Genomic DNA, 57,671 nt, shown 5'->3' on the forward strand with positions numbered 1-57,671 from the left:
CCTCCTTTCTTTTTATTATTCTAGAAAAGGAGACATTTTTAAAGGTTTTTTTAAAAATCGTATTGACAGCGTTGTTTTTCAACACTCTGAAGAGAAAGGTTCTTTTAAGAACCTTTCTCTTTTTTAGTTTAGAGTTTGAACAAGTGTTGGCTTCCAACCCTCATTCTGTACCCATTCAATATTTACATAATATCTTTTTCCTGTTTGCTTATCTTGAACATTACCATACGCTTTTTCTTTTCCATTATTTCCAATGCGATGAATAATTAATTGTTCTACAGGAATTTCAATTGCAGAAGAAATTGCTTGATTCATTTCATTCCAATCTGCTGTTCCTTTTTTAAATGTCATTGCCGGCGTTGCGCCTTGCGTTGTGCCTACTGGTTTCCAAGAAGGTTTTGTATAGGCATCAGTCGCCTTTGGAAGTGTTTTTTCAGCTGCCACTTTTTCATTTGCCTTTGCTTCTTCCTCAGCTTTTTTCCTAGCTTCCTCTTCTGCCTTTTGCTTCTCTTCTTCAGCTTTTTTCTTTTCTTCTTCCTCTGCTTTTTCTTTTTCTTTCGCTTTTTTATCCTCAGATTTGTTCTCTTTCTTTGTTTCCTGAGATACTTTCTTATCTTGAGAAGATGCTTGTTCTGTTGTATCAGCAGTAAAGAAGACTTGATATGCTACAACAATGACTGCTAATAATACAATCGCAATCGCAATATTTAAAACACCGTTTTGACGACGTTTTTGTTGTTTCTGTTGGAATCTAGATCCTCCTGCCATTCTTCAAACCTCCATGCAGTTTTTCCTACTTGCTATTGTAACATTAAATCTAAAAAGGTTGAACAATTACAAACATTTTTTCACAAACTGAAAACATTTTACATACAATTGCAAGATTACTGTGCATGCTCTAATTGATAAATCGCTTCTACAAACTCTTTGAAAATGGATGTTACTATATTTTGGTTTTGAGTTGTTTCAATATCCACTACAACTAAAGCATATTTAGGGTTATCATAAGGAAAATAACCAGCGAACCATCGATTTACTTTATTTCCCTTTCCGGTTTGTGCTGTACCGGACTTTCCAGCAACTGATACAGGTAAGCCTTGAAAAGCTGAACCCGTCCCTTCCTTCATTGTTACTACACTCCGTAACAATTGTTGTAACTTTGTTATCGTTGTATAAGAAAGGCGCTTTCCTTCTACCTTGTGATCTTTAAATTGAAAAAAACTCGTTCCATTCTTATATCGAATTTCTTTTACAGCCTTTACTTCACGTTTCTCTCCGCCCCGAGCAATCGTTGCCATCATATTTGCGACTGCTAACGGCGAAATTCGTACATCTTTTTGTCCAATTGCAGTTTGTGCAATTGCTTTATAGCTTCTTTTATTTTCTTCCTCCCCCCAAACAACAGCTTTTTTTTCTTCTGGCAACTGTTTAAACTTTAATGCATGAAATACCGGTCCCGTCCAGCCAACGTCCCCACTTCCACCGAGCGCTTTTAAATATGTTTCCATCACACTTTTATCAAGCTGCATTAATTCATTCCCGAGTTCAGCAAACGTTCGGTTACAACTTCTAGCAAAACTCTCTTTAAAGTTTAATTTTCCCATCATTACTTCTGGAATATCTTCACCATACAAATCTGTATCACAATTAAACATTCTGTTAGGCTGAAGTAATTTTTGATCTATTGCTGCCGCAGCTATCACCGTCTTAAAAATAGACCCTGGAAAATGAGGTGTTACCATTTGGTTTTCCAACGCCTGTTCATATGTACTCTTATCATTTTGCTGTATAGACGGCTTACTTACCATAGCTAAAATTTCATTATTTTCCACATCTAATAGTACTAATCCGCCCCTTTTCATCCTATAAATTTCCAGGAGCGCTTCTGCTTTTTGTTGCATCCGTTTATGAAGCGTTGTTTGAATCGTGACAGGATAAAACGGATTTCCAGGAGAGGTAAGTTTCGCATGCTTTCCAAAAATGGGCTCCCCCCGTCTATCCACTTGATATAATATTTTTGCTTCACCATCAGTCATTAAAAATTCATCAAATGACTGTTGTAACCCTGAAATACCGACAGGGGTTTGATTAAATAACTTATGTTTCTTTCCATATCGTTTTTGAAACTCCCTCTCATTTTCTCCTACTACACCAATGAAATGTTCTGCTTCGGATGTTTGTTTTAACCTTACTTCAGTCGCTACCATCCCTAACATATTTTCACGATTTATCTTTTCCATCTGTTCTTTCGTTAACTGAAACGGCTGATCACCTCTTTGAAATAGGAATGGTTTTCTTTTATTTTTCATTTGCAAATGTATGTCTTGCCCTGACACACCAATGATATGCGCAATTTTTTGTAACATGTCATTTTTTATTTGCAAGAACGGAAAAATTATTAAAGCGGGATAGCTTTTTTCACCGATTCTTTCTCCATTTCGATCAACAAAATGCCCCCTCCCTTCATCCACTGTAAAAGCTTGTGTACGCTGGGTGACACTCTTTTCAATTAAATTAATTTGCCTATCTGTAAATGATTCAGTAGATATAAGTTGTATTTGCGCCAGTCTACCAAGCAAAAGGAGCATAATACATGTAAAACATAATAAAATGATAACAATTCTTCGCTTCATTTTCATAAAAAAACACCTCGTCTTTTCAGTTTAGACGAGGCATTATTCTTTTTATACAAAACTTCCTATTACCTTTGATTTGCTGGTTGCTTTAAAAACTTCCTCAAAATTGACTTATATGTCTCTTCATCTATCCCTGCATTTTTAGCAACCTCAATTGAAGTATTGGTTACCCGTATTGCGGCATTTAAATATTCTTTATGTAAACCGTCCATTTCACTTCTTTTTTCCTTTGCATTTTCAACTGTTACAGAATCAATGCATGCAATCATTTTGTCTACAATCTGTAAATAAGCATTTTCAGTATTTATGAGCTTTTGAATATCATCTTTATTCTTAACTTTAGATTGTTTTAAAAATGTATATGCTTGATTTACTTGATCCTTGAGCACTTTATCATTATTTTTTGCCTGGTCTTGTAACATAGCCTTCATATCATCGATTCTCTTTTGATCCATTGTATCTCGTAGCAAAAACTCTGGATTGCCAATTGCGTAATCATATTTAATCGTTACATCTTGAAACATTTGCATTACAATAGCTAACTGATATTCTAAAGCAAAGTCTTCAAATTTTTGCTCCTTTTTATCTTCTTTTAGTTCCAAATTTTCCTTTGTACGATTTGACGTTGAAGTTTCGGCATCATTCTTTTTCTCTTCTTGTTTCGGTTTCGCTTCGTTTGATGTAGTTGTTTTCTCCGTAGAACCGCATGCAGCTAATCCTGTCATCAGGATCCCACAAGTAATTGTTGTAAATAATTTCTTTTTCATGAACGTTCCTTCTTCCTTATCCCTTTTAAAATCTCTTCATAGCGCAAAATATAATTATATACTATCAAAATTAAAACCCCTTTAATGTCGCATTATGTCGAATTTATCAAAAATTAAAATATTACAGATGTTTATATAGCAATTTTCACTTATAATCTGCCTTTCCTTCGTTTAGAGAAGGAGCTTCTCAGTGAAAATAAAAAAAGTTCACTCCTATGAGTGAACTTTTTTTATTATTTTACAGAGATAATTTCAACTTGCATTTCTCCGCCTGGTGTTTGGATGACTACTTTCTCACCAATTTGCTTACCTAATAGGCTTTTTGCAATTGGAGAATCGTTAGAAATTCTTCCTTCAAATGGATCAGCCTCTGCACTACCAACGATTGTGTAAGCTTCTTCATCTCCGTCTGGAAGTTCTTTAAATGTTACTGTTTTCCCCAATGTAACAACTGTAGATTCTTCGCCAGTATCCTCAATGATTACTGCATTACGAATCATGTTTTCTAACTGCGTGATACGACCTTCTACGAATGCTTGTTCATCTTTCGCTGCATCGTACTCAGAGTTCTCAGAAAGGTCCCCGAAGCTACGTGCAATTTTAATACGTTCTACAACTTCTTTACGTCTTACTGTTTTTAATTGTTCTAGTTCGTTTTCTAATTTTTCTTTACCCTCTTGTGTCATAGGGTATGTTTTTTCTGTTGCCATTCTTTTTCCACTCCTTTTATATACCAATCCCCCGAGAAAAGAGGAGTTCAAATATGAAAACTCCTCCGCATTTCCAATAGCGGAGGTTTCTAGTACATATGCACTAGCGGAGTTGTCACATACAACCCCGTCTTTTCTAATTCTTCCTCATATAAAGAAGATATGTATGGAAAGTTGATATAAATATGCCCTCATCTATATACAGATGTGGTTGCATGTATCATTGTATTCGATAGGAAAGGAAAAAATCCCTTCCTATCGAATATCTTTTACTATGCTATTACAAATTCACTTTTTCTTCAAGAATTGTTGCGATTTTTGTAACCATAATATCAATTGCAACGTGATTTTGTCCCCCTTCTGGGATAATGATGTCCGCAAATTTCTTAGAAGGCTCAATAAATTGGTTATGCATTGGGCGTACAACATTTACATATTGTTCAATGACCGAATCCATTGTGCGTCCACGCTCTTTAATATCGCGTTGCATACGACGTAAAATACGAAGATCTGCGTCTGTATCAACAAAAAGTTTGATGTCCATTAATTCACAAAGGCGCGGATCCTCTAGTACAAGAATCCCTTCTAAAATAATGACATCTTTCGGTTCAACCGGAATCACTTCCTCAGAACGCGTATGCAAAGTATAATCATATACAGGTTTTTCAATCATTTTATATGCAAGTAATTGGTGCAAATGTTCGATTAGTAAATCATTATCAAAAGCTAATGGATGATCGTAATTTGTTTTTAAACGTTCTTCCATAGGTAAATGACTTTGGTCTTTATAATAATAATCTTGCTCCAAAATTAAGATGGAATGACCTTGAAAATGATCAAAAATTGCTTTTGTTACGCTTGTCTTACCTGATCCTGAACCACCAGCAATTCCAATTACAACAGGCTTATTCGTCCCCATTCAACTACCACTCTTTCTTATTGATATATGCTTTTGCGCATCATATTGTTCACATACACTGGTCGATCCACTTTGATTTTCACGATTTGCAGCGGGTGTCTTGCTGCATCTAATTCATTTCCATCCTCATCCCAAATTTTCTCCACCGTTTGTGTAAAGTTTTCTATTTCTGGTCCAAAGAACTCCACTTCATGGCCTGGTTTAAAATAATTACGTTGTTCGATTGTTGCAATGCCTGTTTCTTCATTATAATCTAACACTAAACCAGCAAAATCATACGTTGTTTTCTTACTATGATTTCCATACATTTGTTCTTGATATCCTGGTACACCTTCAAAGAAAGCTGGAGCTGTGTCACGATTTGCACATTTATCCAATTCGTCTAACCATTCTTGTTTAAATTCAAAATTATCAGGATCTGCGCAGTACGTATCGATTACTTTACGATATACCGTTGCTACAGTTGCAATGTAATGGATAGATTTCATACGTCCTTCAACTTTTAAGCTGTCAATTCCGATTTCAATCATTTTTGGAATCGAAAGAATTAAATTTAAATCTTTCGGACTCATCGCGAAAGGAGCATCTCCTTCTTGGAACAACGATAATTCTTGTGCATCTTTATGTTGGGAGACTGTTTGAATTAAGTCGTAATCCCAGCGACAAGATTGGCAACAACCACCGCGGTTAGAGTCGCGTGCTGTCATATGGTTACTTAATGTACATCTTCCAGAATACGCAATACACATTGCCCCATGGACAAATGCCTCAATTTCAATATCAACGTGTTCTTTTATTTCTTTCATTTCTTCATATCCAACTTCACGCGCTAATACAAGGCGATGTAATCCTTCCTCTTTCCAATATTGCGCTGCTTTCCAGTTAGATAATGATTGTTGCGTACTTAAATGTACTTCAACAGAAGGTGCGACTCGCTTACATGTTTCAATAATAAGAGGGTCTGCAACGATAATACCTGTTACACCAGCTTTTTCAATGCCTCTTAAATATTCTTCTAGCCCTTCCATGTTCTCATTATGTGCAAAAATATTTGTTGTTACATATATCTTTGCACCATATTTCTTAGCAAATTCAACGCCTTCTGCCATCTCTTCTAATGTGAAGTTTCCAGCATTGGAACGAAGACCAAATTCTTGCCCACCTAAATATACAGCATCTGCACCGTAATGGATAGCTATTTTTAATTTCTCTAAATTTCCTGCTGGGATTAACAATTCAGGTTTCTTCACAATAACGCGCTTGCCATCAATTACTCGTGAAATTTCTTGCATTGTCATATTCTACACCCTCCTCGTTTAGTAAACCGTTTCTTTAAAGAAGAATCCTGTATCAAGCGGACGATTTACTGGTTGCATCTCTTCTATCTCTTTATATAAATTGTCTTTTATGTCATAATACGCATCGCGATCTTCTACACATAAATCAATTGCTTTACGGTATTTCTTTGTAACCTCAACAATATATTCAGAGCTTTTTAATACACCATCAATTTTTAAGCAATCTATTTCTGCATCGATTAGTTCATCTAATTCATCAATAAAGCAAATATCATTTGGACTCATAATATGCGTACCATTTGCATCTTCATAAATTGGGTATTTATTATTACGTTCTTTATCATATAAAAACATATTTTCTTCGTATTTTTTCTTTTCAATTTCCAAATGACGTCCTTGATATTCAAAGTAGTTCCCAACTAGTGAGCGTTTTGATTGAAACATACATGTCATACCGTGAATTTGTACTTCTACTTCTACCTCTGCATGTTCTTTTAATTCAATAATTTCATCTAAACTTAACTCACGTGCGAGCACAGCACGTTTTGCCCCTTTACGTCCCCAATAATTACATGAAAACCAGTTCGTTGCCGTCGTTTCTGTATTCCAATGCAACGGCATGTTCGGTGCTACTTCACGAGCTGTCATAAGTACAGCTGGATCTCCAAAAACAATCGCATCTACTTGTACATCTCGTAAAAATGAAACATAGTCTTTTAAAGCTTCTACTTTTTCATTGTGAAACACAGCATTCATCGCTACATAAACTTTCATATCGTGCTCATGCGCAATATTTACAGCTTGCTTCACATCTTCACGAGAAAACTCACCAGCTAATCGTAAGCCAAACTCTTGTTCACCAATTATAACCGCATCTGCCCCTGCCTTCGCAAGAGGTTCAATATCTGCAATCACTCTTGGTGTTACTAACAATTCAGGTTTTTTCATACCTTTGTCATCCTTTCTTTTTGCTCACTGCTACTCCGTCACCAATCGGGAAAATTGTCGTATCATATCCCTTATGGTTCATAAGCCATTCATTATACGTCTTAATACGGCGAATTAAACCACGTGTACGTCTATTTTCAATCTTCTCTTTTGTCGTTACGAGTCCGTGATATAACACATTATCTGAAATAATAACGCCACCTGGATTTAATAACGGCTCATATAAATCAAAAAAGCGACGATATTGTCCTTTTGCAGCGTCAATAAAAATAACATCAAACGTTCCGTGTTCCTTTACTTGCTCGCCCGTTTCTAATGCATCACCGTAAATAACGGAAATGCGTTCTTTAACAGGAGAACGCTCTATATATTCAAGTGCTTTTTCATATCGATCACTATTGCGCTCTACTGTCACAATGCGTGAATTTGGAATTGCTTGCATCATACGAATACTAGAATAACCAATTGCTGTTCCTAGCTCTAATATGCTTTTCGGTTCAATCAAACGTAAAAATTGAAGCATAAATTCCATACCAAGGCGATCCATAATCGGCACATGATGTTCACTCGCATATTCTTCCATTTCAAGAATAAGTTCGTCTTTTTCAGTAATAAATGATAATAAGTATTCGTTAACTGCATCCTTCATAAATGGTCCTCCTTATTTATACGGAGAAGTGCCTCTATGACGTGTCAGTCTTTCTTCACACATAGAATGCAATAAAAATACAAGCCTGCTTCACCCTTAGCTTGTACGTCCCGTTTTAATATTAAAAACGATTCTTCTGCCACTTTTTAACCCGATATATTTTAACATAAAAAAGAAGGATATGCGACTTTTTTCGCTATCCTTCTCATTTCATTATTTTTGTGTAATGTATTTCTGCTTTAGTGCATTATGTTCTTCTAATGTTTTTGCATAATACACTTCACCATTTGGTGCTGCTAAGAAATAATAATAATCCGTTTGTGCAGGCTCTAACGCTGCTTGTACAGACTGCTTACCAGAGTTTGCAATCGGTCCAACCGGAAGCCCTTTTACCACATACGTATTATATGGCGAATTTACTTTTAAATCTTTATATAATACACGCTCTTTATGCTTTCCAAGCGCATACAATACAGTCGGATCTGTCTGTAATGGTATTCCTTTTGTTAAGCGATTGTAAAAAACACTAGCAATCTTTTGACGATCTGTAAATCCTGTTGCTTCTTCTTCAATTAAAGAAGATAACGTTAACAGCTGATGAACATCAAAATTTTTCTCCTTCATTTTAGCTTCATTTTTCACAATAAGTGCGTTTGTTTTTTCAAGCATTGCTGTTACAATTTCTTCTAATGTTGTATCTTTTTTATAAAAAGAGTATGTTGCTGGATATAAATAGCCTTCTAACGGATATTTTATATTGCTGTCAAAAATTTTATTTGTTAATAATGTCGGATACTTTTGCTGCAATTTTTGAACAAATGATTTATCATTTAATTGACGTACTACATCATCTTTATTCCATTTTAATTCCTTCGCAATCGTATCGGCAATTTCGACAACTTGTGTCCCTTCTTTAATCGTTATTTTATACGCTACTGGACGATGTACATTTCCAGATGACATTTGTTCCATCACTTCATCTACATTCATTGAAGTATGTAATAAGTATGTACCAGCCTGAAGGTTTTTCGATTTTGCCTTTGCATAAATACTAAATACCGTACCATTTTTAATGGCACCCTTTTCCTCTAAGATTTCTCCAATTTGACTTATAGATGAACCTTTTGGAATCTCAACTACAATTTCCTGTTTCTTACTACGATCAATCGGTTTCAATGCAGATGAAATGTACGCATAGACTGACGCACAACATACAAATAGTGCAATAATCATTACGAAAGCGACGCGTCTACGCTTCTTCTTCATTTGATTTTGTATCAAAGTCCTTCCTCCTTATTCCATTGTAGACCATATGTATATCTTCTATACAATGCTCTACAGCACCAAAGCAAAGCTCCATTCATTTGTACATAGTTGTTATTTTATACAATCCGTATTATTATACTATAAATTACAACATGGTTTCGACAAAAAATCTTTCATTGAACACATGAATATAAAAAAGATGGACTGCACATGCAGCCCATCTTTTTTATATTATTCTTCTTCGTCTTCTGCAGCAAGAGTGTTAAACATTTCTTGGACCATTTCCCACTCTTCTTCAGATTCGATTGGAAGCAATGTACCACCAGCTTCATCTTCGTTTTGCTCGTATGCCATTGCATCATAAATTGGATCTCCATCTTCGTCTACTTCACCGATTGGTGAGAACACAACATATGATTTGTTTCCAAATTTTTCAGCATCAAACGTGAAAATAATTTCACATAAATGCTCATTTCCTTTTTCGTCAACAATTGTAATTTGATTTTCTTCCATTCTGGTCACCTCTTATTTGCTATCTAAATATCCTTGTAAAATCACGACTGCAGCCATTTTATCAACGACTTGCTTTCGTTTTTTTCGGCTTACATCAGCCGAAATGAGAAGTCGTTCCGCTGCCATTGTTGACAAGCGTTCGTCCCAAAGTATAACTTCTAGTTGCAAAAGTTCACGTAAACTTTCAGCATATCTTTGACAAGCTTCACCGCGCGGACCGATTGTTCCATTCATATTCTTTGGCAACCCTACTACTATCTTGTCCACATTATACTGTTTTACTAATTCAGAAACTCGATCAAAACCGAAAATTTCTCGTTCTTCGTTAATTTTAATCGTTTCTAAACCTTGCGCGGTCCAGCCCATTTCGTCGCTAATTGCAACGCCAACTGTTTTTGTACCAACATCTAAACCTAATATTCGCATAAACTACTCCTCACGATGTTGCTTCAAATAAGACTTCACAAGTTCTTCAATTAACTCATCACGTTCTAGTTTGCGAATAATATTACGCGCGTCTTTGTGACGAGGTATGTATGCTGGGTCTCCGCTTAATAAATAACCGACAATTTGATTAATCGGATTATAGCCTTTTTCTTGAAGTGCATCATACACAGTTAAAAGTACATCATTTACATGGACACTCTGTTTTTCATCTTGAATGCTAAACTTCATTGTTTTATCAAAACCGTCCATTTAAAGCACCTCACTTATCAAGTAGTAAATATAGGGAGAAGACTATTTCCTCTCCCTACTATTGTACACTACTCTCTCTTTATTTTGAAACAGATTTAACGTACTCTTGTACAAAAGCTAGAGCTTCGTCTACTTGCGCTGGATTTTTACCGCCCGCTTGAGCCATATCAGGACGGCCACCACCGCCGCCACCGCAGCGAGAGGCAACTTCTTTTACAAGTTTTCCCGCGTGATATCCTTGGCCAACTAGATCTTTCGTTACACCTGCTAAGATATTTACTTTATCATCATTTACAGCTGCTAATACAATTACTGCAGATTCTAACTTATTTTTCAAGTCATCCATCATTGTACGTAAGTTATTCATATCTGCAACATTTACTTTCGTCGCTAATACATTAATCCCATCCACTGAGACAACTGCATCTGTTAAATTTCCAGCTTCAATATTACTTAACTTAGCAGCAAGAGATTCATTTTCTTTTTGAAGTTGTTTCACCTCAGCAAATAAACCATCCACTCTTGTTAAAATATCTTTCGGATTTGTTTTCATTTTCCCTGCAGCCTCTTTTAATAAACTTACTTGATCGTTCATTAATTCGTATGCCGCTTTACCAGTTACTGCTTCGATACGACGTGTTCCTGCACCGATACCAGACTCAGCAACAATTTTGAAAATACCGATTGAAGCTGTGTTATCAACATGGCAACCACCACAAAGTTCTAAGCTGTAATCACCAACTTGAACAACGCGAACAACATCTCCATATTTTTCACCGAATAATGCCATTGCACCCATTTCTTTTGCTTCTTCAATTGCCTTTTGAGAAATTTCCACATCAATACTTTCCCAAATTTTCTCGTTTACAATACGCTCAATTTTTTCTAATTCATCAGCTTGTACTTGACCGAAGTGAGAGAAATCAAAGCGTAAACGTTCTGCTGTAACAAGAGAACCCGCTTGGTTAACATGTGTTCCAAGTACATCTTTTAAAGCTTGATGCAACAGGTGAGTTGCTGTATGGTTCTTCACAATGCTACTGCGATTTTTCGTATCAATCACAGCTTTCACAGTTGCATCTTTCGTTAATACTCCTTCTTCCACAACTACTTTGTGTAAGTTTTGACCATTTGGTGCTTTTTGTACATCTTTTACAAGAACTTTCACACCGTCTGTAAGAAGGTAACCACTGTCTGCAATTTGCCCACCGCTTTCAGCGTAGAATGGCGTTACATCAAGCATTAATTGTCCTTCTTCACCTGCTTGTAAGCTGTCTGTATACTCACCATTTTTCACAAGTGCCACTACATTGCTTTCTGTTGCAACAGTGCCGTAACCAACGAATTCACTTGCTACTTTAATTTCCCCAAGAACACCGCCTTGAACTTGCATAGAATCAACATCTTGACGAGCCGCACGTGCACGTTCACGTTGTTTTTCCATCTCTGCTTCAAATCCTGCATGATCAACTGTCATACCAGCTTCTTCAGCATATTCTTCTGTTAATTCAACCGGGAATCCATATGTGTCATATAGACGGAATGCATCTACTCCAGAAATAACGGTTGTTTTTTCTTCTTTCGCTTTTGCAATTACTTCTGCTAAAATCGCTTCACCGTCATGAAGTGTTTCATGGAAACGCTCTTCTTCATTTTTCACAACTTTTGCAATGAAATCTTTCTTTTCAAGAACTTCTGGATAAAAGTCTTTCATCACTTCTCCAACAACGGGTACTAATTCATACATAAATGGACGGTTCATGTTTAATTTTTTCGCATAACGAACAGCGCGACGTAATAAACGACGTAATACATAACCACGACCTTCGTTAGAAGGAAGAGCCCCATCACCAACAGCAAATGTTACAGTACGAATATGGTCTGCAATCACTTTAAATGCCATATCTTTCTCTGCGTCGCCACTACGATACTTCTCACCAGAGATTGATTCTGTTGCACCAATCATCGGCATGAATAAATCTGTATCAAAGTTTGTAGGCACGTTTTGAACGATAGATGTCATACGCTCTAGGCCCATTCCTGTATCGATGTTTTTCTTTGGAAGTGGTGTATAAGAACCGTCTGGGTTATGGTTAAATTGAGAGAACACAAGGTTCCATACTTCTAAGTATCGCTCATTTTCACCACCAGGATATAATTCTGGATCACTTGGATCATTACCATAAGCTTCACCGCGATCATAGAAAATCTCAGTATTCGGTCCACTTGGTCCTTCACCAATATCCCAGAAGTTTTCTTCTAAACGAATAATACGTTCTTTCGGAACACCTATTTTTTCATGCCAAATTGTAAAGGCTTCTTCATCTTCTGGGTGAATTGTAACAGATAATAATTCTTTATCGAATCCAATCCATTTGTCGCTCGTTAAAAATTCCCAAGCCCATGTAATTGCCTCTTCTTTAAAATAATCACCGATTGAAAAGTTTCCTAGCATTTCAAAGAATGTATGGTGACGAGCTGTTTTCCCAACGTTTTCAATATCGTTGGTACGAATTGATTTTTGTGCATTTGTAATACGTGGATTTTGTGGAATAACACGTCCATCAAAGTATTTTTTTAATGTCGCTACGCCACTATTGATCCATAAAAGAGATGGATCTTCATGTGGAACTAATGATGCACTCGGTTCAATCGCATGCCCTTTTTCCTTAAAAAAATCTAAAAACATTTGACGAATTTGTGCGCCTGTTAATTGTTTCATCTACATTTCCTCCTTTAAAAAATTCCATAAAAACAAAAAACTCTCGCCCCTATAAAAGGGACGAGAGTTAACTCGCGATACCACCCTAATTATGAAATAAAAAGCGGAAGCGTCTCGCTTAAAAGCGGAAGAAATTGAACCAGTCGAACAGAAAGACGCTTTTTGTCTTTCCGTGAGATTGGGAAATTTCAGAGCTTTTAGACGCTGAAGCTAGATTGCATACGGTAATATGCATTTATTTCATCACCTCATGGTGCCGTAACGTGGCAAGACGGCAGGGATTAGCTGCTCTCAGGAGTAGCGTTCTGTCATCCTTCATTTAAAACTTCTTTCAGCCAATGGAAGTTTCTCTCTACAAATGGACTATGACATACTCGTTCCGTCATCAATTTCAAATCAGTATAAAATACATTTTATGATGGAAACTGACATAAGTTTCTACTATATGCCAAAATTGTAGCGAATTCGTTTCTATTTGTCAACGTCTCCAAAGAGGCTTGATATGAACAACTACAGTTCGAATAACCGCTAAAATTGGAACAGATATTAAAAGACCGACAATTCCACCTACCTCGCCACCAACAAGCAAGGCAAGCATAATGACAACTGGATGCATGCGCAACGATTTCCCAACAATATACGGAGATAAAATATTACTTTCAACAAATTGCAAAATTGCTAGTGCAATCCCAGCTTTAATGAATAAACTTGTAGATACTGTTGCTGCAATCATTAACGTTGGAATAGCTCCTAAAATAGGACCAAAGTATGGAATAATATCTGTAACCCCGACAACAATCCCAAGAAGCAATGGATATTTCATACCGATAAACCAAAATGCAAGAGCGGACACACCACCTAAAACTAAACAAACAAATAATTGTCCGCGAATATAACTCCCTAATGATTTATCGATTTCTTTGGCTAATATTTGTCCCGTATCTCGCCATTTATAAGGGATTAATTTCCAAAAAACATGATAAAACGCCCCATAATCTTTCAGTATGTAAAACACAATGAACGGAATAAGAAAAATGATGAGCAAAGAGTCAAGCACACCGCGGGCCGTACTCATCACTTTATTTAATAAGGATTGTATTTTCATTTCAATTCCAACAAAAATTTGCTTTACTTTATCATGAATAAACGAAGGGAAATTATCCGTTTGTTCTGTGACACCATCCATCCATGAATCGTACATTTTCATAAACTCAGGAAATTGCTTATTCATTTCTTGCAACTGGCTAATGACAACTGGTGTTCCTTTATAAATCCCGTAACCAAGGCCGCCAAAAAAGAGAATATAAATGAGTAAAATCGCAAGGGTACGAGGCATTCCTTGTTTATGTAACTTCTCAATTAAAGGATGCAGTAAATAAGCTATAAAACAAGCAATGAAAAACGGTGTAATTGCTACTTTACATACAAATATAATAGGCGCCCATAATGGTTTGATTTTTAAAAAAACAAGTAAACATAGAAATACTAATAACAATAACCCTAGTCGATAAATCCAAATGATTTTAAGATTCTTCAAACGAAAAACCTCCTCTTCTCTTATTTTGAAAAGAAACCGAGCAGGTTATGTGCAAAACTTTAAAAAATCATTGGACTAAAATATTTTCAGACAGACCATACTGTTTCTAAAAGATGGACATATATTTAACCTAACAAGAACAACTACTCTGAGACTACAACATAATAAAATGATAGTCAGGAGGAACAAAATGGTCTGGTTTATGCTTAGCTTGTCGGCACTTTGTATGATTCTTGAATGGATTTGCATTGGTCTAGGAATTTGGAAAGGTTTCTTTACACATACAGCACGTAAAGAGCGCGCAAAACATTTATGGTATTATGGTGTACTTGGCATTGGTTGTTACGGCCTTTCTCATGTATTTTCAGAAATCGGACTTTTTTATTTGCATATAAGTGCATAAAAAAACTCCCTGCATTTTTAGGGAGTTTTTCATTTTATAAAAGCCGTCACAAGTACGACTTAATCATTTTGCGTGCTTTTTTCATATTGCGCTTTGAAAACAAATCTTGTTTGCGAGCATATCGATATGCTGCCGCTCCAATTCCTAATGCAATAAATGAATTGCGTAGATTCAAAGTAAATCCCCCTTTTCGTTATCCAATCGTTCTTTCATCCTCATCAAATAAATCATCAAGAGAACTTAACGAACCATCTTCTTCTACTTGATGTGTATGGATTTTCCCCTTTGAAATCGATAATTCGATATAACAATTCCAACAATAAAATTGATTCACACCGATTTTTCCAATATCTTTTCCTTTGCAATTTGGACAACTAAACATATGGCTTCCATCTCCTTACGTTCTCCCAGATTCTATTCGCCATTATGTCCAAACTGCATTCATTTATACATGTTAGCAACTTTCAATATGATACACTTGAAAGCTTCACTATATAATTTCACCTCGTTACATAAAATCATACGGTGAAATGTTTTCCACGTCCATTTCTTCTCCATTAATAACAACCATCTGTGCTTCGCCTTTTGCCTCTTGCAAACGACTTCCTAAAGTTGTTTGCCGCATGGCATCATCGAGACGGTTCACTCCAGATCGAAAAGCTTCTTCTTCTCCGCAGATAATCAAAAACTTTTTACTTCTTGTAATACCCGTATAAATTAAATTCCGACGCAACATGCGGTTATAACTTTTTACAATCGGCATAATTACAATCGGAAATTCACTCCCTTGCGACTTATGAATGGAGCAGCAATATGCATGTGTAATTTGATTCAAATCAGCCTTCGTATATGTCACTTCAATGCCATCAAATGAAACAACAACCATATCTTGTTGCTCTACATTTTCCTTCGCGTAAAATATAGAAATAATTTCGCCAATATCTCCATTAAACACTTGACTTTCCGGTTGATTGACTAATTGAAGAACCTTATCGCCTCTTCTATATACAACATCACCATAAGCAATTTCTTTACTCTTTTCTTGTTTCGGGTTAAAGACTTGTTGCAATGCCTCATTTAACACATTAATCCCTGCCGATCCGCGATACATAGGTGCTAACACTTGCACATCTTTTGCACTAAATCCCTTTACTTTTGCGCTTTCACACACTCGTTTTACAACATCAACAATTTGATTCCCCGTGCACGCAATAAAGGAACGATCTTGTTTATTTTTCGTTACATCTGGCGGTAATGTTCCATTCTTTATCGCATGAGCAAGTTGAACAACAGATGACCCTTCAGCTTGCCGATAAATTTCGGTCAGTTTTACCGTTGGAATGATACCGGCGTTTAATAAATCTTTTAATACTTGTCCCGGTCCTACAGATGGCAATTGATCTTCATCGCCAACAATAATGACTTGCATATTTGTCGGCAATGATTTCAAAAGCTGATTTGCAAGCCAAATATCGACCATAGAAAATTCATCGACAATAAGAAGTTTCCCCTGCACCGGATCTGTTTCATTTCGCTGAAACGAGCCTTCGGGCGTCCAACCAAGCAAACGGTGAATTGTACATGCAGGAAGACCTGTTGATTCGCTCATTCGCTTTGCCGCACGACCTGTTGGAGCTGTTAATAAAATCGGAAATGGATTATCATCGCTATAATCTTTAGGATTTAACGATAATCCATGTAGCGATGCATACATTTCGACAATTCCTTTAATAACTGTTGTCTTTCCTGTTCCTGGGCCACCGGTTAACAGCATCATCGGTTGATGAAGTGCTGTTTGAATCGCCTCTTGCTGAAGCGGTGCATACTGTACTTTCATCTGCTCTTCGATCTTACCTAACGTTAACAACACTTCTGCCTCGGGAAATGACGGCGTTTCTTTTTGGCTCATCAGGCGATGAATCGACTTCACAACACCTTTCTCAGAATAATATAAAGAAGCCAAATAAATACGCTCTTCCTCTATAATGATTTTCCCTTCGCCTTGCATCATTTCGATGCATTGCACAATATCTTCTTCCGTCACAGTCCCTTCTCGGTTATTTAAAAGGGACATCGTTTCACGTACAAGCTGCTCCTTCTCCATATAAACATGACCATATTGAAGCGATACATTCTCCAACGTATAAAAACATCCCGCTCGTACACGATCATTATGATTTCCTGATATCCCAAGAGCACGTCCTATATCGTCTGCTCTTCCAAAGCCAATTCCGTCAACTTCTTCAATCAACTGGTACGGATTATTTCGAATAACTTCTAGTGTCATTTCTTTATATTGCTGATAAATTTTAATGGAAAGCTTTGTCCCAAATCCATAACCATTTAAAAAGCTCATCACTTTTTCAAGCCCTTGATGCTCAATGATCGTCTCATATATTTCTTGCGCTTTTTGCTTATTGACGACACCTTCTAGCGCAGCCGGATCATCCATAATTTTAGAAATGGCGTGTTCTCCAAGATGATTGACAATTTTTTCAGCTGTTCGCTTCCCAATTCCTTTAAATAAATCGCTCGCTAAATATTGCACCATTCCTGTTTTCGTTTGGGGCAATTCTTTTTTAAATGTTTCAACTTGATATTGCTTCCCATATTTAGGATGCTCTTTAAAATACCCTGTTAATGTAAATACTTCATCTTCATGCATACGGGGAAAATGACCGTTGATCATTACTTTTTTTTCGTCATATGCTTCATTTGTTTCAATGACTTTCATACTGACAACGGAATAGAGGTTTTCTTCGTTGTGGAAAATAGTATGAAGAACTTGCGCTTTTATAAACTTTCTCTCTTCCTCAAACAAATCCATGGCATGTTGATTCTCCATCGTTCCTCTGCTACTCCTTTCCGACTTCTGTACTCTAATGAGCAGTAGCCCCCACCTAACTGACCTTTAGATGGAGGGGAACTGCTCATTAATGCTGTTTTTATTTACTTTCTTGTTCTAACAAACGAATACCATTCCCAGCTAAAAAGTGATCTGGCTGGATTTTCGTTGCTTTTTTAAATAAAGCAAGCGCCTTTTCCTTATTCTCTTCAAACACGTAAGCAACACCTAAATTATAATACGCATCAGCATGTTCTTTATCCATTTGTAATACCTTTTCAAAATACGGTTTCGCCTCTTTAACATGCTCTAATCGCGCAAGGCATAATCCGCATTGAAATGCTGCCTCGACATCCATTTCATCCAATTCCGCAGCTCTTTGTAGAAATGGCAACGCAAGGCGATCATTTCCAAGCTGCACATGTGTAATCCCAAGCATAAATACGATATCAGCTGATTGCAAACCACCTTGCATTGCCTGTTCAAACATTGCTTTTGCTTCTTGGAATTGCTCTCGACTATAATATATGTTCCCAAGTCCATAATAGGCAGTAGCTGATTTTTCATCTAACTCTAATGCACGTTTATAAAATAAAATTGCACGCTCGCTATCGCCTAACACATCTAGTAAATTGGCAAAGTTAATATATCCTAGAGCATCTTTTGGATTTTCTTCAATTGCCTCTGTAAAGTTTTTGGCTGCTTCTTCCCAATTTCCTTCTTGCATATATCGAATGCCTATTTCAAGCTTATTTGACATGTTCTTCACCTCTACAACAAATTATAACAAAGATTCTATTTTGTAAGCGAACAAAAATTCGCTCTTTAAAAAAGAAACCCCTGACCGCTAATCGGCAGAGGTTTCTCCGTTTTATCCTAGGTAGTCTAACTGTTTACCACTTCGGTATACTTCATCAATTGTTGCACCGCCTAAGCATTCATCTCCATCATAGAAAACGACCGCTTGTCCTGGTGTAATCGCCCGAATTGGTTCATCACAAAGAATACGGATTGTATTTTCATCTACGATTTGAACCGTTACACCGTTATCTTCTTGACGATAACGGAATTTTGCTGTGCACTTAAATTCTTTTTCTTTCGCTCTATCGCTTACCCAGTTTACATTTGTCGCAATGACTTCATCGCCGTATAAAAGTTCATTATGGAACCCTTGATCAACATATAAGATATTCTCTTTTAAGTTTTTCCCAACAACAAACCACGGGTCACCATTACCACCAATACCAAGGCCATGACGTTGCCCGATTGTATAGTACATCAGACCATCATGTTTCCCTTTTACTTCACCAGATAATGTTTGCATCACACCTGGTTGAGCAGGTAAGTAGTTGCTTAAGAAATCTTTAAAGTTGCGCTCACCGATAAAGCAAATACCTGTACTATCTTTTTTCGTAGCTGTTGCTAAACCGGCTTCTTTCGCCATTTCACGAATTTGCGGTTTCTTTAATTCACCTAATGGAAACATCGTTTTAGATAATTGTTCTTGACCTAACTGATTTAAGAAATACGTTTGATCTTTATTATCATCTACACCGCGCAACATTTTATATTCGCCGTCCATATAAGCTACACGTGCATAATGTCCTGTTGCGACATAGTCTGCACCAAGCGCCATCGCATGCTCTAAAAAGGCTTTAAATTTAATTTCCTTGTTGCACATTACATCTGGATTCGGAGTACGACCAGCTCGGTACTCATCTAAAAAGTACGTAAATACTTTATCCCAATATTGCTTTTCAAAGTTTACTGCATAATACGGGATACCGATTTGATTACAAACTTCAATAACATCATTGTAATCTTCTGTTGCTGTACAGACACCATTTTCGTCTGTATCATCCCAGTTTTTCATAAAAATTCCGATTACATCATATCCTTGCTCTTTTAGTAAAAGCGCAGCTACAGATGAATCGACGCCACCAGACATCCCGATGACAACGCGCGTTTCGTGAGGTAGTTTGTTCATCATGTCACCTCCCATGCTAGTTTTGCGAGAATCGTTTCACGATTTTCACTGTTTCGTACGCCGCTTTTTCTACTTGTTCTTTCGTATTCCCAAGCCCAAAACTAAAGCGTACGGATGAACGTATTTTATCGGAATCTTTTCCAAACATCGCCACTAATACGTGTGATGGATCAATCGAACCAGCTGTACAAGCAGAACCACTTGATACTGCAATACCAGCTAAATCTAAGTTCACAAGAAACGGTTCAATATTCATCCCTGTGAAACTTACATTCAACACATGCGGCAAGCGATATTCTACATTTCCGTTTACCTCAAAAGTAATGTCTTCTTTTTGAAAGACAGCTATCATTATATCTTTAAATTCTTCATAGTGGGCACTTTTTTGCTCACGCGTTTCCTCCGCAAGTGAAATAGCATGCCCAAGCCCGACAATACTTGGCACATTTTCCGTACCTGCCCGGCGCTTTCGCTCTTGTTCTCCACCTGTTAATAAAGGTTCAAATTTCACTTGTGCGTTCGCATATAAAAAACCGACACCTTTTGGACCATTAATCTTATGAGCAGAAATGGATAATAAATCAATTCCCAGTTCTTGTACGTCAATCTTCATTAAACCATAGGCTTGTACAGCATCTGTATGGAAATAAGCTTGATGTTCTTTTAAAAGTTCTCCAATTTCTGCAATTGGTTGAACGGTTCCCACTTCATTATTTCCAAACATAACAGATACAAGAATCGTTTGATCCGTTAACGCCGCCTTCACATCATCCATTTGCACGCGCCCTGTTTCATCAACGGGCAAATATGTCACTTCAAATCCCTCGCGCTCTAGCACCTCACATGTATGCAAAATAGCGTGATGCTCAATCTTTGTCGTAATAATATGGTTCCCTTTATGACGATTTGCACGCGTTACACCTAAAAGCGCTAAATTGTCAGCCTCTGTACCGCCGCTTGTAAAAATAATTTCATTTGGATTGGCATTAATGCTGCGCGCACAAGTGCGTCTTGCTTCATCTACAGCATGGCGGGCTTGTCGTCCATAAAAATGAATACTAGAGGGGTTTCCAAACATTTCCGTCATATATGGAATCATCTTTTCGACCACTTCTGGATGAACTTTAGATGTTGCTGCATGATCTAAGTAAATGCGTTCCATTCAATCTCCTTCTTTCCAAATCGTTTCACAAGGAATTAAATGTAAAACATATAACCCCCATTATTTTCTTCCTCATAGCGTACTAAATCTTCCAATGTTGTACTATCTAATACTTCTTGTACTGCATCACGAACACGCATCCATAGTTGACGCTGTGCGGGCTCTTCCTCCTCTAGCATCTCAACGACGCTAATTGGCCCTTCCAACACACGAATTACATCGCCTGCCGTTATATTAGCTGGTTGATCAGACAATACATAACCACCATATGCCCCGCGCGTACTTTTTACAAGACGAGCATTGCGAAGCGGGGAAATTAATTGCTCTAAATAATGCTCAGATAAATCGTGCGCTTTAGCAATTGATTTTAATGAAATCGGTCCTTCACCAAACTTTTTCGCAAGATCGATCATAATCGTTAAACCATAGCGGCCTTTTGTTGAAATTTTCATCTATTTCGCACCTCTTTTCAAAATGTCACTTCTATTTGGTTATCGCTTATTTATCAAAAGAACACAATTTAAAATCCTATGAAATTATAGCATAATATAGTATTATAAGAAATTTCAACTTGTGTATTCAACATGATAGCATAAAATCACATTGAAAAACTCAGAAATCATTACAATTGAGGGAAAAATAAAACTATTTACCTATATCCTTCTTTCAAGCTCACGTCTATTTTAATTTCCAGTCAAAAAAATGATAACATAGACTTACATTCTATATAACTTAAGGGAGACGGATACAATGAAACAACCACTCGCACACCGAATGCGCCCAACAAATATTTCAGAAATTATCGGGCAACAACATTTAGTTGGTGAAGGGAAAATTTTATGGCGAATGGTTCAAGCCAACCATTTTCAGTCGATGATTTTATACGGTCCTCCTGGCACAGGAAAAACATCGATTGCTAGTGCTATTGCTGGTAGTACCGGGACACCATTTCGTCTATTAAACGCGGTAACACACAACAAAAAAGATATGGAAGTTGTCGTACAAGAAGCAAAAATGCACCGCCACCTTGTGTTAATTTTAGATGAGGTACACCGTCTAGATAAGGCGAAACAAGACTTTCTCTTACCGCATTTAGAAAGCGGGCTCCTTACTTTAATCGGCGCCACAACGAGCAATCCATTTCACGCCATTAACTCAGCGATTCGAAGCCGCTGTCAAATCTTTGAACTACATGCACTGACAGAAGATGATATTTTAACCGGATTAAAACGGGCACTAGCTGATAAAGAAAAAGGGCTCGGAGAATATCATGTAACAGTTACAGATGAAGCAATCCGCCACTTTGCAAGCGCTTCTGGCGGAGATATGCGCTCGGCCTATAATGCACTTGAACTTGCTGTTTTATCAAGCTTTGCAACAGATGAGCAAGCAGTCGAAATTACATTAGAGATTGCAGAAGAATGTTTACAGAAAAAAAGCTTTGTTCACGATAAAGATGGAGACGCTCATTATGACGTCTTATCAGCTTTTCAAAAATCAGTGCGCGGAAGTGATGTCAATGCCGCCCTTCATTACTTAGCTCGTCTAATTGAAGCAGGCGATTTACAAAGCATTTGCAGAAGACTTCTTATTATGGCATATGAGGATATTGGACTTGCTAGCCCGCAAGCTGGCCCTCGAACTTTGGCGGCCATTGAATCGGCGGAACGAGTTGGATTTCCAGAAGCCCGCATTCCGCTTGCTAATGCTGTTATTGAACTTTGCTTATCACCAAAATCAAACTCAGCTTATAAAGCGCTTGATGCAGCACTCCACGATTTACGAAATGGACAAACTGGTGATATTCCAAACCACTTAAAAGATAGTCACTATAAAGGAGCTGAATCTTTAGGAAGAGGTATCGGTTATTTATATCCGCATGATTATCCAAACGGATGGATTGAGCAACAATACTTACCTGACAAAATAAAAAATAAGCAGTACTATCGACCAAAAACAACAGGAAAATTCGAACAGGCACTCTCGACTGTTTATGAAAGATTACAGAATTCGCATAAAACAAAGTCTAAAGGGTAATCTAAGCGAAAACGACATCATAATGGAGGTTTCGCTTATGAAAACGCGCCAAGATGCATGGACGAAAGAAAATGATTTCCTGTTAGCAGGAACCGATTGACGGTATTTTGCATAGCACCGTTAAAAACATTTGACGAAACAACAAACAAGCTACTCAAAACCTCCACTGCTTGTAGCTTCCAATTGAAGCAAGAAATATAAAGTGAAGGCTATTACGGACAGTAAAAACAACGAAAAGAGAAGGAATTAATTTGCTCCTCCTCTTTTCAAATCTCATCCTTATAAATCTATTAAAGCTGAACCCTTTCATTTGTCCATATTTTTATTTATGATTTCTCTTACGGAACAATAAAAATAACATTACAAACATCAACATAACACCGCTCGTATAAAATATTGTCGTCCCAGTACCGCCAGTATTGGGAATTGTCCAATCATCCTTCGTATTTTCTACTGTTATTTTTTGTGTTCCTTCCGTTTCTGTAACTTCTATCTCAATCGAATCCCTAAGCAACATGTAACCGTCCGGTGCTTTTATTTCTTTAATCATATATTTTCCAAGTGCCAATTGTTTAGAAATAGCCTTACCTTTTTCATCTGTCGTTAATATACCAACTTCTATCCCGTCTTTATTTAAAATTTGAAACATAGCCCCTTTTAATTTCATACTTGAATCCTCGGCATCCACTTTCTCAATCTCAATCTGTCCTACTGAATCAGGGGCTTTTTTATTTTTCACTATCATTTCTACTGTCTCTTTTTGTTTTACTGTTACTATTACTTTATCTTTTGATAATTCGTAGCCCACTGGTGCTTCTATTTCAACGATTTTGTATTCACCTATCGGTAAATCTTTTGATATTGCTTCCCCTTTTTCATCCGTCTCTAATTTTTCTACTACTTTTTCGTTCCCGTCTACAAGATTAAACTTCGCTCCTGCCAATGTTTTATCTACATTGTCCGTATCGGCTTTCTTCAGTTTCACTCTACCTACCGGATCGGGGGCTTTTTTATTTTTCACCACCATTTCTACTGTCTCTTTTTGTTTTACTGTTACTATTACTTTATCTTTTGATAATTCGTAGCCCGATGGTGCTTCTATTTCAACGATTTTGTATTCACCTATCGGTAAATCTTTTGATATTGCTTCCCCTTTTTCATCCGTCTCTAATTTTTCTACTACTTTTTCGTTCCCGTCTACAAGATTAAACTTCGCTCCTGCCAATGTTTTATCTACATTGTCCGTATCGACTTTCTTCAGTTTCACTCTACCTACTGAATCAGGAGCTTTTTTATTTTTCACCATCATTTCTACTGTCTCTTTTTGCTTTACTGTTACCGTTACTTTATCTTTTAATAATTCATAGCCCGCTGGCGCTTCTGTTTCAACAATTTTGTATTCACCTATCGGTAAATCTTTTGATATTGCTTCTCCTTTTTCATCCGTCTCTAATTTTTCTACTACTTTTTCGTTCCCATCTACAATATTAAACTTTGCTCCCGCCAATCTCTTATCGATATTTTTCGTATCGACTTTCTTTATTTTCACTTTTCCTGTGCCATGCTTGTTCCAGTTCTTCCAGTTTAATTGAAAGTTATGCCCTTCAAACCCACCTCTTTGATGTAGTTCACCCACAAATATTTGTCCATTGATGGAACCACCTTTCGCTTCTAGCACTGCATTTGGAGCAAATACACTTCCGACAACACCATAACCATCTGTTGTAATCTTTTTGGCATTAGGAAATGCCCAAATAACTTTCTCATACAGCTTATTAAACGGTGAATGAGGATTATAAGGTTGTGAAGTCTGTACTACATCGGTAGCTGTCCCAACATTGTTTGTATCATACAATATTGACCCGTTTTTAAAAGCAATCTCTGTTGCATCAGAATACATAACAATAAAATCTTTATTATCAGCATTCGGTAAATATACATCTCTCACCTCTAAACTTGATTTCCCTGTCATTTCTGATGAAACATATATATTTGGATTCTTCATATCTTCCCCAATACCATAACTCATTTTTGGTACCGGGTTATTTGTTTTGTATTGACTTGCGTCCCTATTGACCTGATCAACTATATTACGAAACTCATTAAATTTCGCATCAATTTCTGATTTTTCTTTATAAACAATACGATTATAAGATTGTAATATGTTATTTAAATCAGCCTCTTTTGTCATTACAACGATTCCGTGTTGAACTATAAAAGATTCTCCTCTAGATTTTTTCATTTTCCCTGACAATAACAAGGATGGATATCCTTCGTCAATCCATCTTTCACCAACTATGTTACCCCCTCCAGTTGCAGCACCTACAACGGTATAACCTGACGCATCCATATCACCTTGAATTGCTATCGCTCCCTCAATATCTCCACCTATCGCACTATGATTACCAAAAACGACTGCATTATAATGAGAGATATTACCTAACCCTTTTAATTCTACTGTAGATGCTTGTACTTCTTTCGGTAAATATATTACAAGATTCACACATGTAAGTAAAAAAACCATAAAATGAATACTTATCTTCTTCAATTGTGGTCTCAATTTCCCTGTCTCCACCTTCACGTTATTCTTTTTTAAAATTTTGTAAATTGAGCATATAGACAAGATTATGTTTTATCTACTTATTCTTCTCTTATAAATTGCGAATAGAAATGTACATAACAGTATGATTGGAACAATGATTATCCACTTATCGAACCATTTCCCATTACTCATTTCTTGTCGCTCTTTTTCTTTTTGACTATACTCTACACGCTCACCTCGAATAAGCAATCTATGTGTATTTGATCCATACGGCGTACATGTAACTAACGTTGTATAATCTTGATTTTCTGCAATTAGTAAATCATCTGTTTCATGTGGTAACACTACTTTTATTTGATCTACTTCATAAGCAAGAATATTATTTAAGGAATGAATATAGAAAAGATCTCCTTCAACTAACTTATCTAAATCTGTAAATAACTTTGCAGACGGTAAACCACGATGCCCCGTTAAAACAGTGTGCGTACTTTTCCCACCTACTGGGAGCGAAGATCTATCTAAATGACCTACCCCACGGCTTAATACTTCCTCAGAAGTTCCTTGATAGATTGGCAATTTTTCATCGATTTTAGGTATTTCAATATATCCCATTACATCGCCCAAATTTAAAGCATCTGCGTACGATTTTTGATTACTTTTTTGTTCTTCAACAAACGGATCTGAGAATGTTTGCGTAGAGTTTTGAACTTGTTTGTTATACTCAGCTGCTTCCATTTTCCTACGTTCAATTTCTTTCTTTTGCAATGATTTTATTTTCTTATCATAAGAGTTAATCTCAGAATAATGTGCCCTCGTCGCCAACCAATTACTGATAGTAGGATATAGGAAAATGCTAAGGCCTAATACAAAAACTCCAAAAACAATATTTCGCTTCATAGTTCTCCCCTCTATACGTACTGAAATGTCGAAAAGAGGAAAGCAAATCGCTTCTCCTCTTTTTACATTACGTGGTCAAACCTCTCTAAAAACTTAATTATTCGCAGATTTTTTTCTAAAGAAAGCAAATGCTGCCACAGCCATTAGCACAAGGCCTAGTACAGTAAAAATAGCTGTGCCCATGCCTCCTGTTGCCGGAAGAATCCAGCCGCTTTTATTATTTTCCACAGTTAATTTAATCGATTGTTTATTTTCATTAACAGTCACATCAATTGGTTCCTTTAATAATTGATAAGAACCTGTTGTACCATCTTCTTTTGTATATGTTGGTGCTTTCGTTTCAACAATTTGGTAGTCTCCATACGGAAGGTTACTCCATATAATGATACCATTTTTATCTGATACACCTTTTACTTCTCTTCCTTCTACAATGACTACCTTTCCATCGTTATCTCTTAATTCAAACTCAGCACCTTGTAATTTTTTACTATTAGCCCCATCAATTTTTGTTAACTCAATCGTTCCAGTTGTCGGAACAACAATTACTGGTTTAGATTCCTTATCGCCCGTCACATCGTTTTTGTTCGTAAACCCAATGGTCGCTTTATTCAGAATTTCCGTCCCAGCTTTTACACCTTCTTTTATTTGTGATTTAATTTGTAAATGAAATTCTTTTTTCTTATGTAACTTTACAAAGTCTTTCACAGTAGCTATCACTTTTTGACCTTCCACAACTACTTCTACAACATTTGAATCTACTTCTTTTCCATCGATTTTCACAACTGGCTTACCTTGAATCACTAAACGATTGTCTAACACGTCTGTTACAACGTACTGCTTATACTCTTTAATATCTTCTGGAATTAATGTTTTAATATCATAATTGTAATCTGTTAGTGGGTTAATTGGTAAAGCTTCTAAGTTTCCATTAATCTTTTTGTCAATTGTTGGCTCTTCATAGTTTTTCACCGCTACTTTTACTACTTCACCGGAAGTAATTGTTCCATCTTCATTAATTGTTCCAGAGTTTGCAATTAAAAACTTATATTTTGTTGGATCATTCATATATCCTTCTGGCGCTTTTGTTTCTTGAAAATAGTATTTTCCATACTCTAAGCCTTGTACGCGAATATAACCATTCTCATCTGTTACTAAGCCCTTTTTAAATTCTGTTCCATCCTCTTTAAATAAAGAGAATTCCGCCTGTGCTAGCGCTTTATTGTCTGCGCCTGTCTTCGTTAATTCTACTGCACCGCGCTTAATTTCATTCTTTGGATACATATGAACATCATAGTTTAATACATTTCCATCTTTATTTGTCAGCGGAATATCCACTGTATACGTATTTGGGTTTAAGTTAACATGCGGAGGCCCTGCTACTTCTTTCACTTCATAACGTCCTAATGGAAGCTCTTTTAATACCGCTTCTCCTTTTTCATTCGTTGTTACTTTAACCGGAGTTGCAGTCTCTACAGGTTTCACTGCTTCTTTCACAATCTTTCCATCACTCGAAATTTTCTCAAAGGATGCCACTTGTTTCACCTCAAACGTTACACCTTTTAATGGCTTGGCATCTTTCGGCACATCTTGCTTCGCAGAACCATCCCCTTCAGCCCCTGCTATTTTGTCTTTCTCTTGTTCATACTTATGAATTGTTAAAGAGCCTTTTGTTTTTGAAGCTGCATTTGCAAATAAGCTAGGCAATGTAGAAAACATTAGTACAAAGACTAAAATCATACTCAATAACTTTTTCATTTCTCTTTTCCCCTTTGCTACTTCTATCATTTTTTCAATCTATTTACCGCTATTCTTCTTAGAAAAATTAACAATGGTACTACAAGTATCAGTATTGAACGGATAACATAAAACATAGTTGTTCCAATATCCCCAATGTTTACAATTCCCCAGTTACTCTTCTTATTTTTTACTATTACATTTTCTGCCCAAATCAGATTCCTCAGTAATCTTTATTTTTATATAAATATATCCATACACTTTTTATGAATTATTGTAAAAACAAACGCTATCTCATATATCTTTGTTCCTTGTGTTATATCTCAATTCATTCCTTCGAAAATTATCCATTGACATCTCTCCCTTTTTTCCATTTGTAAGATCATATACTTTTCAAATCTAAATAGTTTTCTTGGCAGATAACATCAACAACTATGAAACAAATATAATAATTCTCAGCTTTTACGCTACCTTCAATAGCTGTTACTCACCTATTAAATAATATGTGCTATTTTTGAGAAATTATGGTATTATTCTTAGAAGTTTGGTATTTTCACTAAAAAATACCTTTTTGTTACATGTAATGACATTTACAATGCTTTATGATCAAATAAGTAATTGTCATTACGCATCTAGTACATACAACTGTAAGGAGGAAAAGAAAATGACTAAATCAATCAATCTAGTCGATATAGAATACACTTGCAATGTATTTTTTCAATCTTTCAAAATCCCAGTTTGTTTTTTAGATACTAACAAAAATATTCTTCGTAAATTTACATCACAAAATCTTTCTAACCCTCTCTATACCTCAAAGGAGGAAGAATTATATACACTTTATCAGAAAGGTGATCCATATAATGTTCCTATCTTCAGAACCACTCAATATCTAGAGCATTTCATTTTAATTCACATAAGGAACGATTACATAGTTAATGGTACGGTTATTATTGGCCCTGCAACGCATATACATTTTTCAGACGAGATAATTGACAACATGCTAAAAGATTTGAATTCCTCTACAAGTCCCAAAAAATTAAAGAACTACTTTCTTTCATTACCAGTCAAAGATAAATGGTTCTTAGTGAATATAGCATGTCTATGTTATAACTTAATCTATAAAAAGAGATTAGATACAAATACCTTTTTAAATAAGAACAACTCACTTGATGAGATAAATACAAATATCTTCAATAAATATTCATATATTCCAATAAAAAAGATGACTGAATCTATTAATTTTAATTTTTCATTAGAACAACGATTACTTGTGGCTATCAAAGATGGGGATAAAGAATCATGTCTCAAATATTATGATGCATATTCACAAGAAACAATTAAATCCATGTCTTCACTTAATCAGTTGCGATACCAAAAAAATAAAGGGATTTCTTCCATCACACTTGTTGCTAAATATGCGATAAAGGGTGGTCTTCCTTCTGGAATCGCTCGTACACTTGGTGAGATGTATATACAAAATATCGAAAAATCAAAAGATATAAAAACCATTGATAAATTGCTAAAAGTTGCTCTGTGTACATTTGCAGATCGTGTAAAGGAACATAAAGCGCAGCACCATTCAAAAGCTATCACTACTTGTCAAAACTATATTTTTAAAAATATTTACCAAAAAATATCTGTTAAGCAACTTGCTCGTATGGTCAATATGAATCCAAATTACTTATCTATATTATTCAAAGAAGAAGTCGGAATCTCATTAAATGAATATATTCAACGCGAGCGCGTAGAAGAAGCAAAAAAATTACTAACTTTAACGGATTATTCTTTATCCGACATTTGTGCTTGGCTCAATTTTAGTGACCAAAGCTACTTTACTAAAGTTTTTAAAAAGTTCACTAATAAAACACCTGGAAAATATCGAAAACACTTCACCATAATATAAAACAAATAAAAATAGTAATTAATATAAGTGAAAACAGTTCAAAATACATCTATGAATGATCAGAAGTATTACATGTACCATCCTTATATTTGTTTAATAATATAAAACGCAATACAAATTTTATTTACAAGAGGTACAAGTAAATAGCAAAATATGCAAACTAGTATAAAAGCAAACTAAAAGGGTAATCTAAGCGAAAACGACATCATAATGGAGGTTTCACTTATGAAAACGCGCCAAGATGCATGGACGAAAGAAGATGATTTCCTGTTAGCAGAAACCGTATTACGACATATTCGTAGCGGAAGTACACAGTTAAAAGCGTTTGATGAAGTTGGAGATCAGTTAAACCGAACGTCCGCAGCGTGCGGATTTAGATGGAATGCAGAAGTTCGACAAAATTATGAAGAGGCCATACAACTTGCAAAAAAACAAAGAAAAGAATTAAAACGTTCGGAAGCTAGAATAGAAAAAGAAAAATATCTCAAAACAAAAGAAGAAAAGCAACTTATAATCAATGCCAAAAGTTCAGAGGACATTCCAAGCAACTTAAAATCACTTACAATGCAAGATGTCATTTCATTTTTACAAAATATAGAACAACATCAACCTTCACTTACAAAGTTACAAAATGAAAATAAAATATTGCAAACAAAGCTTACTTCTTTACAAAAAATAAATGATGAGCTTGAAACAAAATTAGTTGCTCTAACAAAGCAACAACAAACGATTGAGAAAGATTACGCAATGCTTGTAAGAATTATGGATCGCGCACGTCATCTCGTTTCAAAAGATCAGCAAACAGAACAAATCGCCCCTATTTTTAAAACGGATCAAAATGGAGATTTGGATATTATATGTTCGGCCGAAAACTAAAAGCCTCCCCGCCATTTATTATGAGGTGGGGAGGCTTTCTTATTTGCTGAAAAAAATCATAAATATGATTTTTAATCGCAACTATATCTATCCTTGTTTCTCTTTAATCTTGCCCTACACGCTTCACTTCGATATTTTTGATGCGTTCGCGTACAACGTGACTAGCCATAATTAGACCTGCTACAGATGGTACGAATGCGTTAGAAGAAGGTGGTAATTTCGCTTTACGAATTTTTGCATTTTCATCTGGAACAATCTCTTTACGTACATCCTCACGAATGACAATTGGATTTTCATCAGAAAATACAACTTTCACACCTTTTTTAATCCCTTCTTTACGAAGTTTCGTACGAATTACTTTCGCAATTGGATCCGTATGCGTTTTTGAAATATCTGCGATACGGAAACGAGTTGGATCCATTTTATTCGCCGCGCCCATACTTGAGATTATCTTAATTTTACGACGTAAACATTGCTTAATTAAATGAATCTTGTACGTAATCGTATCGGAAGCATCTACGACAAAATCTAATCCATATTGAAAGAAATCTTCATACGTTTCTTCCGTATAAAACATTTCTAATGCGATAACTTCACAGTCTGGATTAATATCAGCGATGCGTTCTTTCATTAGTTCTACCTTTGAACGTCCTACAGTAGAAACTAATGCATGAATTTGACGGTTTACGTTTGTAATATCAACAACGTCTTTATCTACTAATACAAGACGTCCTACACCAGAGCGAGCTAACGCTTCAGCTGCAAATGACCCTACGCCGCCAATCCCTAGAATACCGACTGTACTATTTTTTAATATTTCAAGTCCTTCTTTTCCAAAGGCTAATTCATTTCGTGAAAATTGATGTAACATTCAGCTCTACACTCCTATTACAAAAATGGTCTACCATGAAGTATTCTAGCGTTTTTCCGACTATTTGTATAGAAAAAGTTACACAATCTTTAAAAATACATATTGAAATAGACTGGCCATCTAACAAACATGCGAATGCCATCAAAATTTTGTTTACTCTAAAAAAGCTAGACGGAGTTAGTATACCCCATCTAGCTTCATTCTTATTTCTATTCTTTTACATTCAATTTCAAATGTAACTCTTCCAGCTGCGCTCCAGCAACCGGGCTTGGCGCATCTGTTAATAAGCAGCTTGCACTTGCTGTTTTTGGGAACGCGATTGTATCGCGAAGGTTTGTACGACCAGCAAGTAACATCACTAGACGGTCTAAACCTAATGCGATTCCGCCATGTGGTGGTGTACCATATTCAAACGCTTCTAATAGGAAACCGAACTGCTCTCGCGCCTCTTCTTGTGTGAATCCAAGTGCTTTGAACATTTTTTCTTGTACATCACGCTCGTAAATACGAAGGGATCCACCGCCAAGTTCATAACCATTTAATACAAGGTCGTACGCTTGTGCACGCGCTTTTTCAGGCGCTGTTTCTAATAGCTCAACATCTTCACGGAACGGCATTGTGAATGGATGGTGCGCCGCAAAGTAACGATTTGCTTCCTCATCATATTCAAGAAGCGGCCAATCTGTTACCCATAAGAAATTGAATTTATTTTCGTCAATTAGTTCCAGCTCTTTACCTAAGCGTAAACGAAGTGCACCTAAGCTATCTGCCACAACACTTTTCTTATCAGCTACGAATAGTAATAAATCGCCCGCAGAAGCTTCTAATGTAGTCATTATTACATTTGCTTCTTCCTCATTAAAGAACTTCGCAATCGGTCCTTTTAAGCCATCTTCTTCCACTTTTAACCAAGCTAAACCTTTTGCACCGTATACTTTTACAAATTCAGTTAATGCATCGATATCTTTACGAGAATATTTGCTTGCTGCACCTTTTGCATTAATCGCTTTTACTTGTCCACCATTTTCTACAGCACCTGTAAATACTTTAAAACCGCAGCCCGCTGCAAATTCAGATAAATCCGTTAGTTCCATTTCAAAGCGTGTATCTGGTTTATCAGAGCCATAGCGAGCCATCGCATCAGCATATGTCATACGAGGGAATGGTACGCTAATTTCTACCCCTTTTACATCCTTCATCACTTTCGTCATCATGCGTTCCATCATGTCTAAAATTTCTTCTTGCGTTAAGAAGGAAGCTTCGATATCGATTTGTGTAAATTCTGGTTGACGATCCGCACGTAAATCTTCATCACGGAAACAACGTGCTACTTGATAATAGCGCTCAAATCCACCGACCATAAGAAGCTGTTTAAATAGTTGCGGAGATTGTGGTAATGCATAAAACTCACCGTCATGTACACGACTTGGTACTAAATAGTCTCGAGCACCTTCTGGTGTACTCTTTGTTAAAATTGGTGTTTCCACCTCTAAAAATTCTTCTGTATCTAAGAAATTGCGAATTGTTTTCGTTACATCGTGACGCATTTTGAATGTATTGTACATAACAGGACGACGCAAATCTAAATAACGATATTTTAAACGAACATCTTCTGATGCATCTGTATCATCTGCAATAATAATCGGAGTTGTTTTCGCTGCATTTAAGACCGTTACTTTCGTCGCTTGCACTTCAATTTGGCCAGTTGCCATATTTTCATTAATTGCACCAGCTCCGCGCGCAACAACTGTACCTTCTACATGTAATACGTATTCACCACGAATTGTTTCTGCTACTTCTAACGCTTCTTTTGATGTTTCTGGACTAAAGACAACTTGTACAATACCTGTACGGTCACGTAAGTCGATAAAGATTAGCCCACCTAAATCGCGGCGCTTTTGTACCCAACCTTTTAATTGAACGGTTTGTCCAATTGCTTCTACTGTTACTCTTCCACATGCATGTGTTCTTTCAGCCATTACAAGTTCCCCCTATATTAATTTCTCTGCGATATATGAAGCAAATACATCTAATGCTACTTCTTCTTGCTCGCCTGTCGCCATATCCTTCAAATTAATCACACCTTTATCTAGCTCATCTTCACCTAATACCGCTACATATTTCGCATTTAGACGATCCGCTGATTTAAATTGTGCTTTCATTTTACGATTTAAATAATCTTTTTCAACTGATAGGCCAGATTTACGAAGGTCAAAAGCAACTTTTGCAGCATGATCCTTCGCCTTATCACCAAGTGCAACAACGTAACAATCAATTGTATTTTCAATTGGCAACTCGATATTTTCAGCTTTTAGTGCCATAATTAAACGTTCAATACTCATCGCAAAACCGATACCAGGCATTTCTGGGCCACCGATTTCTTGAACAAGTCCATTATAACGTCCACCACCACTTAATGTTGTAATGGCACCAAATCCTTCCGCTTCACTCATAATTTCAAAAACAGTGTGTTGATAATAATCTAAACCACGCACTAAGTTTGGATCTTTTTCAAATGGAACGCCCATCATTGTTAATAGCTCTTGAACCTTTTCATAATATGCCGTTGATTCTTCGTTTAAATAATCTGTAATAGATGGTGCTGTATTCATTAATTCATGATCACGATCTCTCTTACAGTCTAAAATACGAAGTGGGTTTTTCTCTAAACGAGATTGGCAATCGGAACAAAACTCACCGATGCGCGGTTTAAAGTGAGCGATTAACGCTTCTCGATGCGCTTGACGGCTCGCTGGATCTCCTAAGCTATTTAATACAACTTTAATATTTTTTAAACCCATACCGCGGTAAAATTCTACCGCAAGTGCAATTACTTCGGCATCAATTGCAGGATCGTTACTACCGATTGCTTCAATACCGAATTGGACGAATTGACGATAACGACCTGCTTGCGGTCTTTCATAACGGAACATTTGACCGATATAGTATAATTTCGTTGGCTGTGTTGCATCACCGAACATTTTATTTTCAACATAAGAACGCACAACAGGTGCAGTACCTTCTGGACGAAGTGTTAAACTGCGGTCTCCGCGATCTTGGAATGTGTACATTTCTTTTTGAACAATATCTGTTGTATCACCAACGCCGCGTAAAAACAGCTCTGTATGTTCAAAAATTGGTGTACGAATTTCTTTATAATTGTAACGACGGCAAATTTCGCGCGCTTGTCCTTCGATATATTGCCATAATTCTACACTACCTGGAAGAATATCTTGCGTTCCGCGTGGGATTTGAATAGACATATTCAGTTCCTCCTCAAATTATTTTAATCTTAATAAAAATAAAAAAACTCTCGACTCTACTGATTATCCAGTAGGGACGAGAGTATAATACCCGTGGTGCCACCCTAATTGAAGCAACGTATGCTTCCACTTTTTTTAATAACGCTTAAAGTTTGCGTTCAACTCTACTAAGCATACGCCTTTCAAGCTAAAACCTCCAGAGTGTCATTCAATAAGTCATCATGTAGAAATGCTTTCAGCCTAAGACATTTCCTCTCTTTCCATGTGTATCTCATTTACTCTTCTCGATCAACGGTTCTGTCCATATGTAAATATAAAATTACTATACGTTTGTTAAGAACGATTGTCAAGTGCTCTAGGAACGTTCCAATTGCTTCTTTAAACGTCTTACATCTTGAAGGGAAATCCCAAACTCAGAAGCAAGCTCCATCCCAGTATTCGTTTGTTCTTTTGAAATAAAATCATGGAAACTCACATTAAATAATTGATTTGCACCATTTGTAACAGAATGTCCCTTTTCATTCATACGCATATATGTATCCCTCACATTCAATATGGATGTATTTATGTTTTATTGTTCCATATTGATTGGATGGTTATACGTATAAAGGAATCACGTTATTCCATGTCACTTTTATATAAGTAATCTGCTCTTTGAAACATAAAAAATGTTACAACACTTGCTGCTATTACAAATATTACCCAAGTACTGTAACTTAAGGCTACGAGAGTAACTCCTACTGCATGTAAAAAAAGAGCCAAGCTGAACCACAAGAAAAATTTAGAATCTTTGAATATAGACCAATTCATACACTTTCTCCCCCTGACCACACATATATTCGAATATTTTTACTATTGCTTACATTATACTATATCATTAATTTATTGCTTCCAAACAAACATTAGCGTTCGATTCACAACAATAATGATAGCCAGTATTTCTTCTGCTCGAAATCCCCAATCTCCTACAACTCCAAGAATACATAACTTCATCATGAAATATAGGGCGATATTAAATACTGGCAGTACCCAAATCTATCTCCTACTTTTGCTTTCCCTTCTACCATAGAAAGTAAACTCATTCTACACACTTATTCAATATATGGACTAATGCCTCTGGATTTGTTTCCATTATCCAATGTCCACCAGATTCAATGGAAAAAACATTCCATTTTCTATCTCTTGCTTTTTTTGCTGACGCTAAGAAGATAGGTGTCATTGGCCAATACTCTGGATGATCCTGTATTTCTACGTATATATGCGGTATATGTTGAACAATAGGATTTTTTATTTCAACAGCTTGTGTAAAAGCCAACAATGACATAGCTGATTTTCTTTCATCGAATGTATTTCTAGGTAGAACACGCCATCCTTCCCCGTATGCTTTTACTTCTTCTATAAAGTGTGCAGCCATTTTTGATCCAGAAATGTCCATGACAGAATCACCGTCGTCCGGAATCATTGCATCCACATATACCATTTTCTTAATAAATTCTGGAATTACTTCCGCCACACCTGTAATCACCATACCAGAATAACTATGCCCCACTAAAATTACGTCTTTTAACTCCTCGTATCGAATGACATTAACAATATCTTGAATATATGTATTTAATCCGATACTAGGTTGCATAAGATGTGTTCGTTCTCCAAGCCCCGTTAATGTAGGAGTATATACACGATGGCCATCTTTCCTTAAAAGTGCAGCCACTTTCCCCCAGACATAACTACCATCCCATGCACCATGAACAAGTACAAACGTTTCCATCAAATTCTCCTCCCATAATCCCCCAAAATATATTATGTATTTTCACAAATATCATAACAATAATTAGAAAAATATACCATTAAAAGAAATTATAAAAAAAGAGAGGCTCACATACTCCTCTCTTCTTCCAAAACACTATTTACTTTCTACAATTAAGGTCACCGGACCATCGTTTACTAAAGAAACGTCCATCATTGCTCCGAATTTACCTGTTTCTACGTGCAGCCCTTGTTTACGAATTTCTTCGTTAAAGAAATCGTATAAGCGCTCTGCATAGTCAGGTTTCGCAGCATTCATAAAGTTTGGGCGTCTTCCTTTACGACAATCCCCGTATAATGTAAATTGCGAGATGGATAAAACTTGTCCTTTTACATCGAGTATAGAATGGTTCATTTTGCCGTTCTCATCTTCAAAAATACGTAAGTTCGCAATTTTTTCAGCAATGTAAGCTGCATCTTGTTCTGTATCTTCATGCGTAATGCCAACTAGTAATGTTAAGCCAAACGGAATTTGTCCCACAATCTCACCATCTACTGTGACGGACGCTTCCTTTGATCGCTGTAAGACAACTCTCATATGTTATACACTCCCTATTAATGCATCATACGGCGTACTGCATAAATTTCTGGAACTTGTTTAATACGCTCTACTACCTTTTTCAAATGTTGTAAGTTACGAATGGAAATCGACATGTTAATGGTTGCCATTTTATTGCGGTCACTTCGACCCGAAACAGCCGAAATGTAAGTTTTCGTCTCTGTAACAGCTTGTAGCACCTCATTTAACAAGCCGCGACGATCGTAACCAGAAATTTCAATATCAACATTATACTCAATTTCTTTTTCAGGACTACCTTCCCACTCGACCTCTAATAAACGCTCTTTCGCTTCTTCCGTGTGCACATTCACGCAGTCACGACGATGAATAGAGACACCGCGGCCTTTCGTAATATATCCGATAATATCGTCACCGGGAACTGGGTTACAACATTTTGATAAACGAATTAATAAATTATCTGCACCACTTACTTTTACACCAGAGTCCCATTTTCGAATTTTCATTGGTTTACGAACTTCTTTAACCTCAACAATATCTTGCTCTTCTTCACGTTGTTTGCGGAACTTGTCCGTTAATCGCGTTACAATTTGCGCAGCTGTAATCCCGTTGTATCCTACCGCTGCAAACATATCTTCTTCATTAGCAAAATTAAATTTCTCCGCAACGCGTTTTAAATTATCTGGTGCGAGTACTTCTTTCATTTCAAACTCTGAGCTACGCACTTCTTTTTCAACAAGTTCGCGTCCTTTGTCAATATTCTCTTCACGACGTTGCTTTTTGAAAAATTGACGAATCTTATTTTTCGCATGAGAAGTTTGTGCAAGTTTTACCCAATCTTGACTTGGTCCATATGAATGTTTAGAGGTTAAAATTTCAATAATGTCACCTGTTTTTAACTTATAATCAAGAGTGACCATTTTACCATTTACTTTTGCGCCAATGGTCTTATTACCGATTTCTGAATGAACACGGTATGCAAAATCAATTGGAACCGAACCCATTGGCAATTCCATTACATCACCTTTTGGTGTAAAGACAAACACCATATCGGAAAATAAATCAATCTTTAATGACTCCATAAACTCTTCCGCATTAGAAGCTTCGTTTTGCCATTCTAATATTTGTCTAAACCATGTTAATTTTTTCTCAAGCGTTCCTGTCGCTGCTGCTTTTCCTTCTTTATATGCCCAGTGTGCCGCAATTCCATATTCAGCAATTTCATGCATTTCCTTCGTACGAATTTGCACTTCAAGTGGATCGCCCTTTGGACCGATGACAGTTGTATGCAACGATTGATATAGGTTTGCTTTTGGCATTGCGATATAATCTTTAAAACGTCCTGGCATCGGTTTCCAGCACGTATGAATAATTCCTAATACCGCATAGCAATCCTTAATACTATTGACAACAACACGCACAGCTAACAAATCATAAATTTCATTAAACTGTTTATTTTGAAGTGCCATTTTACGATAAATGCTATAAATATGTTTCGGTCTTCCTGAAATATCTGGATGAATAGAAACCTCATTTAATTTCTCTTGAATACTTGTCATAACCTCATCTAAATATTCTTCACGTTCCGCGCGTTTTCGCTTCATCAAATTCACAATACGATAATATTGTTGTGGATTTAAATAACGAAGTGATGTATCTTCAAGCTCCCATTTAATCGTATTGATTCCGAGCCTATGTGCTAAAGGTGCAAAAATTTCTAACGTTTCATTTGCAATGCGACGCTGCTTTTCTTGAGGCAAATGCTTAAGCGTACGCATATTATGAAGCCGGTCAGCTAATTTAATTAAAATGACACGAATATCTTGCGCCATTGCAATAAACATTTTGCGATGGTTCTCTGCCTGTTGCTGTTCATGAGACTTATATTTAATTTTCCCAAGTTTTGTAACACCATCAACAAGCATTGCAATTTCTTTACTAAATTCCCGTTCAATATCCTCTAATGTAACTTCTGTATCTTCTACTACATCATGTAAAAATCCAGCTGATACTGTAGAGGGATCCATGTGTAAATCAACTAAAATACCTGCAACTTGAATCGGATGAATAATATATGGTTCGCCCGATTTTCTATACTGTTCGCTATGTGCATCACGTGCATATTCATAGGCACGCGCCACCAGTTCTATATCATCGTCCGCTAAATATTGTCCCGCTTTTTCGAGTACCTGTTCGGCTGTTAGTACTTGCTCATTTGCCATCGAATCACCTTTTATTGAAAATTGTCTTTCCCTTGTCAGTAGAATAAATTTTATTCTATCATTATAACCTAATGATTGTGAATTGTGAAAAGGAAAAGATTTTACTGATATTTCGCCATACTTTTTTATACAATTATACAAAAGTACCCGCTCCTCTCCAAGAGATTCACGGGTACTTTTTATCGCCGTAACTTCACCTATCTTATCATTAGTATTTTTCTAATACTAATACATCGTAACCTTCTAATTTTTCACGACCTTCTAAATAAGTAAGCTCTACTAAAAATGCAATACCAGCTACAATTCCACCAAGTTCTTCAACAAGTTGAATCGTTGCTTCAATTGTTCCGCCTGTAGCTAATAAATCATCTGTAATTAATACTCGTTGACCTGGCTTAATAGCATCTTTATGAATTGTTAGAACATCTTTACCATACTCTTTACCGTAATCAACTTTAATGATTTCTCGTGGTAATTTCCCTAATTTACGAACAGGCGCAAATCCTACTTCTAACGCATAAGAAACTGGGCAACCAATAATAAACCCACGCGCTTCTGGTCCTACTACAAGATCAATATTTCTTTCTTTTGCATAAGCAACGATTTCATCTGTTGCCGCTTTATATGCTTTCCCATTGTTCATTAAAGGTGTAATATCTTTAAATACAATTCCTTCTTTTGGATAATCTGGTACAATTGCGATATGTTGCTTAAAATCCATATTTCTGAATCCTCCTCAGATATGAAAGGCTTGTAAATAGCAAACCCCTTATCTTAACTGTTCTATTTCTTTATGATTACGAATCGTTTCAAACCATGTGTACAGCTGTTGATATGTGCTATATACTAATTCTTTTTCAAGTTGTAAATGGTTCATTTTCTCACGATATGTGTTCGATTCAGTTAAATCACGCTTTTGAATTTGTTCGGCCATAAAAATGACACCGTCTTTTATTGTAACAAATTCTAACTCAAAAAACACCTGTGTCATGAAATTTACTGTATCTTTTGACCACCCTTTATGACGGCATAGTTGCTCGCCATATTGCCTTAAAGAAAATGGGGCTTTTTGATGTAAGAAAGAGTAATACCATTTAAAGTGTTCTCTCGTTGGAACTGTGCTAAACAAATGATTATTTTCTTGATAAAATAACGTATAAATACGAGCCGGGAAGCCAACTTGAAATATATTTCGCAACTCTTCTATCCCTTTTGGTAAGTCAAGTAAAACAATATACTCACCATCTAAACGAGTGACTGCTGATGCATGCACAAGTTGCTCTTTATAACCTTCTAAAGAAAATTTATTCAATACATCTTCAGAAAAATACACTATAATTATTTTTTCTTTTGGAAGTTCTGCTAAATTCACTTCTACATTACGCATGCTGCGCCAATCAAATAGTTGCCACGCTTCTACTGCGATATCTTGCATCATTAACTGCGGTTTCTTAAAATTATTCCATTCGTTAATAGATACTTCTCCTACAACAGAAACTTTCGCAACTGGAGAAATCTCTTTTGCATAGGCACCAAATCCAAAACCAATTGTATCTAGCGTAGCTTGTCCATCCCGAAGAGCCATTTTTAAATGAGAGCCATCTGATCCGATTGCGCGAATACTTTCTAAATCAGCATCTTTCACTGCGATACATGGTTTTGGATTTCCAACACCAAATGGTGCCAACTTCTGCATATCTTCAATTGCTGAAAGAGTGACATCCTCTACTTTACAAACGGCATCTATAGTTGTAATCGGAATAAAATCTTCCTCTACTAAGACTGCATTCGCTTGTTCATTCAAACGGCGTCTCAGTTCATCTACATCATTCATATGAAGCGTCATCCCTGCTGCCATTGGATGACCTCCAAAATGAGGTAATAAATCTCTACAATCCGATAAATTAGCAAACAAATCAAACCCTTCAATACTGCGCGCAGATCCCTTGGCAATTTGTTTCTCAGAATCAATACTTAACACAATCGTCGGACGATAAAAACGTTCTACCAATTTAGAAGCAACAATTCCAATTACCCCCGGGTTCCAGCCTTCTTTCGCAAGAACAAGCACTTTATTCTCCTCTGGTGGATATTTACATTCCACCTCAATAATTGCTTCCTCGGTAATTTGTTTCACAATATCTTTTCGTAGTTTGTTTAATTCATCAATTTCTTCTGCCAGCTCTTTTGCTTCTTCTGGATCTTCTGATAGCAGAAGATGAACTGCCGGAGCAGCATCTTCTAAACGTCCAACCGCATTAATACGAGGCGCCAACAAAAAACCAATACTTTCTTCTGTAATTTCACTTTGCGAGACATTCGCCACTTTAAAAAGTGCTTTTAAGCCGATGTTTTTTGTCATTCTCATATGTTTTAATCCGCGCTGTACAATTAATCTATTCTCACCATGAAGTGATACTAAGTCAGCTACTGTACCAATAACAGCAATTTCTAGCAAATGCTCCGGAACACGCCCTAGCAACGCATGCGCTACTTTAAAAGCAACACCAACCCCTGCTAAATAGTGAAACGGATATACACCACCCTCAAGCTTCGGATGAATAATCGCAAGTGCTTCTGGCAGTTCTGGCGGTGGCTCATGATGATCTGTAATAATTAAATCAATTCCAAGCTCTTTTGCCACTTGCGCCTCATGTACTGCTGCTATTCCTGTATCAACCGTAATAATTAAAGAAAAACCGGCTTGGTGCGCCCAACGAAACGCCTCTTCATTTGGTCCATATCCTTCCGTAAAACGGTTTGGAATATAAAATTCCACATCTGCTCCTAATTCTTGAAGCGCTAAAAATAGTACGGTCGTACTACTGACTCCGTCTGCATCATAGTCACCAAATATTAAAATCTGCTCTCCATTTTGGATCGCCTGTTTCACACGCTCTACTGTCCGATCCATGCCTTCTAATAAAAATGGATCATGAAATTCTTGCTCTGCTGTATTAAAAAAATCCATAATCTTATCTTCTGTATCTAAACCTCTACCGAGGAATAAAGAAACAACAAGTGGTGATAATTGCAATTTACTTGCTAATTCCCTCACCAGTTCTTCATTATATGTTTTTTCTTTCCAACGCGTTTTCGGTTGTAACACGAAATCACCCCTTAACCTGTTCATTATACAAGACAGATTAAGGGGTGACAATATCATTCACCATTCCACAACATTCGTATTAATCTGGCGAATACGGATTAATATGAACAAACACATTTTGGACATTATCTTGCTTCATTAATACTTCTTTTACACATTTCCCAATACGATGCCCTTCTTCCACTGTAATATATGGGTCAACAGACACTTTAATATCAACAATTACATAATGTCCATGCTCACGCGCATATAGAGAACCTATTTTCTTCACGCCTTCTATTTGAAGAACTGCTTCCCTTAATGGAATGACATGTTCTTCATGCAGAACATGATCAAGTGTCGTATGAATCGCCTCTCCACCAATATCCCATGCCATCTTTACAACAAATAATGAGACAAATAGCCCTGCAACAGGATCAGCATACACAAGCCAACTAGCATCTATTTGATTTCCAATAATTGCTGCACAAATTCCGATTAAAGCTGTAATTGAAGAAAACACATCTGAACGGTGTTCATATGCATTTGCAATAATTGCATCACTATTTACCCGTTTCCCTAACCGATACTTATATTGAAACATCCCTTCCTTAACAACAATAGAAAGGATAACAGCAAAAATGGCAATCCCTTTCGGCGGATCAAGTTCCTCAGTAAAAGCTTTAATCGAAGATATAGCAATTTCAATTCCAACAATAAATAATAAAACGGCAACAATAATCGCTGAGATCGATTCCGCTTTCCCATGACCATAAGGATGATCTTCATCAGGCGGTTGCTTAGCTGCACGCAGCCCAAAAAAGACAGCCAACGAACCAACTACATCCGATGCTGAATGAACTGCATCTGCTAAAAGCGCTTTACTATTTCCCATATAGCCGATTACTGCTTTCACAATCGCTAGCACAATATTCCCAACGATTCCGACAATAGCTCCAAACTCCGCCTGTTTAAAACGTTCATCTTTTTCCATAACTGAAGTCCCTTCTTTTCTCAAAAATACCTTTTCATTGTAGCAAAAATGCTAACAATAGTATCACTCCCTTCTCGTTTATCCATTACTACTTTCATAAGAAAGAGCATCACTTAATCCTATTCCAACAGTTTCCTAACCTAAAGAAGAAAGCTTCTCTTCAGACCCCAATTGGTTCTACTTCCTTTAGCTAGGTACATAAAAGGAAATATCTCTTTATTGTATCCATAGACGAAAAAAGAGATGCCTCGAAAGAGACATCATCTTTTATTTTTCTCATTTTAAACTTGTGGTTTAGATTCTTCTGCTACTATCTTTTTCTTTCCTTTTTTCAAACGGCGCTTTTCAAGCATAAGCCAAATTTGGGATGCAACGAAAACAGAAGAATACGTACCTACAACTAATCCTATCATTAATGCAAACGAGAAGTTTCGTAACGATTCACTACCGAAAATCATCAGTGCAATCACAGGGAATAGCACAGTTAATACTGTATTAATAGAACGACCAATTGTTTGACGAATACTCGCGTTTACAATTTCTTCTAGATCTTTTGAATCGCGAATACGTTTTTTCTGTTTGTATAACTCACGGTTTCTGTCAAATGTAACAATCGAGTCATTGATAGAATAACCAATAATGGTTAAGACAGCTGCAATAAATGTTAAATCTACTTCCAAACGGAAAATACTAAACACCACAATCATTACAAATGCATCATGGAGTAATGCAGCGACAGCAGATACCGCATATGTAAATCGGAAACGAATGCTTACATATAGTATGATAACCGCTGAAGCAATCAGAACTGCGATGAAGGCATTTTGTGCAATTTCCTTCCCGATTGTTGGCGAAACTGTGCTTACATTTGGTTCTGTACCATATTTATCATGGAAGAATGTTTTCGCTTTTGCGATTTCCTCTTTTGATAAAACACCAATTGTACGAACAGCGAATCCTTTATTGTCATCACCTGTTGGTACAATATCTTCTTCTTTCACATCAATTTTCAATTCATGTAAATCCTTATAAACTTGAGAAACACTAATTGTTTGTTTTGATTGCAAGTCCATACGTGTACCACTTGCAAAGTCAATACCTAAGTTCAGTTTGAAAATTGGTAGTATAATTGCTCCTGCAATAACAACTACAATTGAGAATAATAAAAATTTGTGACCGATACTTACAAAGTTAATGCGGTCAAATTTTGTTGGTGCATGCTCAACGCCTTTTGACAATGGAATAATTTCTTTTTGTTTCACACCAAAGTAAGCTGGTTTTTTATCAAAATAACGGCTCTTCACAAGTAATCCTAGTAAGAAACGAGTACCGAATACGTTCGTAATAAAACCAACAAAAATACTTACAATCAAACTTGTTGCAAACCCTTGTACAGAGCTTGTACCATATACAAATAGCACGCCGGCTGCTGCAAGGGTTGTAATATTTGCATCCAAAATTGTCGCTAAGGAACGATGGTTACCTGAGCGATATGCTGACATCATGGATTTACCAATTCGCAATTCTTCCTTCAATCTCTCGTACGTAATAATATTCGCATCAACAGCGATACCAACCCCGAGCACTAAAGCCGCAATACCTGGCAATGTAAGAACAGCATGCATCCAGTTAAAGACAAGAAGCGTCATAAAAATATACAGCCCTAGCATAATCACTGCGATAAATCCTGGTAAACGATAGAATACAAGCATGAATAAGAAAATAAGAGCTATGCCAATCACACTAGCAAAAATTGTTTCTTCTAATGCTTGTTGACCAAATTTCGCCCCAACAGATGTTGAATACATTTCTTTTAAATCAACAGGAAGTGCCCCTGCATTTAATAAAGATGAAAGCTGCTTTGCACTTTCAACTGTAAAGTTTCCACCTACAATAGAAACTTCCGTTTGATTAAATACTTGATTTACTGTTGCTGCTGATAAAAATTTTGGATTTGGTTTTGTAGATTCCGCTTTATAAGAATCCTTACCTTCTTCAAAGTCAAGCCAAATTACCATCAAGTTTGTTGGTGGTGGCATTTTAGAAATTTTTTCTGTTACTTCGCGGAATTTGTCAGCACTTTTTAATGTAAGTCCAACGCTTGGTCGTCCTTGTTCATCAAATGTTTGCTTTGCTCCTCCGCCTTTTAAATCTGCCCCATCCATAAGAAGATTATCATTCACATCACGGAATGTTAACTTTGCTTGGGTAGATAAAATTTCACGTGCTTTTTGTTGATCTTTTACACCAGCAAGCTGAACACGAATTCGATCTTTTCCTTCGATTTGAATGTTCGGCTCACTTACACCAAGAACATTGACGCGGTTATTCAAAGCACCTACTGTACTCACAAGTGCATCGTGATCAATTTTATCCCCTTTCTTTGCTGGTTTTACTTGATACAAGATTTCAAAACCACCGCGAAGGTCTAACCCAAGACTAATGCCTTTTGTTATGTTTTTTCCTGTCGCACCAATAATCCCACCGATTAATAAAACAGTGAGGAAAAAGGCGACAATTCTTGTACTACGCTTTGCCATATGTACCTTCTTTCTGCTACTAACATCATAAAGAAATGTAATCTTATATGGAATAATATTCACATATATATTTGTCCAGTTAGTAGACTTCCTTTCTGTAAATTTTTCAATGTTTGACTAGCTCATCGCTAGTATATTAGGTAACGTTTCATTCGATTGAAGAATAATATCACCTACATATATCAATGATTGTGTCTATATCCTACCTCCTTTTATATAAAATCTTAGACAATAATAAACTCCTCTTTATCAATACCTATCATTATACTGCAAAAGGAAGAACAAACCAATTGCAGTCAGTTATTTATTTTCATACTCTTCAAATGACGAAAGCGGTGCTTGATATGCTTCCACAGTTAAATACGTCATATACTCATTTGCAGTTAGCGTTAATATATCATTTACTAATTCATATAATCTAACATTGCTATCTACCTTTTTCCATTTTTTAAATTTCAAGTACTTCCAAATATCTTCTATTGTGACTTGATCATACCCGATCATTCGGAACTCTTCTATCTTACTTTGTAAAACGACTTGTAACTGTCCGCGGTAAGCTTCTACAATATCTTCTTTTTCCAATTTACATCACATCTCCTTCTTATCTCAGCACGAAAAGTCGCTTAAGATCCCGCTCTAATGGACAGCAATAACTGCATTTAATCATTTTATTTCTTTCTATTCTTCTTAAATGCTTGTCATTCTTGTCTCATACGTGCATATAAATTATTGTAAATCATTCCATTGATTTTGAGAAGGTAGGAGAAAAAGATCATGACAAGACAAAGCTTTTTACGAGGTGCATTTATTTTAATGCTAGCTGGCTTGATTACAAAAATCCTTGGGTTTATTAACCGTATTGTAATGGCACGCATTTTAGGGGAAGAAGGTGTCGGTCTTTATATGATGGCTGTCCCTACTTTCATCTTAGCCATTGTTTTAACACAAATCGGCCTTCCCGTTGCTATTGCAAAATTCGTTGCAGAAGCGGAGGCAATGAATGACCGGCAAAAGGTCAAAAGAATTTTAACCGTATCATTAGCAGTCACATCTGTTATTAGCATTATTTTAACGATTGCTATCATGCTGCTCACACCTATTTTAGCTGAAACACTTTTAACTGATGAAAGAACCTATTATCCGTTAATGGCTATTTTACCTGTCGTTCCTGTCATTGCTGTTTCATCTGTGTTGCGAGGGTATTTCCAAGGAAAACAAAATATGAAGCCAGGTGCTTATGCACAAGTACTAGAACAAGTGGTTCGCATCACAATTATCGCTATCTGCATTCGGCTATTTTTACCTTATGGCGTTGAATATGCAGCAGCAGGTGCTATGCTCTCAGCTGTCCTTGGTGAGGTTGCTTCTTTATTATTTCTACTCACATTATTCCAGCATGAAAAACATATTTCCATACGCAACGGTTTTCTAAACACTGTGAAAGAGAGTAAACATACGTTTCATTCGCTTATGGAAATTGCACTGCCAACGACAGGAAGTCGCTTAATTGGATCGATTTCTTATTTTTTTGAGCCGATTGTCGTCATGCAAAGTTTGGCAATTGCTGGTGTTGCCGCTTCCGTCGCCACACAGCAATACGGCATCTTAAATGGCTATGCCTTCCCCCTCCTATCGCTACCTGCATTCATTACATACGCCCTTTCTACAGCACTCGTACCATCTATTAGCGAAGCGATGGCGAAAAGGCAACATCAGTTAGTAGAATATCGCCTGCAACAAGCATTGCGAATTTCTTTAATTACAGGCGGTTGGTCTGTCATTATTCTTTATGTATTTGCTTCACCCGTATTAACTCTTATGTATGGTTCTGACAGTGCCACTGCATTTATACGACTACTTGCACCTTGTTTTTTATTTCATTACTTTCAAAGCCCGCTCACATCCGTTTTACAAGCTTTAAACTTAGCTAAAGCTGCGATGATGAATACATTTGTTGGTGCGATTGTAAAATTACTTGTTATCTTTATTCTCGCCTCAAGACCAGAATTTCAAATGATGGGAGTTGCACTTGCTATTGCTGCTAATATTATTACAGTAACATTTCTTCATTATGCGACCGTCTTAAAAAAAATTACATTCACCATTTATTTAAAAGACTATCTTTATGGGGGAATTGCCATCCTAGCCGCAGGTACGTTTGGATTTTATCTTCATAACCATGTTGTATTTTCTCAATCACTCGGCATACAAACATTATGGGAAATTACATTAACTACACTCATCTACATCGTTCTCCTGCTCATCTTTAAGCTCATTCGGAAAGAAGAATTACGAAGAATCCCTTTCCTTCGTAAACTATTTATATAGCAAGAATGCTCTCTATGTACAAGAAACTAGTCTAACTTATCAAATTTTGAAATATGTTTGTATTAAAAAGGGGGCATGCACAATGGATGGATCAAAAAAGTTCTCTATCGCCATCGGAGCTGGCATTATCACAATCTTGATTCTTGCTTCTATAACAAGCATGATAATCGCTCTTTTATTAAAGTTCACAAATATTAACGAAGGAACATTAGCAATTACAATTTTTATACTCGCTCTTCTTTCTATGCTCATTGCTGGTTTTATTGCTGGCAAAAAAGCGCAAGGGAGAGGGTGGCTAGTCGGGGTTACAACTGGATTTACTTTTACAATTCTCGTATTTCTCGTTCATTACTTAGGTTTCTCCCAAACTTTATCTAACTCTCAGCTTCTCTACCAGCTTGCTTTAATAGGAGCTAGCACACTTGGAGGGATCTTAGGAGTGAATACGGCAAAGCAAAAATAAAAACAAAAAATATGCGCTCATCATACATGGAAATAACGGATTACCATAACGAAGAAAAGCCCTGCGTCTGCAGGGCCTTTTATCCAGAACGTATTCCGTCTAACAAAAAAAACTTCCGTATGCAACTAGATTATTTGTAAAATTTCATGTGATTTTCTAATGCCGGGAATTCTTTTTCTCCAGCTGGTGCTACCGGTTTACCTAATGACATTTACGCAATGATTTCCCAGATTTCTGGGACATTCCATTCTTTTTTCACTTCATCATCAATTAATGGATTATATTGCTGTAATGTTGCACCGAATCCTTCGATTTCTAATACTGTCCAAATTACAAATTGTAACATACCTAATGATTGCTCAGATCATCTTGGGAAATTCTCTTTAATATGATGCAAATTGTTCTTGAAGCCCTTCTACTACTTTGCTGTCTTCAAAGAATAAAACTGTTCCATAACCACTTTTACATGCATTCATTTTTCTTCATTTGAACCAAAGTTATTTTTAGGAACAATTTTTCGTAATGTTTCTTTTGTCATATCCCATAAATTATCATGTTGTTCTCCTAATACAACAACATGGCACTTTGAGCGTTGAAAGCTGACGGTGTATGCTTTACAACATGCTGAATTACCTGTTGAATTTTTTCATCAGAAACTACTTGTTCTTTACTAATTCCATAAAACCCATAGAGAAAAGAAATCCTCTCCGCAGGCTTGTTATGGAAAAAATTAAGAACCTCTCTTTTGCTTCCTATATGGATTTAAAATTAGCCACGTCCAGCTTGGAATGATGGATATAAAGTCATTCCGCCATCAGCAAACAATGTAATTCCTGTTACATAACTTGCTTGCGAGGAAGCAAGCCATGCTGCTACCGCCGCAATTTCTTCTGGCTTTCCGATGTATCCCATTGGAATCATACTTTCAACATCTGCACGTTTTTCTGGGTCCGCAAATTTTTCCGCATTAATTGGCGTATTGATTGCGCCCGGTCCAATATTGTTTACACGAATTCCTTTTGGTGCATATTCTAACGCTAATGTTTCAGTCATTAACTTCATACCACCTTTACTTGCCGCATAATGTACAAATAATGGCCATGGAATTTTCTCATGAACACTAGACATGTTAATCACGCTACCTTTAATATCATTTTCAACAAAATATTTAATTGCTTCTCGACTTCCTAAAAAAGTACCTGTTAAATTTGTTTCGATAACTCGATTCCAATCACTTAATGACATTTTATGTGAATCTACCGGATTTTCAATACCAGCATTATTAATCATGACATCTAGTGTACCAAACTCTTTCACAGCTGTCTGAACTAGATTGATTACATCTGCTTCTACCGTGACATCTCCTTTTACCGCGATAGCTTCTCCGCCTGCCTTTTGTATTTTTTCTACGATTTCTTGTGCTTCCGCTTCATTCGAACGATAATTCACTACAACTTTCGCTTTTTCCTCTCCAAAGCGAATCGACATCGCTTTTCCTATTCCTTTTGATGCACCTGTAATAACAACAACTTTTCCTTTTAAATCTGGATACATACCATCGTCCTCCTTTTATCCTACAATACGAGTTGTGATAATAAAGATGGTTTTAATAATCATTGCAATGAATTGAAGTCTTGCTTTCTTCTCACCTAAAGTTGAGATTACAATTCCCATTTCGGAAAAGCTTGTTACAACCTCTACAAGCGGTTATGAAATAAACAAAAACATATCGATTCTATTTTGTCCCAATTCAAGCTTTTTATAGCCGATTTAGAAACGTACGAACCCGCCTCCCCTACTTCCCGAATAGTCAACTTGCTCTCTATTCTCCAAATATACGATTCATCAGCATTTACCTTTTCAAGTCACGGTTGTAATTGTACCGATATAAAATTTATTAAAAGTACAAATCGCCTTCTGTTGAAAAATCAGTCTAATTCTCTTACTTCAAATGACAATAATAATCGTTCAACCTGTTTTCTATAAGGTTCCTATTGTTCAGGTAACATGAATTGCTCTTCCATCGCTTTTTATTACATATAATTCTGAATTTTCAAAAATACAAACCCTTTCTCAACTATGTATCTAGGCAAACAAGGTGACACATTAGGGTTGTAGGCTAAACACTACATATGTTTATATCTTCTACAAAATTAATTTACTTCAAATTCGAGATAATATAATAATAGGTCATTTGGGTTGGCAACATGTTGACACGAACTATTTATCGACCTTTTTTAGAAAAGTAATGACTGAAAATGATACATCACATCAAATGAAAAAGTAACAACATTTCTTGTACAAAACGCCTATATTATATACAGATACGCTTCTCATAAGTAAAAAAACATAAACAATGCAAAATTAAAAGGGTTGCAAAGATAATGTATCCTTATCATTATGTACCTTAGAAACAATGACATCCACAGTTCCCAGCACCTTACCATCGTTAAACATAAAGTAAAACTTTAATCAGTGAAAGCTTTCTTCATCCTCACTAATTATGAGCCCTTACCAATCAGTCTGTTAGTCTCCCCCCTATCTTCCTTGTTTCTAGATGGGCGTCTAACTGCCTAAAATAGCGGGATAAATAGTAAATCTGTAACTTTAGCAAAAAAAAAGAGCCTATTTAGGATAAAATAGGCTCTTTTCCAAGCTGTGCAAAACTTTTCATGATTATTTCTTTACAACTTCACGAACTGCATTGCGATCAAACGTTAAGTGTGAACCACCAGATTTAATCACAATTGTCGTATCGTCTACTGACTCAATGGTACCGTGTAAACCACCGATTGTTACGATTGCATCACCTTTTTTTAGCTCGCTTTGCATTTGAGCTACTGCCTTTTGGCGTTTTTGTTGCGGGCGAATTAATAAGAAATAGAAAATCGCAAACATCGCAACAATCATGACAATATTCATCATACCAGGACTCATTTTTGTTCCTCCTTTAATATTATGTATTAAAAGTTTTTAGCATTCGGTTTATTAAAGCCATACTGTTCAAAGAACTCTTCGCGGAAATCGCCAAGACGATCTTCACGAATGGCTTGTCTCACCTGCTCCATTAAGTTTAACAGAAAATGCAGATTGTGATAAGATGTTAAACGAATTCCGAACGTTTCATCACATTTCATTAAGTGACGAATGTATGCACGAGAATAATTTTTACATGTGTAACAATCACAATTTGGATCAAGTGGACCAAAGTCTCTTGCAAATTTCGCATTTTTCACAACGAGACGACCTTGACTTGTCATACAAGTACCATTTCGAGCAATGCGAGTTGGCAGTACACAGTCAAACATGTCAATACCGCGAATTGCACCATCAATTAATGAATCAGGAGAACCGACTCCCATTAAATAACGAGGTTTATTTTCTGGAAGAAGCGGTGTTGTAAACTCAAGGACACGATTCATGATATCTTTCGGCTCCCCTACTGATAAACCACCTACAGCGTAACCAGGGAAGTCCATTGAAACAAGGTCTTTAGCACTTTGGCGACGAAGCTCTTCAAACTCCCCCCCCTGTACAATACCGAATAACCCTTGATCTTCCGGGCGCTGATGCGCGTTTAAACAACGCTCTGCCCAACGGCTTGTACGCTCTACAGACTTTTTCATATATTCAAAAGTAGCCGGGAATGGTGGGCATTCATCAAATGCCATCATAATATCTGAACCTAAAGCATTTTGAATTTCCATCGCTTTTTCTGGCGATAAAAATAGCTTGTCGCCATTTAAATGATTGCGGAAATACACACCTTCTTCTTCAATACGACGGAAGTCACTTAAACTAAATACTTGGAATCCACCAGAATCCGTTAAAATAGCACGATCCCAGTTCATAAATTTATGCAGTCCACCTGCTTCACGTACAATTTCATGACCTGGACGCAGCCATAGATGATACGTATTACTTAAAATAATGCCAGAATCCATCGCTTTTAATTCTTCTGGTGACATTGTTTTCACTGTTGCTAATGTACCAACTGGCATAAAGGTCGGTGTATCAAAAGATCCATGTGGCGTATGCACACGACCTAAACGTGCGCCCGTTTGTTTACATTTCTTAATAAATTCGTAACGAATTGCTGTCATACATTTACTCCTTCTTTATTTCATTCTCTCTTTAGCATGAGATGCAAGGAACATCGCATCACCAAAACTAAAGAAGCGGTATTTTTCTTTCACTGCTTCATTATAGGCATGAAGTACATTTTCTCTACCTGCAAATGCACTCACAAGCATAATTAATGTTGATTTTGGTAAATGGAAATTTGTAATTAAACCATCAATTGCTTTAAATTCATAACCTGGATACATAAAGATATCCGTCCATCCAGATGCACCGCAAAGTTTACCATCATGCTCTGTAGCAATTGTTTCAAGTGTACGTGTTGATGTCGTACCAACTGTAATAATACGGCCACCATTTACTTTCACGTCATTTAATAAGTCAGCCGTTTCCTGCGACATATGATAATACTCAGCATGCATATGATGATCTTCAATTTTATCAGTCGAAACTGGTCTAAATGTTCCAAGACCAACATGAAGTGTAATGAATGCTAATTTCACACCTTTTTGTTGCAATTTCTCCAGCAACTCTTCTGTAAAATGCAGACCCGCTGTTGGTGCTGCTGCAGAACCAATTTCCTTCGCATATACAGTTTGGTAACGATCGCGGTCTTCTAATGTTTCTTTAATATAAGGGGGAAGTGGCATTTCTCCCAGTTCATCTAAAATCTCATAAAAAATACCGTCATAAGAGAATTCAAGCTGACGACCGCCTTGATCAGCAGTTCCTACACATGTTGCTTTTAGTTTTCCTTCGCCAAAAGAAATAACAGTTCCTTCTTTCACACGTTTCGCCGGTTTTACAAGTGTTTCCCACGTATCTCCCTCTTCTTGTTTTAAAAGAAGCACCTCAATATGTGCACCTGTATCTTCTTTTACACCATGCAAACGAGCAGGCATAACTTTGGTTTCATTTAAAACTAAACAATCTCCCTCATGTAAATACGCTAAAATATCGCTAAAATGCTTATGCTCGATATCACCTGTTTCACGATCTAACACCATTAACCTTGATGTTTCACGCTTTTCAAGCGGCGTTTGCGCAATAAGTTCTTCTGGTAAATGAAAATCAAACAGATTAATATCCATAACTATATCCACCTATTTCTATTTAAGTCGATTTATTATATACATAATAAAAGATAATACAATACTTAACACAATACATGTAATGATCGGAAAATAAAAGGTAACATTTCCCTTTTTCACAAAAATATCGCCTGGAAGCCTTCCGATAAACTTCCAAGCTAATCCAATCACAATGAGAAGAATACCAGCTGTTATAAGAAGTTTTGACATATCTGTCATATTTTTGGCATCTCCATTCCGAAATGTTGGTATGCAAGTGGCGTAACAATTCTTCCTCGTGGCGTACGCTGTAAGAATCCAATTTGCAGTAAATATGGCTCATATACATCTTCAATTGTATGAGATTCTTCACCAATTGTCGCTGAAACTGTCTCTAATCCAACTGGACCACCGCGGAATTTTTCAATAATACCAAGTAGGAATTTATGGTCAATGTGATCCAGACCTAATTTATCTACTTGCAAGAGCTCTAATGCCATTTGTGTAATTTCCATTGCGATTGTTCCATCGCCTCTTACTTGTGCGAAATCACGTACGCGTCTTAAAAGACGGTTCGCGATACGCGGTGTACCACGAGCACGTCTTGCAATTTCTAAAGCAGCTAAAGAATCAATTTCCACTTCAAACACTTCTGCTGTTCTTTCTACAATCGCTGATAATTGATCTACTGTATAATACTCCAGTCTTGATAATACCCCAAAACGATCACGAAGCGGCGCTGATAGTGCTCCCGCACGCGTTGTTGCACCTACTAATGTAAAAGGTGGCAAGTCAAGCCTTACTGACCGTGCAGTCGGCCCTTTACCAATGACAATATCAAGACAAAAGTCCTCCATTGCTGGATATAAAACTTCCTCAATTGATCTATGCAAACGATGAATCTCATCAATAAATAGTACATCACCAGGCTGAAGAGCCGTTAACACTGCTGCTAAATCTCCTGGCCTTTCAATTGCTGGACCTGATGTCGTTCGAATATTAACTCCCATTTCGTTTGCGATAATATTAGCAAGCGTTGTTTTCCCAAGTCCCGGTGGTCCATATAATAAGACGTGATCCAATGTTTCCTCACGCATTTTTGCAGCCTCAATAAATACCTCTAAATTATGTTTTGCCTTATCTTGGCCAATATATTGACGGAGTGTCTGTGGCCGCAACGAATATTCTAAGTCTGCATCTTCATATGCAGATTCCCCTGACAGGAGACGTTCGTCCATTCTACTCACCTCTTACCATTTAGTAAAAGACTAAGCGCCTTTTTAATATACTGATCCGTCGTCAATGACTCTTTTAATAACTCTGGCAAGACGCGATTGATTTCGCGTTCTGCATAACCAAGTGCACGGAGCGCTTCAAGCGCCTCATCCAGTTCAGTTGATGAACCTTTTTTCTCATCAAAGCGCTCTTCGTCTGAGAATAAATCCACGAATACATCTGGTACAACATCAGCTAATTTTCCTTTTAAATCTAAAATCATTTGACGCGCCGTTTTCTTTCCAACACCTGGAAATTTCACTAAAAACCTCTCATCTTCGTTCTCAATCGCTTGTACAACCTGCCCTGTTTGACCTGAGGCTAAAATGGCAAGCGCACCTTTTGGCCCAATTCCCGATACACCCAAAAGTTTTGTGAATAGTAAACGCTCTTCACGTGTCTTAAAACCGTAAAGTGCCATTATATCTTCTCTTACATAGTGATATGTGTATACCCGAATTTCTTGCTTACTTCTTTGGAATACATATGGGTTTGGCGTAAAAATTTGGTAGCCAATTCCATTATGGTCAAGAACGATATATTCCGGTCCTACGTACTCTACATAACCTGTAACATACTCAAACAAAATACGATCTCTCCCTCTCAAATCATGTATTCCATTTTAACATACTTAGCAATAGAAAAGCGAGACTACCCCAACAAATGTTCTCTATTTTAAATTTCTCTTTTTTATATTGACAGATTGCTATCATGCAATTACTATTACATAGTCGATAATGATTATCAATATTAAATAAAGGAGCTACATGACGATGAAGCATAAACTATTTATTTTATTTACTCTCATCTTTGTTGTCTTAGCCACTGTCGGCTGTTCTTCTAAAAAAGAAGAAACTCGTGCGACAGAGCAAAAAACGAAAGTTGTGAAACACGCAAAAGGCGAGGCTACAATTCCAGTAAATCCAAAAAGAATCGTTGACTTATCTGGATCATCTGAAGAACTATTACTACTTGGACATAAACCAGTTGGTACGGCGAATACATATAAGGATAAAATCCAAGGTCATTTGCAAGAAAAACTAAAAGGTGTAAAAGCAGTTGGATGGTATTGGGCTCCTAAAGTTGATTTAGAAGCAGTTACTGCTTTAAAACCAGATTTAATTATTTTAAACAATCGTCAATTAAAAATTTATGACCAACTAGCAAAGATTGCACCAACAGTCGTTTTAGAAACAAACTTAGAAAACTGGCGCGATAAATTTAAAGAAGTCGGTAAATTATTTGACGAAGAGAAAAAAGCAACTCAGTGGATTGTCAACTACGATAAAAAAGCCGCTTCTTTATCTAAACAAATTAAAGAGAAAACAAAAGATGAAAACTTTATGTTCCTTGCTATAACACCACAAAATTTCCGTGTGTATGGCAATTTTGGATATGGAGATATTCTCTTTAACGATTTAAAACTTCCTGCAACAAAAGGAACAGATTTAAAACAAACAATGGCACAAGTATCATTAGAAGGACTTGTTGCATTCCAACCTGATCAAATGTTTATCGTAAACTTTGGTGGCGAAGCAGATAAAGTTTACGAGGATTATAAAAACAGTGCTATTTGGAAAGATAACAAAGCAGTTAAAAATAATCACGTTTATGAAGTAAGCAATGAAGTCTTTAACACAAAAGCATTCAATCCAATTGGAAAAGATATGTTAATTGATGAAATTGCAAAACAAATTTTAGATAAAAATAAATAAAACAAACTAGCAACTCATTTCGAGTTGCTAGTTTGTTTTTGCATATTGCTTCATCTTCTCCATCGTCTTCACAAAACGTTCTTTTGATTTAATCCGAATGCCTCGCTTTAACTTTGCCCGTTCATAACTTTTTAATTTTTTCATATCAATTTGAAAAAACGAGTGAATTGCATTATCGTTTTTTGGTACACCATTAAAAATTTGTAATATCCCCTCATCTGACACTCCAAAATAACCGCTCGTCTTCAATAAAGGTGAAATATCGTCTATTTTCTTTTGCAATATAATTTGTACATCATCACGATCTACAAGTTGCCAATCTTTATATCGCTGCAAAAGCTGTTCTAAATTCGCTACTTTTTCCGTAAGAATTTCCTCACTCACTTCTCCGT

52 protein-coding genes, 2 pseudogenes and 1 other annotated feature (1 of these 55 running past the window's edge) are annotated in these 57,671 nt (G+C 36.6%); of the genes and pseudogenes, 7 read left to right on the plus strand and 47 right to left on the minus strand.

Annotated features, from left to right (window positions below):
- Nucleotides 1–123 precede the first annotated feature (123 nt).
- The 14 genes from MR056_RS17360 to MR056_RS17425 all read right to left on the minus strand — a co-directional run bounded on the left by MR056_RS17360 (nucleotide 124) and on the right by MR056_RS17425 (nucleotide 14,661).
- The gene (locus MR056_RS17360) at nucleotides 124–768 is read right to left on the minus strand and encodes a YrrS family protein (protein ID WP_048724215.1); all 645 of its coding nucleotides are present in this window, start codon (nucleotides 766–768) and stop codon (nucleotides 124–126) included.
- 116 nt (nucleotides 769–884) lie between these two features.
- Entirely contained in the window at nucleotides 885–2,639 is a 1,755-nt protein-coding gene (locus tag MR056_RS17365; protein WP_048724213.1) for a peptidoglycan D,D-transpeptidase FtsI family protein, read from the minus strand.
- Between the two features lie 62 nt (nucleotides 2,640–2,701).
- Nucleotides 2,702–3,403 (minus strand): hypothetical protein, encoded by a 702-nt coding sequence (locus tag MR056_RS17370; protein ID WP_041810037.1) that lies wholly within the window; start codon nucleotides 3,401–3,403, stop codon nucleotides 2,702–2,704.
- Nucleotides 3,404–3,636: 233 nt separating this feature from the next.
- A complete protein-coding gene (greA, locus tag MR056_RS17375) occupies nucleotides 3,637–4,113 on the minus strand; it encodes a transcription elongation factor GreA (protein WP_012095553.1) in 477 nt (158 codons plus the stop codon).
- A gap of 280 nt (nucleotides 4,114–4,393) precedes the next feature.
- The gene (gene udk, locus MR056_RS17380) at nucleotides 4,394–5,032 is read right to left on the minus strand and encodes a uridine kinase (RefSeq protein WP_012095554.1); all 639 of its coding nucleotides are present in this window, start codon (nucleotides 5,030–5,032) and stop codon (nucleotides 4,394–4,396) included.
- A gap of 17 nt (nucleotides 5,033–5,049) precedes the next feature.
- Nucleotides 5,050–6,330 carry a peptidase U32 family protein gene (locus tag MR056_RS17385; RefSeq protein ID WP_012095555.1) on the minus strand — a complete coding sequence of 427 codons (1,281 nt, stop codon included), beginning with the start codon at nucleotides 6,328–6,330 and terminating at the stop codon, nucleotides 5,050–5,052.
- A gap of 18 nt (nucleotides 6,331–6,348) precedes the next feature.
- Nucleotides 6,349–7,278, minus strand: coding sequence for a peptidase U32 family protein (locus MR056_RS17390; RefSeq protein WP_012095556.1), 930 nt, complete (start codon nucleotides 7,276–7,278; stop codon nucleotides 6,349–6,351).
- A 7-nt stretch (nucleotides 7,279–7,285) separates the two neighbouring features.
- Nucleotides 7,286–7,927 carry an O-methyltransferase gene (locus tag MR056_RS17395; protein ID WP_012095557.1) on the minus strand — a complete coding sequence of 214 codons (642 nt, stop codon included), beginning with the start codon at nucleotides 7,925–7,927 and terminating at the stop codon, nucleotides 7,286–7,288.
- A 213-nt stretch (nucleotides 7,928–8,140) separates the two neighbouring features.
- Nucleotides 8,141–9,208 (minus strand): endolytic transglycosylase MltG, encoded by a 1,068-nt coding sequence (mltG, locus tag MR056_RS17400; RefSeq protein ID WP_048724210.1) that lies wholly within the window; start codon nucleotides 9,206–9,208, stop codon nucleotides 8,141–8,143.
- A 216-nt stretch (nucleotides 9,209–9,424) separates the two neighbouring features.
- The gene (locus MR056_RS17405; RefSeq protein WP_012095559.1) at nucleotides 9,425–9,706 is read right to left on the minus strand and encodes a DUF1292 domain-containing protein; all 282 of its coding nucleotides are present in this window, start codon (nucleotides 9,704–9,706) and stop codon (nucleotides 9,425–9,427) included.
- A gap of 12 nt (nucleotides 9,707–9,718) precedes the next feature.
- Nucleotides 9,719–10,132, minus strand: coding sequence for a Holliday junction resolvase RuvX (ruvX, locus tag MR056_RS17410; RefSeq protein WP_012095560.1), 414 nt, complete (start codon nucleotides 10,130–10,132; stop codon nucleotides 9,719–9,721).
- A gap of 3 nt (nucleotides 10,133–10,135) precedes the next feature.
- A complete protein-coding gene (locus MR056_RS17415; protein WP_012095561.1) occupies nucleotides 10,136–10,402 on the minus strand; it encodes an IreB family regulatory phosphoprotein in 267 nt (88 codons plus the stop codon).
- A 79-nt stretch (nucleotides 10,403–10,481) separates the two neighbouring features.
- Nucleotides 10,482–13,124, minus strand: coding sequence for an alanine--tRNA ligase (gene alaS, locus MR056_RS17420; protein ID WP_012095562.1), 2,643 nt, complete (start codon nucleotides 13,122–13,124; stop codon nucleotides 10,482–10,484).
- A gap of 478 nt (nucleotides 13,125–13,602) precedes the next feature.
- Nucleotides 13,603–14,661: an AI-2E family transporter gene (locus MR056_RS17425; protein WP_048724207.1), complete on the minus strand. Its 1,059-nt coding sequence runs from the start codon at nucleotides 14,659–14,661 to the stop codon at nucleotides 13,603–13,605.
- A 190-nt stretch (nucleotides 14,662–14,851) separates the two neighbouring features.
- On the opposite strand from MR056_RS17425, the gene MR056_RS17430 reads away from it, so the two are divergent.
- A complete protein-coding gene (locus MR056_RS17430) occupies nucleotides 14,852–15,064 on the plus strand; it encodes a hypothetical protein (protein ID WP_012095564.1) in 213 nt (70 codons plus the stop codon).
- Between the two features lie 46 nt (nucleotides 15,065–15,110).
- On the opposite strand, the gene MR056_RS17435 is transcribed toward MR056_RS17430, so the two are convergent.
- The 7 genes from MR056_RS17435 to cymR all read right to left on the minus strand — a co-directional run bounded on the left by MR056_RS17435 (nucleotide 15,111) and on the right by cymR (nucleotide 21,510).
- Nucleotides 15,111–15,239 (minus strand): YrzQ family protein, encoded by a 129-nt coding sequence (locus tag MR056_RS17435; RefSeq protein ID WP_012095565.1) that lies wholly within the window; start codon nucleotides 15,237–15,239, stop codon nucleotides 15,111–15,113.
- Nucleotides 15,240–15,257: 18 nt separating this feature from the next.
- Nucleotides 15,258–15,446, minus strand: coding sequence for a hypothetical protein (locus MR056_RS17440; RefSeq protein WP_012095566.1), 189 nt, complete (start codon nucleotides 15,444–15,446; stop codon nucleotides 15,258–15,260).
- 126 nt (nucleotides 15,447–15,572) lie between these two features.
- Nucleotides 15,573–17,909 (minus strand): SF1B family DNA helicase RecD2, encoded by a 2,337-nt coding sequence (recD2, locus tag MR056_RS17445; protein ID WP_041810038.1) that lies wholly within the window; start codon nucleotides 17,907–17,909, stop codon nucleotides 15,573–15,575.
- A 100-nt stretch (nucleotides 17,910–18,009) separates the two neighbouring features.
- Nucleotides 18,010–18,669, minus strand: coding sequence for a tetratricopeptide repeat protein (locus MR056_RS17450; RefSeq protein ID WP_012095568.1), 660 nt, complete (start codon nucleotides 18,667–18,669; stop codon nucleotides 18,010–18,012).
- 111 nt (nucleotides 18,670–18,780) lie between these two features.
- A complete protein-coding gene (gene mnmA / locus MR056_RS17455; protein WP_048724205.1) occupies nucleotides 18,781–19,896 on the minus strand; it encodes a tRNA 2-thiouridine(34) synthase MnmA in 1,116 nt (371 codons plus the stop codon).
- Nucleotides 19,897–19,912: 16 nt separating this feature from the next.
- A complete protein-coding gene (locus MR056_RS17460) occupies nucleotides 19,913–21,058 on the minus strand; it encodes a cysteine desulfurase family protein (protein WP_012095570.1) in 1,146 nt (381 codons plus the stop codon).
- Nucleotides 21,059–21,093: 35 nt separating this feature from the next.
- Complete coding sequence (cymR, locus tag MR056_RS17465) at nucleotides 21,094–21,510, minus strand: cysteine metabolism transcriptional regulator CymR (protein WP_012095571.1); 417 nt, start codon at nucleotides 21,508–21,510, stop codon at nucleotides 21,094–21,096.
- Between the two features lie 298 nt (nucleotides 21,511–21,808).
- On the opposite strand from cymR, the gene MR056_RS17470 reads away from it, so the two are divergent.
- Nucleotides 21,809–23,095, plus strand: coding sequence for a replication-associated recombination protein A (locus tag MR056_RS17470; protein WP_048724202.1), 1,287 nt, complete (start codon nucleotides 21,809–21,811; stop codon nucleotides 23,093–23,095).
- A gap of 322 nt (nucleotides 23,096–23,417) precedes the next feature.
- Here the strand turns inward: MR056_RS17470 and MR056_RS17475 are convergent, their stop codons facing one another.
- The 3 genes from MR056_RS17475 to MR056_RS17485 all read right to left on the minus strand — a co-directional run bounded on the left by MR056_RS17475 (nucleotide 23,418) and on the right by MR056_RS17485 (nucleotide 28,289).
- Nucleotides 23,418–25,655, minus strand: a complete 2,238-nt coding sequence (locus MR056_RS17475) for a SpaA isopeptide-forming pilin-related protein (protein WP_087099233.1) — start codon at nucleotides 25,653–25,655, stop codon at nucleotides 23,418–23,420.
- Between the two features lie 72 nt (nucleotides 25,656–25,727).
- A complete protein-coding gene (locus tag MR056_RS17480; RefSeq protein WP_087099235.1) occupies nucleotides 25,728–26,534 on the minus strand; it encodes a class C sortase in 807 nt (268 codons plus the stop codon).
- Nucleotides 26,535–26,627: 93 nt separating this feature from the next.
- Complete coding sequence (locus tag MR056_RS17485; RefSeq protein ID WP_176371955.1) at nucleotides 26,628–28,289, minus strand: SpaA isopeptide-forming pilin-related protein; 1,662 nt, start codon at nucleotides 28,287–28,289, stop codon at nucleotides 26,628–26,630.
- Nucleotides 28,290–28,932: 643 nt separating this feature from the next.
- On the opposite strand from MR056_RS17485, the gene MR056_RS17490 reads away from it, so the two are divergent.
- Both MR056_RS17490 and MR056_RS17495 read left to right on the plus strand, forming a co-directional pair.
- Nucleotides 28,933–30,171: an AraC family transcriptional regulator gene (locus MR056_RS17490; RefSeq protein WP_012095576.1), complete on the plus strand. Its 1,239-nt coding sequence runs from the start codon at nucleotides 28,933–28,935 to the stop codon at nucleotides 30,169–30,171.
- 225 nt (nucleotides 30,172–30,396) lie between these two features.
- Nucleotides 30,397–31,047, plus strand: coding sequence for an RsfA family transcriptional regulator (locus MR056_RS17495; RefSeq protein WP_012095577.1), 651 nt, complete (start codon nucleotides 30,397–30,399; stop codon nucleotides 31,045–31,047).
- 103 nt (nucleotides 31,048–31,150) lie between these two features.
- Here MR056_RS17495 and MR056_RS17500 read toward each other — a convergent pair whose 3' ends face one another.
- The 13 genes from MR056_RS17500 to MR056_RS17560 all read right to left on the minus strand — a co-directional run bounded on the left by MR056_RS17500 (nucleotide 31,151) and on the right by MR056_RS17560 (nucleotide 46,930).
- Nucleotides 31,151–31,918 carry a tRNA threonylcarbamoyladenosine dehydratase gene (locus MR056_RS17500; RefSeq protein WP_012095578.1) on the minus strand — a complete coding sequence of 256 codons (768 nt, stop codon included), beginning with the start codon at nucleotides 31,916–31,918 and terminating at the stop codon, nucleotides 31,151–31,153.
- A gap of 209 nt (nucleotides 31,919–32,127) precedes the next feature.
- Nucleotides 32,128–33,897, minus strand: coding sequence for an aspartate--tRNA ligase (aspS, locus tag MR056_RS17505; protein ID WP_012095579.1), 1,770 nt, complete (start codon nucleotides 33,895–33,897; stop codon nucleotides 32,128–32,130).
- A 12-nt stretch (nucleotides 33,898–33,909) separates the two neighbouring features.
- Complete coding sequence (hisS, locus tag MR056_RS17510) at nucleotides 33,910–35,181, minus strand: histidine--tRNA ligase (protein WP_012095580.1); 1,272 nt, start codon at nucleotides 35,179–35,181, stop codon at nucleotides 33,910–33,912.
- 69 nt (nucleotides 35,182–35,250) lie between these two features.
- Nucleotides 35,251–35,482, minus strand: a binding site (T-box leader).
- A 54-nt stretch (nucleotides 35,483–35,536) separates the two neighbouring features.
- Nucleotides 35,537–35,713 carry a hypothetical protein gene (locus MR056_RS17515; RefSeq protein ID WP_012095581.1) on the minus strand — a complete coding sequence of 59 codons (177 nt, stop codon included), beginning with the start codon at nucleotides 35,711–35,713 and terminating at the stop codon, nucleotides 35,537–35,539.
- 86 nt (nucleotides 35,714–35,799) lie between these two features.
- Nucleotides 35,800–35,991, minus strand: a complete 192-nt coding sequence (locus MR056_RS17520) for a hypothetical protein (RefSeq protein ID WP_041810042.1) — start codon at nucleotides 35,989–35,991, stop codon at nucleotides 35,800–35,802.
- 268 nt (nucleotides 35,992–36,259) lie between these two features.
- The gene (locus tag MR056_RS17525) at nucleotides 36,260–36,949 is read right to left on the minus strand and encodes an alpha/beta fold hydrolase (RefSeq protein ID WP_012095582.1); all 690 of its coding nucleotides are present in this window, start codon (nucleotides 36,947–36,949) and stop codon (nucleotides 36,260–36,262) included.
- Nucleotides 36,950–37,084: 135 nt separating this feature from the next.
- A complete protein-coding gene (gene dtd / locus MR056_RS17530; protein ID WP_012095583.1) occupies nucleotides 37,085–37,525 on the minus strand; it encodes a D-aminoacyl-tRNA deacylase in 441 nt (146 codons plus the stop codon).
- A 17-nt stretch (nucleotides 37,526–37,542) separates the two neighbouring features.
- Entirely contained in the window at nucleotides 37,543–39,726 is a 2,184-nt protein-coding gene (gene relA / locus MR056_RS17535) for a GTP diphosphokinase (RefSeq protein WP_087095370.1), read from the minus strand.
- Nucleotides 39,727–39,934: 208 nt separating this feature from the next.
- A complete protein-coding gene (locus MR056_RS17540; protein WP_012095585.1) occupies nucleotides 39,935–40,447 on the minus strand; it encodes an adenine phosphoribosyltransferase in 513 nt (170 codons plus the stop codon).
- A gap of 48 nt (nucleotides 40,448–40,495) precedes the next feature.
- Nucleotides 40,496–42,835 carry a single-stranded-DNA-specific exonuclease RecJ gene (recJ, locus tag MR056_RS17545; RefSeq protein ID WP_087099239.1) on the minus strand — a complete coding sequence of 780 codons (2,340 nt, stop codon included), beginning with the start codon at nucleotides 42,833–42,835 and terminating at the stop codon, nucleotides 40,496–40,498.
- A gap of 79 nt (nucleotides 42,836–42,914) precedes the next feature.
- Entirely contained in the window at nucleotides 42,915–43,808 is an 894-nt protein-coding gene (locus tag MR056_RS17550) for a cation diffusion facilitator family transporter (protein WP_012095587.1), read from the minus strand.
- A gap of 281 nt (nucleotides 43,809–44,089) precedes the next feature.
- The gene (gene secDF, locus MR056_RS17555) at nucleotides 44,090–46,348 is read right to left on the minus strand and encodes a protein translocase subunit SecDF (RefSeq protein ID WP_012095588.1); all 2,259 of its coding nucleotides are present in this window, start codon (nucleotides 46,346–46,348) and stop codon (nucleotides 44,090–44,092) included.
- 300 nt (nucleotides 46,349–46,648) lie between these two features.
- The gene (locus MR056_RS17560) at nucleotides 46,649–46,930 is read right to left on the minus strand and encodes a post-transcriptional regulator (protein WP_012095589.1); all 282 of its coding nucleotides are present in this window, start codon (nucleotides 46,928–46,930) and stop codon (nucleotides 46,649–46,651) included.
- 192 nt (nucleotides 46,931–47,122) lie between these two features.
- Between MR056_RS17560 and spoVB the strand changes: the two genes are divergently transcribed.
- Both spoVB and MR056_RS17570 read left to right on the plus strand, forming a co-directional pair.
- Nucleotides 47,123–48,676: a stage V sporulation protein B gene (gene spoVB, locus MR056_RS17565; protein WP_012095590.1), complete on the plus strand. Its 1,554-nt coding sequence runs from the start codon at nucleotides 47,123–47,125 to the stop codon at nucleotides 48,674–48,676.
- Between the two features lie 82 nt (nucleotides 48,677–48,758).
- Entirely contained in the window at nucleotides 48,759–49,139 is a 381-nt protein-coding gene (locus MR056_RS17570) for a TIGR04086 family membrane protein (RefSeq protein ID WP_012095591.1), read from the plus strand.
- Nucleotides 49,140–49,269: 130 nt separating this feature from the next.
- On the opposite strand, the pseudogene MR056_RS17575 reads toward MR056_RS17570, so the two are convergent.
- The 9 genes and pseudogenes from MR056_RS17575 to ruvA form a co-directional block, all read right to left on the minus strand.
- Nucleotides 49,270–49,841: pseudogene (locus tag MR056_RS17575) on the minus strand (nitroreductase family protein).
- 66 nt (nucleotides 49,842–49,907) lie between these two features.
- Entirely contained in the window at nucleotides 49,908–50,693 is a 786-nt protein-coding gene (gene gdh / locus MR056_RS17580) for a glucose 1-dehydrogenase (protein WP_012095592.1), read from the minus strand.
- A gap of 15 nt (nucleotides 50,694–50,708) precedes the next feature.
- Nucleotides 50,709–50,870, minus strand: a pseudogene (locus MR056_RS17585) (glucose transporter GlcU); the annotation flags it as partial.
- A 945-nt stretch (nucleotides 50,871–51,815) separates the two neighbouring features.
- Nucleotides 51,816–52,076: a preprotein translocase subunit YajC gene (yajC, locus tag MR056_RS17590; protein ID WP_012095593.1), complete on the minus strand. Its 261-nt coding sequence runs from the start codon at nucleotides 52,074–52,076 to the stop codon at nucleotides 51,816–51,818.
- A gap of 26 nt (nucleotides 52,077–52,102) precedes the next feature.
- On the minus strand, nucleotides 52,103–53,242 hold the full coding sequence (tgt, locus tag MR056_RS17595) for a tRNA guanosine(34) transglycosylase Tgt (protein ID WP_012095594.1): 1,140 nt from the start codon (nucleotides 53,240–53,242) through the stop codon (nucleotides 52,103–52,105).
- A 15-nt stretch (nucleotides 53,243–53,257) separates the two neighbouring features.
- Complete coding sequence (queA, locus tag MR056_RS17600; RefSeq protein ID WP_012095595.1) at nucleotides 53,258–54,310, minus strand: tRNA preQ1(34) S-adenosylmethionine ribosyltransferase-isomerase QueA; 1,053 nt, start codon at nucleotides 54,308–54,310, stop codon at nucleotides 53,258–53,260.
- An 18-nt stretch (nucleotides 54,311–54,328) separates the two neighbouring features.
- On the minus strand, nucleotides 54,329–54,529 hold the full coding sequence (locus tag MR056_RS17605; RefSeq protein ID WP_012095596.1) for a DUF2905 domain-containing protein: 201 nt from the start codon (nucleotides 54,527–54,529) through the stop codon (nucleotides 54,329–54,331).
- Entirely contained in the window at nucleotides 54,526–55,527 is a 1,002-nt protein-coding gene (gene ruvB, locus MR056_RS17610) for a Holliday junction branch migration DNA helicase RuvB (RefSeq protein WP_012095597.1), read from the minus strand. Before ruvB ends, MR056_RS17605 begins: the two co-directional genes overlap by 4 nt.
- A 5-nt stretch (nucleotides 55,528–55,532) precedes the next feature.
- Nucleotides 55,533–56,150 carry a Holliday junction DNA helicase RuvA gene (gene ruvA / locus MR056_RS17615; RefSeq protein WP_012095598.1) on the minus strand — a complete coding sequence of 206 codons (618 nt, stop codon included), beginning with the start codon at nucleotides 56,148–56,150 and terminating at the stop codon, nucleotides 55,533–55,535.
- Nucleotides 56,151–56,337: 187 nt separating this feature from the next.
- On the opposite strand from ruvA, the gene MR056_RS17620 reads away from it, so the two are divergent.
- Complete coding sequence (locus MR056_RS17620) at nucleotides 56,338–57,279, plus strand: iron-hydroxamate ABC transporter substrate-binding protein (RefSeq protein ID WP_041810044.1); 942 nt, start codon at nucleotides 56,338–56,340, stop codon at nucleotides 57,277–57,279.
- 27 nt (nucleotides 57,280–57,306) lie between these two features.
- On the opposite strand, the gene MR056_RS17625 is transcribed toward MR056_RS17620, so the two are convergent.
- Nucleotides 57,307–57,671, minus strand: partial view of a BofC C-terminal domain-containing protein gene (locus MR056_RS17625; RefSeq protein ID WP_012095600.1) — the 3' portion only. Its footprint extends 145 nt past the window's final position; only the last 365 of its 510 coding nucleotides appear in the window; the start codon falls outside the window, past its right edge; the stop codon is at nucleotides 57,307–57,309.

This window comes from Bacillus cereus group sp. BfR-BA-01360 (assembly GCF_022663595.1).
In the GTDB taxonomy this organism is placed as follows: domain Bacteria; phylum Bacillota; class Bacilli; order Bacillales; family Bacillaceae_G; genus Bacillus_A; species Bacillus_A cytotoxicus.

Bases quoted from the DNA above. Each gene is read 5' to 3' on its own strand.
- MR056_RS17360 (WP_048724215.1), bottom strand. From the start codon at position 768: ATGGCAGGAGGATCTAGATTCCAACAGAAACAACAAAAACGTCGTCAA.
- MR056_RS17365 (WP_048724213.1), bottom strand. From the start codon at position 2,639: ATGAAAATGAAGCGAAGAATTGTTATCATTTTATTATGTTTTACATGT.
- MR056_RS17370 (WP_041810037.1), bottom strand. From the start codon at position 3,403: ATGAAAAAGAAATTATTTACAACAATTACTTGTGGGATCCTGATGACA.
- greA (WP_012095553.1), bottom strand. From the start codon at position 4,113: ATGGCAACAGAAAAAACATACCCTATGACACAAGAGGGTAAAGAAAAA.
- udk (WP_012095554.1), bottom strand. From the start codon at position 5,032: ATGGGGACGAATAAGCCTGTTGTAATTGGAATTGCTGGTGGTTCAGGA.
- MR056_RS17385 (WP_012095555.1), bottom strand. From the start codon at position 6,330: ATGACAATGCAAGAAATTTCACGAGTAATTGATGGCAAGCGCGTTATT.
- MR056_RS17390 (WP_012095556.1), bottom strand. From the start codon at position 7,278: ATGAAAAAACCTGAATTGTTAGTAACACCAAGAGTGATTGCAGATATT.
- MR056_RS17395 (WP_012095557.1), bottom strand. From the start codon at position 7,927: ATGAAGGATGCAGTTAACGAATACTTATTATCATTTATTACTGAAAAA.
- MR056_RS17405 (WP_012095559.1), bottom strand. From the start codon at position 9,706: ATGGAAGAAAATCAAATTACAATTGTTGACGAAAAAGGAAATGAGCAT.
- ruvX (WP_012095560.1), bottom strand. From the start codon at position 10,132: ATGCGAATATTAGGTTTAGATGTTGGTACAAAAACAGTTGGCGTTGCA.
- MR056_RS17415 (WP_012095561.1), bottom strand. From the start codon at position 10,402: ATGGACGGTTTTGATAAAACAATGAAGTTTAGCATTCAAGATGAAAAA.
- alaS (WP_012095562.1), bottom strand. From the start codon at position 13,124: ATGAAACAATTAACAGGCGCACAAATTCGTCAAATGTTTTTAGATTTT.
- MR056_RS17430 (WP_012095564.1), top strand. From the start codon at position 14,852: ATGGTCTGGTTTATGCTTAGCTTGTCGGCACTTTGTATGATTCTTGAA.
- MR056_RS17440 (WP_012095566.1), bottom strand. From the start codon at position 15,446: ATGTTTAGTTGTCCAAATTGCAAAGGAAAAGATATTGGAAAAATCGGT.
- recD2 (WP_041810038.1), bottom strand. From the start codon at position 17,909: ATGGAGAATCAACATGCCATGGATTTGTTTGAGGAAGAGAGAAAGTTT.
- MR056_RS17450 (WP_012095568.1), bottom strand. From the start codon at position 18,669: ATGTCAAATAAGCTTGAAATAGGCATTCGATATATGCAAGAAGGAAAT.
- mnmA (WP_048724205.1), bottom strand. From the start codon at position 19,896: ATGAACAAACTACCTCACGAAACGCGCGTTGTCATCGGGATGTCTGGT.
- MR056_RS17460 (WP_012095570.1), bottom strand. From the start codon at position 21,058: ATGGAACGCATTTACTTAGATCATGCAGCAACATCTAAAGTTCATCCA.
- cymR (WP_012095571.1), bottom strand. From the start codon at position 21,510: ATGAAAATTTCAACAAAAGGCCGCTATGGTTTAACGATTATGATCGAT.
- MR056_RS17470 (WP_048724202.1), top strand. From the start codon at position 21,809: ATGAAACAACCACTCGCACACCGAATGCGCCCAACAAATATTTCAGAA.
- MR056_RS17480 (WP_087099235.1), bottom strand. From the start codon at position 26,534: ATGAAGCGAAATATTGTTTTTGGAGTTTTTGTATTAGGCCTTAGCATT.
- MR056_RS17485 (WP_176371955.1), bottom strand. From the start codon at position 28,289: ATGAAAAAGTTATTGAGTATGATTTTAGTCTTTGTACTAATGTTTTCT.
- MR056_RS17490 (WP_012095576.1), top strand. From the start codon at position 28,933: ATGACTAAATCAATCAATCTAGTCGATATAGAATACACTTGCAATGTA.
- MR056_RS17495 (WP_012095577.1), top strand. From the start codon at position 30,397: ATGAAAACGCGCCAAGATGCATGGACGAAAGAAGATGATTTCCTGTTA.
- MR056_RS17500 (WP_012095578.1), bottom strand. From the start codon at position 31,918: ATGTTACATCAATTTTCACGAAATGAATTAGCCTTTGGAAAAGAAGGA.
- aspS (WP_012095579.1), bottom strand. From the start codon at position 33,897: ATGGCTGAAAGAACACATGCATGTGGAAGAGTAACAGTAGAAGCAATT.
- hisS (WP_012095580.1), bottom strand. From the start codon at position 35,181: ATGTCTATTCAAATCCCACGCGGAACGCAAGATATTCTTCCAGGTAGT.
- MR056_RS17515 (WP_012095581.1), bottom strand. From the start codon at position 35,713: ATGCGTATGAATGAAAAGGGACATTCTGTTACAAATGGTGCAAATCAA.
- MR056_RS17520 (WP_041810042.1), bottom strand. From the start codon at position 35,991: ATGAATTGGTCTATATTCAAAGATTCTAAATTTTTCTTGTGGTTCAGC.
- MR056_RS17525 (WP_012095582.1), bottom strand. From the start codon at position 36,949: ATGGAAACGTTTGTACTTGTTCATGGTGCATGGGATGGTAGTTATGTC.
- dtd (WP_012095583.1), bottom strand. From the start codon at position 37,525: ATGAGAGTTGTCTTACAGCGATCAAAGGAAGCGTCCGTCACAGTAGAT.
- relA (WP_087095370.1), bottom strand. From the start codon at position 39,726: ATGGCAAATGAGCAAGTACTAACAGCCGAACAGGTACTCGAAAAAGCG.
- MR056_RS17540 (WP_012095585.1), bottom strand. From the start codon at position 40,447: ATGGATTTTAAGCAACATATCGCAATTGTACCAGATTATCCAAAAGAA.
- MR056_RS17550 (WP_012095587.1), bottom strand. From the start codon at position 43,808: ATGGAAAAAGATGAACGTTTTAAACAGGCGGAGTTTGGAGCTATTGTC.
- secDF (WP_012095588.1), bottom strand. From the start codon at position 46,348: ATGGCAAAGCGTAGTACAAGAATTGTCGCCTTTTTCCTCACTGTTTTA.
- spoVB (WP_012095590.1), top strand. From the start codon at position 47,123: ATGACAAGACAAAGCTTTTTACGAGGTGCATTTATTTTAATGCTAGCT.
- MR056_RS17570 (WP_012095591.1), top strand. From the start codon at position 48,759: ATGGATGGATCAAAAAAGTTCTCTATCGCCATCGGAGCTGGCATTATC.
- gdh (WP_012095592.1), bottom strand. From the start codon at position 50,693: ATGTATCCAGATTTAAAAGGAAAAGTTGTTGTTATTACAGGTGCATCA.
- yajC (WP_012095593.1), bottom strand. From the start codon at position 52,076: ATGAGTCCTGGTATGATGAATATTGTCATGATTGTTGCGATGTTTGCG.
- tgt (WP_012095594.1), bottom strand. From the start codon at position 53,242: ATGACAGCAATTCGTTACGAATTTATTAAGAAATGTAAACAAACGGGC.
- queA (WP_012095595.1), bottom strand. From the start codon at position 54,310: ATGGATATTAATCTGTTTGATTTTCATTTACCAGAAGAACTTATTGCG.
- MR056_RS17605 (WP_012095596.1), bottom strand. From the start codon at position 54,529: ATGACAGATATGTCAAAACTTCTTATAACAGCTGGTATTCTTCTCATT.
- ruvB (WP_012095597.1), bottom strand. From the start codon at position 55,527: ATGGACGAACGTCTCCTGTCAGGGGAATCTGCATATGAAGATGCAGAC.
- MR056_RS17620 (WP_041810044.1), top strand. From the start codon at position 56,338: ATGAAGCATAAACTATTTATTTTATTTACTCTCATCTTTGTTGTCTTA.